General features: G+C 63.5%; 49 protein-coding genes (1 of these 49 only partly in view). 23 read left to right on the top strand and 26 right to left on the bottom strand.

Going from position 1 to position 57,671, the window contains the following annotated elements; all coding sequences use genetic code 11:
• The 4 genes from ACQR03_RS28615 to ACQR03_RS28600 all read left to right on the top strand — a co-directional run.
• Nucleotides 1-252: the 3' portion of an HPr kinase/phosphorylase gene (locus tag ACQR03_RS28615; RefSeq protein ID WP_315752232.1), read on the top strand. It extends 210 nt beyond the left edge of the window; the window shows 252 of its 462 coding nt (coding positions 211-462); its start codon lies off the left edge, out of view; its stop codon occupies nt 250-252.
• Nucleotides 253-447: 195 nt separating this feature from the next.
• Nucleotides 448-849, top strand: coding sequence for a PTS sugar transporter subunit IIA (locus ACQR03_RS28610; protein ID WP_006611446.1), 402 nt, complete (start codon nt 448-450; stop codon nt 847-849).
• Nucleotides 846-1,175: an HPr family phosphocarrier protein gene (locus ACQR03_RS28605; RefSeq protein ID WP_434842084.1), complete on the top strand. Its 330-nt coding sequence runs from the start codon at nt 846-848 to the stop codon at nt 1,173-1,175. Before ACQR03_RS28610 ends, ACQR03_RS28605 begins: the two co-directional genes overlap by 4 nt.
• An 89-nt stretch (nt 1,176-1,264) precedes the next feature.
• Nucleotides 1,265-1,798, top strand: coding sequence for a putative immunity protein (locus ACQR03_RS28600; protein WP_434842083.1), 534 nt, complete (start codon nt 1,265-1,267; stop codon nt 1,796-1,798).
• 47 nt (nt 1,799-1,845) lie between these two features.
• Here ACQR03_RS28600 and ACQR03_RS28595 read toward each other — a convergent pair whose 3' ends face one another.
• On the bottom strand, nt 1,846-3,450 hold the full coding sequence (locus ACQR03_RS28595; RefSeq protein ID WP_434842082.1) for a glycosyltransferase family 39 protein: 1,605 nt from the start codon (nt 3,448-3,450) through the stop codon (nt 1,846-1,848).
• A gap of 116 nt (nt 3,451-3,566) precedes the next feature.
• Here ACQR03_RS28595 and lepA point away from each other — a divergent pair, with 116 nt between their 5' ends.
• Both lepA and ACQR03_RS28585 read left to right on the top strand, forming a co-directional pair.
• Nucleotides 3,567-5,378, top strand: a complete 1,812-nt coding sequence (gene lepA, locus ACQR03_RS28590; RefSeq protein WP_315715319.1) for a translation elongation factor 4 — start codon at nt 3,567-3,569, stop codon at nt 5,376-5,378.
• A gap of 151 nt (nt 5,379-5,529) precedes the next feature.
• Nucleotides 5,530-7,497, top strand: a complete 1,968-nt coding sequence (locus ACQR03_RS28585) for a methyl-accepting chemotaxis protein (protein WP_315752234.1) — start codon at nt 5,530-5,532, stop codon at nt 7,495-7,497.
• A gap of 125 nt (nt 7,498-7,622) precedes the next feature.
• Here the strand turns inward: ACQR03_RS28585 and ACQR03_RS28580 are convergent, their stop codons facing one another.
• Nucleotides 7,623-8,021 (bottom strand): rhodanese-like domain-containing protein, encoded by a 399-nt coding sequence (locus tag ACQR03_RS28580; protein ID WP_315752235.1) that lies wholly within the window; start codon nt 8,019-8,021, stop codon nt 7,623-7,625.
• A gap of 99 nt (nt 8,022-8,120) precedes the next feature.
• Between ACQR03_RS28580 and ftrA the strand changes: the two genes are divergently transcribed.
• Nucleotides 8,121-9,152 carry a transcriptional regulator FtrA gene (ftrA, locus tag ACQR03_RS28575; protein WP_316193309.1) on the top strand — a complete coding sequence of 344 codons (1,032 nt, stop codon included), beginning with the start codon at nt 8,121-8,123 and terminating at the stop codon, nt 9,150-9,152.
• Here ftrA and ACQR03_RS28570 read toward each other — a convergent pair.
• On the bottom strand, nt 9,126-11,345 hold the full coding sequence (locus ACQR03_RS28570) for a sensor domain-containing protein (RefSeq protein WP_316193308.1): 2,220 nt from the start codon (nt 11,343-11,345) through the stop codon (nt 9,126-9,128). The two genes, ftrA and ACQR03_RS28570, sit on opposite strands and share 27 nt — an antisense overlap.
• A gap of 394 nt (nt 11,346-11,739) precedes the next feature.
• On the opposite strand from ACQR03_RS28570, the gene mepA reads away from it, so the two are divergent.
• Nucleotides 11,740-12,681, top strand: coding sequence for a penicillin-insensitive murein endopeptidase (gene mepA, locus ACQR03_RS28565; protein WP_316193307.1), 942 nt, complete (start codon nt 11,740-11,742; stop codon nt 12,679-12,681).
• Between the two features lie 173 nt (nt 12,682-12,854).
• Entirely contained in the window at nt 12,855-13,373 is a 519-nt protein-coding gene (locus ACQR03_RS28560; RefSeq protein WP_315715313.1) for a hypothetical protein, read from the top strand.
• 3 nt (nt 13,374-13,376) lie between these two features.
• On the opposite strand, the gene ACQR03_RS28555 is transcribed toward ACQR03_RS28560, so the two are convergent.
• Nucleotides 13,377-15,170 (bottom strand): potassium/proton antiporter, encoded by a 1,794-nt coding sequence (locus ACQR03_RS28555; RefSeq protein ID WP_315715312.1) that lies wholly within the window; start codon nt 15,168-15,170, stop codon nt 13,377-13,379.
• Between the two features lie 209 nt (nt 15,171-15,379).
• Between ACQR03_RS28555 and ACQR03_RS28550 the strand changes: the two genes are divergently transcribed.
• The 3 genes from ACQR03_RS28550 (at nt 15,380) to ACQR03_RS28540 (ending at nt 18,521) form a co-directional block, all read left to right on the top strand.
• Nucleotides 15,380-16,699: a mechanosensitive ion channel family protein gene (locus tag ACQR03_RS28550; RefSeq protein WP_315715311.1), complete on the top strand. Its 1,320-nt coding sequence runs from the start codon at nt 15,380-15,382 to the stop codon at nt 16,697-16,699.
• A 97-nt stretch (nt 16,700-16,796) separates the two neighbouring features.
• Entirely contained in the window at nt 16,797-17,621 is an 825-nt protein-coding gene (map, locus tag ACQR03_RS28545; RefSeq protein WP_315715310.1) for a type I methionyl aminopeptidase, read from the top strand.
• A gap of 96 nt (nt 17,622-17,717) precedes the next feature.
• A complete protein-coding gene (locus ACQR03_RS28540; RefSeq protein WP_315752320.1) occupies nt 17,718-18,521 on the top strand; it encodes an intradiol ring-cleavage dioxygenase in 804 nt (267 codons plus the stop codon).
• Here ACQR03_RS28540 and ACQR03_RS28535 read toward each other — a convergent pair whose 3' ends face one another.
• Entirely contained in the window at nt 18,522-19,712 is a 1,191-nt protein-coding gene (locus ACQR03_RS28535) for an MFS transporter (protein WP_315752240.1), read from the bottom strand. It lies immediately after the preceding gene.
• 209 nt (nt 19,713-19,921) lie between these two features.
• A complete protein-coding gene (gene mddA / locus ACQR03_RS28530) occupies nt 19,922-20,695 on the bottom strand; it encodes a methanethiol S-methyltransferase (protein ID WP_434842081.1) in 774 nt (257 codons plus the stop codon).
• Between the two features lie 148 nt (nt 20,696-20,843).
• Here mddA and ACQR03_RS28525 point away from each other — a divergent pair, with 148 nt between their 5' ends.
• The 4 genes from ACQR03_RS28525 (at nt 20,844) to ACQR03_RS28510 (ending at nt 24,687) form a co-directional block, all read left to right on the top strand.
• Complete coding sequence (locus ACQR03_RS28525; RefSeq protein ID WP_434842080.1) at nt 20,844-22,394, top strand: alpha/beta fold hydrolase; 1,551 nt, start codon at nt 20,844-20,846, stop codon at nt 22,392-22,394.
• Nucleotides 22,395-22,430: 36 nt separating this feature from the next.
• The gene (locus ACQR03_RS28520; protein ID WP_315715306.1) at nt 22,431-22,598 is read left to right on the top strand and encodes a hypothetical protein; all 168 of its coding nucleotides are present in this window, start codon (nt 22,431-22,433) and stop codon (nt 22,596-22,598) included.
• Nucleotides 22,599-22,668: 70 nt separating this feature from the next.
• Entirely contained in the window at nt 22,669-23,241 is a 573-nt protein-coding gene (locus ACQR03_RS28515; protein WP_434842096.1) for a JAB domain-containing protein, read from the top strand.
• Nucleotides 23,242-23,433: 192 nt separating this feature from the next.
• Nucleotides 23,434-24,687 (top strand): tyrosine-type recombinase/integrase, encoded by a 1,254-nt coding sequence (locus tag ACQR03_RS28510; protein WP_434842079.1) that lies wholly within the window; start codon nt 23,434-23,436, stop codon nt 24,685-24,687.
• Nucleotides 24,688-24,888: 201 nt separating this feature from the next.
• On the opposite strand, the gene ACQR03_RS28505 is transcribed toward ACQR03_RS28510, so the two are convergent.
• The 11 genes from ACQR03_RS28505 to ACQR03_RS28455 all read right to left on the bottom strand — a co-directional run bounded on the left by ACQR03_RS28505 (nt 24,889) and on the right by ACQR03_RS28455 (nt 42,088).
• A complete protein-coding gene (locus tag ACQR03_RS28505) occupies nt 24,889-26,007 on the bottom strand; it encodes a hypothetical protein (protein WP_434842078.1) in 1,119 nt (372 codons plus the stop codon).
• A 23-nt stretch (nt 26,008-26,030) separates the two neighbouring features.
• Nucleotides 26,031-27,590, bottom strand: a complete 1,560-nt coding sequence (locus ACQR03_RS28500; RefSeq protein ID WP_434842077.1) for an N-6 DNA methylase — start codon at nt 27,588-27,590, stop codon at nt 26,031-26,033.
• A 14-nt stretch (nt 27,591-27,604) separates the two neighbouring features.
• Nucleotides 27,605-29,980 (bottom strand): EcoAI/FtnUII family type I restriction enzme subunit R, encoded by a 2,376-nt coding sequence (hsdR, locus tag ACQR03_RS28495; protein ID WP_434842076.1) that lies wholly within the window; start codon nt 29,978-29,980, stop codon nt 27,605-27,607.
• Nucleotides 29,977-31,083 carry a nucleotidyl transferase AbiEii/AbiGii toxin family protein gene (locus tag ACQR03_RS28490; RefSeq protein WP_434842075.1) on the bottom strand — a complete coding sequence of 369 codons (1,107 nt, stop codon included), beginning with the start codon at nt 31,081-31,083 and terminating at the stop codon, nt 29,977-29,979. The genes hsdR and ACQR03_RS28490 overlap by 4 nt, the downstream gene beginning before the upstream one ends.
• The gene (locus tag ACQR03_RS28485; protein WP_434842074.1) at nt 31,080-31,727 is read right to left on the bottom strand and encodes a DUF6088 family protein; all 648 of its coding nucleotides are present in this window, start codon (nt 31,725-31,727) and stop codon (nt 31,080-31,082) included. The genes ACQR03_RS28490 and ACQR03_RS28485 overlap by 4 nt, the downstream gene beginning before the upstream one ends.
• Before the next feature lie 100 nt (nt 31,728-31,827).
• Nucleotides 31,828-35,241: a UvrD-helicase domain-containing protein gene (locus ACQR03_RS28480; RefSeq protein WP_434842073.1), complete on the bottom strand. Its 3,414-nt coding sequence runs from the start codon at nt 35,239-35,241 to the stop codon at nt 31,828-31,830.
• Nucleotides 35,238-37,895 (bottom strand): PD-(D/E)XK nuclease family protein, encoded by a 2,658-nt coding sequence (locus ACQR03_RS28475; RefSeq protein ID WP_434842072.1) that lies wholly within the window; start codon nt 37,893-37,895, stop codon nt 35,238-35,240. The genes ACQR03_RS28480 and ACQR03_RS28475 overlap by 4 nt, the downstream gene beginning before the upstream one ends.
• A 75-nt stretch (nt 37,896-37,970) precedes the next feature.
• Entirely contained in the window at nt 37,971-39,701 is a 1,731-nt protein-coding gene (locus tag ACQR03_RS28470) for a hypothetical protein (RefSeq protein WP_434842071.1), read from the bottom strand.
• 7 nt (nt 39,702-39,708) lie between these two features.
• Nucleotides 39,709-40,761: a hypothetical protein gene (locus ACQR03_RS28465; RefSeq protein ID WP_434842070.1), complete on the bottom strand. Its 1,053-nt coding sequence runs from the start codon at nt 40,759-40,761 to the stop codon at nt 39,709-39,711.
• Nucleotides 40,762-40,847: 86 nt separating this feature from the next.
• Complete coding sequence (locus ACQR03_RS28460) at nt 40,848-41,771, bottom strand: ImmA/IrrE family metallo-endopeptidase (RefSeq protein WP_434842069.1); 924 nt, start codon at nt 41,769-41,771, stop codon at nt 40,848-40,850.
• Entirely contained in the window at nt 41,768-42,088 is a 321-nt protein-coding gene (locus tag ACQR03_RS28455) for a helix-turn-helix domain-containing protein (protein WP_172131365.1), read from the bottom strand. The genes ACQR03_RS28460 and ACQR03_RS28455 overlap by 4 nt, the downstream gene beginning before the upstream one ends.
• Before the next feature lie 187 nt (nt 42,089-42,275).
• On the opposite strand from ACQR03_RS28455, the gene ACQR03_RS28450 reads away from it, so the two are divergent.
• From ACQR03_RS28450 to ACQR03_RS28440, 3 genes are read left to right on the top strand one after another with little or no spacing between them, the layout of a single operon-like run.
• Nucleotides 42,276-43,520, top strand: a complete 1,245-nt coding sequence (locus tag ACQR03_RS28450; protein WP_434842068.1) for a nucleotidyltransferase domain-containing protein — start codon at nt 42,276-42,278, stop codon at nt 43,518-43,520.
• Nucleotides 43,520-43,972 carry a hypothetical protein gene (locus ACQR03_RS28445; RefSeq protein WP_434842067.1) on the top strand — a complete coding sequence of 151 codons (453 nt, stop codon included), beginning with the start codon at nt 43,520-43,522 and terminating at the stop codon, nt 43,970-43,972. Before ACQR03_RS28450 ends, ACQR03_RS28445 begins: the two co-directional genes overlap by 1 nt.
• On the top strand, nt 43,969-45,003 hold the full coding sequence (locus ACQR03_RS28440) for a CBASS cGAMP-activated phospholipase (RefSeq protein WP_434842066.1): 1,035 nt from the start codon (nt 43,969-43,971) through the stop codon (nt 45,001-45,003). Before ACQR03_RS28445 ends, ACQR03_RS28440 begins: the two co-directional genes overlap by 4 nt.
• Before the next feature lie 22 nt (nt 45,004-45,025).
• Here the strand turns inward: ACQR03_RS28440 and ACQR03_RS28435 are convergent, their stop codons facing one another.
• Both ACQR03_RS28435 and ACQR03_RS28430 read right to left on the bottom strand, forming a co-directional pair.
• A complete protein-coding gene (locus ACQR03_RS28435) occupies nt 45,026-45,466 on the bottom strand; it encodes a hypothetical protein (protein ID WP_434842065.1) in 441 nt (146 codons plus the stop codon).
• Nucleotides 45,467-46,303: 837 nt separating this feature from the next.
• A complete protein-coding gene (locus ACQR03_RS28430; protein ID WP_315718625.1) occupies nt 46,304-46,522 on the bottom strand; it encodes a helix-turn-helix domain-containing protein in 219 nt (72 codons plus the stop codon).
• Between the two features lie 118 nt (nt 46,523-46,640).
• Between ACQR03_RS28430 and ACQR03_RS28425 the strand changes: the two genes are divergently transcribed.
• A complete protein-coding gene (locus ACQR03_RS28425) occupies nt 46,641-47,057 on the top strand; it encodes a hypothetical protein (protein ID WP_434842064.1) in 417 nt (138 codons plus the stop codon).
• Between the two features lie 669 nt (nt 47,058-47,726).
• Here the strand turns inward: ACQR03_RS28425 and ACQR03_RS28420 are convergent.
• The 5 genes from ACQR03_RS28420 to ACQR03_RS28400 all read right to left on the bottom strand — a co-directional run bounded on the left by ACQR03_RS28420 (nt 47,727) and on the right by ACQR03_RS28400 (nt 51,725).
• Nucleotides 47,727-49,211 carry a hypothetical protein gene (locus ACQR03_RS28420; RefSeq protein WP_434842063.1) on the bottom strand — a complete coding sequence of 495 codons (1,485 nt, stop codon included), beginning with the start codon at nt 49,209-49,211 and terminating at the stop codon, nt 47,727-47,729.
• Nucleotides 49,212-49,214: 3 nt separating this feature from the next.
• Nucleotides 49,215-50,048: a hypothetical protein gene (locus ACQR03_RS28415; protein WP_434842062.1), complete on the bottom strand. Its 834-nt coding sequence runs from the start codon at nt 50,046-50,048 to the stop codon at nt 49,215-49,217.
• Between the two features lie 558 nt (nt 50,049-50,606).
• Nucleotides 50,607-50,837: a hypothetical protein gene (locus tag ACQR03_RS28410; protein ID WP_434842061.1), complete on the bottom strand. Its 231-nt coding sequence runs from the start codon at nt 50,835-50,837 to the stop codon at nt 50,607-50,609.
• A gap of 103 nt (nt 50,838-50,940) precedes the next feature.
• Nucleotides 50,941-51,411, bottom strand: coding sequence for a hypothetical protein (locus ACQR03_RS28405; RefSeq protein ID WP_172181045.1), 471 nt, complete (start codon nt 51,409-51,411; stop codon nt 50,941-50,943).
• Nucleotides 51,412-51,482: 71 nt separating this feature from the next.
• Complete coding sequence (locus ACQR03_RS28400) at nt 51,483-51,725, bottom strand: hypothetical protein (RefSeq protein ID WP_434842060.1); 243 nt, start codon at nt 51,723-51,725, stop codon at nt 51,483-51,485.
• Between the two features lie 314 nt (nt 51,726-52,039).
• Here ACQR03_RS28400 and ACQR03_RS28395 point away from each other — a divergent pair, with 314 nt between their 5' ends.
• Complete coding sequence (locus ACQR03_RS28395) at nt 52,040-52,915, top strand: TIR domain-containing protein (protein WP_434842059.1); 876 nt, start codon at nt 52,040-52,042, stop codon at nt 52,913-52,915.
• Nucleotides 52,916-52,937: 22 nt separating this feature from the next.
• Here ACQR03_RS28395 and ACQR03_RS28390 read toward each other — a convergent pair whose 3' ends face one another.
• Nucleotides 52,938-53,228, bottom strand: a complete 291-nt coding sequence (locus ACQR03_RS28390) for a hypothetical protein (RefSeq protein ID WP_434842058.1) — start codon at nt 53,226-53,228, stop codon at nt 52,938-52,940.
• A 429-nt stretch (nt 53,229-53,657) separates the two neighbouring features.
• On the opposite strand from ACQR03_RS28390, the gene ACQR03_RS28385 reads away from it, so the two are divergent.
• Both ACQR03_RS28385 and ACQR03_RS28380 read left to right on the top strand, forming a co-directional pair.
• Nucleotides 53,658-54,236, top strand: coding sequence for a hypothetical protein (locus ACQR03_RS28385; protein ID WP_434842057.1), 579 nt, complete (start codon nt 53,658-53,660; stop codon nt 54,234-54,236).
• A gap of 459 nt (nt 54,237-54,695) precedes the next feature.
• Nucleotides 54,696-55,202 carry a hypothetical protein gene (locus ACQR03_RS28380; RefSeq protein ID WP_434842056.1) on the top strand — a complete coding sequence of 169 codons (507 nt, stop codon included), beginning with the start codon at nt 54,696-54,698 and terminating at the stop codon, nt 55,200-55,202.
• Between the two features lie 315 nt (nt 55,203-55,517).
• On the opposite strand, the gene ACQR03_RS28375 is transcribed toward ACQR03_RS28380, so the two are convergent.
• The gene (locus ACQR03_RS28375) at nt 55,518-56,564 is read right to left on the bottom strand and encodes a hypothetical protein (RefSeq protein WP_434842055.1); all 1,047 of its coding nucleotides are present in this window, start codon (nt 56,562-56,564) and stop codon (nt 55,518-55,520) included.
• Nucleotides 56,565-57,671 lie beyond the last annotated feature (1,107 nt).

The following is a 57,671-nucleotide window of genomic DNA, read 5'->3' as shown; positions in this document are numbered from 1 at the left end:
GCGCCCGCTCTGGCCGGGCTGATCGAGATCCGCGGCCTTGGAATCCGCGCCTGCGACCATGTGTCGGAGGCGAAACTTGGGCTTGTGGTTGACCTGATGGCCGAGGACGCTGCCCGCCTGCCGAACGCCGAATCGCTTCGGATTCATCTCAACGGTATCGAATTGCCACGGATACCTGTCGGCCCGGGCTTCTCACCCCTCCCGCTGGTTGCAGCGGAACTAATTACCACTCAAGCTTTCATGTTCCGGTAATCTTTCGGCCGATTGTGTGGGGCAAATTGGTAACCATATCAGCCCCACTATCGCGACCGAGTAGACCGCCGCCCCCTCCCATTCTGTATGCCAGAATCCGGGAGACTCGCGAATATGCCCTCTTGCGCGAGGGCTCCGGATGGTCAAAGTGGCGCGTTCGTGCGGTGCACCCAAGGCGCCCGCGAGGAGTATCCGATGATTGGCCTGGTACTGGTGACCCATGGGCGCCTCGCCGACGAGTTCAGGGCGGCGCTGGAACACGTCATGGGTCCTCAAAAACAAATCGAAGCGGTCACGATTGGCGCCGACGATGATTCCGATCTCTGTCGCAGCGACATCATCGAAGCCGTGAACCGCGTCGACACCGGCGACGGTGTCGCCATTCTCACCGACATGTTCGGCGGCACGCCGTCGAACCTCGCCATCTCCTGCATGAGCCGGCCCAAGGTCGAGGTGCTCGCGGGCATCAACCTGCCCATGCTGGTGAAGCTCGCCAAGGTGCGCGAGGAGCGCTCGCTGCCCGACGCCATCGCGATGGCGCAGGAGGCGGGACGCAAATACGTCACCATCGCCAGCCGGGTGCTCGCCGGCAAATGAGCGACGAGGATGCTCAGCAGGACAACATCGCCGGCCCGGCTGTCCCTGCCGGAGCCATCTCGCGAGAGCTGCTGATCACCAACAAGCGCGGCCTGCATGCGCGGGCCTCGGCGAAATTCGTGCAGATGGTCGAGAAGTTCCAGGCCGAGGTCTGGGTGACGCGCGGCGGCGAGACCGTCGGCGGCCGCTCGATCATGGGCCTGATGATGCTGGCGGCGGCGCCGGGAACCAAGATCCTCGTCTCCGCCACCGGGCCCGAGGCGGAGGCCGCGCTGCAGGCGATCACCGACCTGGTGAACGACAAGTTCCACGAAGAAGGCGTGTGAGGGCCTCCCGTAACTCGCTTTGCCATGCCGCAATGGGGCATTCTACCCGATTTGCGCCTATGCTCGCATAGCGACACGGTGAGGATGGCATGTCCAATAGCGCTATTCGGCTGAGCGAGGCAGAACTGCGAGCCGTGGCTGAATACGCCGCCGTCGCTGCACTTCCCGCGCTGGCGATCTTCGAATGCGACCGACCGGATGATCTTCGTGCACGAGCCGCAATACAGGCCGCCCGAAGCTTTGCGAGCGGTGGGAATCGGAGCAAATCCCTACGGGATAGCGCGTGGGCGGCGCAGCGGGCGGCAATCGAGGCCCGCGATGAGGGGTTGCGCGCGGCCTATGAGGCCGCTCGCGCTGCCCTCGCCGCGGCGGGCGCGGGCTTCCTTCATCCCCTCCCGAACCCTTCCCAGGTCAAGCACATCCTCGGAGCTGCCGGCCACGCGGCGCGAGCTTTCGAAATCTCAGCCGGAGACGTTCCCGCCGTCGGCGCTGACTACCTCGCGCGATCACGGCTCCTTGCTTCTCAAGAGGTCGTGGACGTCCTCAGACGTTATCCTTGTCCACCGCCCGGCGGAGGCCGGGTCGGAGAGCTGATCCGCCAGCTCGATACCCTGCTCCGGTGATCGGGAGGCCTCGCGCGCAGGAGCGCTTGGCCGGGACGGCAGCGGAGCTATCCCCCCGGTGCCTGAATATACACCTTCCAAACGATTGCAGGGCCCGCCTGGCCGTGGAAGAAGCGCTGCGTGGTCATGACCAGCGGCTCGGCTTTCGGGGCCTCCTTGGCCATCCAGGCCTCGCAGGCCGCGATCCGGTTGTCGGTGGTGTCGCAGATGCCGATGAACCCCTCGCGCTTGAGGTCCTCCAGCGCGCTCAGGCCGGAACTCCAGGTCTCCTCCGCCGTGGTGGGCACCGTGAACGGCCTTGGGTGGTCCGGGCTATAGAAGGTCATCGGCGTGTTCATCTCGGCAAAGCCGGCCACCAGCGGCCAGGGCGAGCCGAATCGGGCATGCCAGGCCTTGGTCAGCTCCCGCGCCAGCTCCGAACGGGCGCCATAGCCGGTGGCGCCGTTCGGATTGGCCGCCATCTCGCGCCGGGCAATCCAGGGCGAGGCGATCAGCGTGAGCAGCGACAGGACGAGCCAGACGGCGGCGAGCCGCGGCAGCATGACCGATCGCAGCCGCAGCGCGGGAATTGCGACCAGCGCCAGCGGCACCAGGAAGAACAGCGAGATGCCCCAATCGGTCTTCATGTAGATCGTGAAGGCGAGGCCGCCGAGCGGCGGCCCGACGGCAACGATCGCCTGCACCAGCCAGACATTGATCGCCTGGCTTACATTCACGCCGGGATTGGGACCGCCGCGCCAGTTGCGGAAGGCGAATCGCGGCGGCCAGGCCATCACCAGCGCCGCCAGCGCCACCGGCAAAGCCAGCAGCGCCAGATTGTGGCCGACATAGCCGAGCACGAGCTCGGCGGCGCGGCCGCGGTCCGACAGCGTATAGACATCCCCGGCATAGGTGATGGCGACGAAATCGACCCGCCACAGCCACACCAGATGCGGGATCATCGCCACCAGCATGGTGACGATCGCGACCCACGGCGCGGGCGACGCCAGGAAGCGCAACCGTTCCGGGTGCAGCAGCGCCGCAAGGCCGATGGCGCCGATCATGGTCAGCACCCAGTATTTGGTCATCAGCGCCGCCGCGCCGGCGAGGCCGAGCCACAGGCCGGAGGCGGCGCTGCGCTTTTCGAACGCGTTGAAATAGGCCAGCACCAGCAGCGGCAGGGTCAGCAGCTGGACCAGGTCGGCGTTGTACTTGAAGCCCTTGAAATTGAAGATCGGGTACAGCGCGACCATCACCACGACGAAGAAGGCGCGGCGGCGGTCGACCACCTTGAGGCTCGCGAGCCAGACGATGACGAGACCGCTGCCGTTCACGGCCATCGCCAGCGCATAGCTCGCCCAGTCCTTGACCGGAAACACCGCGAACCACAGCCCGGCGATCCAGCCCGACAGCGGCGGATGCTTGCCGTAGCCGAGCAGGAAGCGGCTGCCCCAGGCATAGGCCTCGGCGACGTCCATATGGACGTCCTGCGCCGCCTTCAGATTGGTCAGGATCGCCGTCCACAGCACGGCATGGACGACCGCGAAGGTGACGACGACCCAGAGCGACGTTGCCGGCGCCGTGGCGCGCGCCACCAGCCAGGCGGAGATTCGCCGCGGTCCGAGACGGCCGCGCATGCGCGCCGCGAGAGGCGGAAGAGAGGTACTCGACATCCGCCCTCGGTAGCCTGTTTTGGCGGCGCGGGGAATCAGCTTGCCGTGAAGAAAGCCCCTGGAAATTCAGCAATATGGTTGCTGGTGAGGGGCTTGGGGTGCTATCTGCGCGACCCATGACGACCGCCCCCATTCCCAACATCCGCAACTTCTCCATCGTCGCCCATATCGACCATGGAAAGTCCACTTTGGCCGACCGCCTGATCCAGATGACGGGCGGGCTGTCGGACCGCGAGATGGCGGGCAAGGAGCAGGTGCTCGATTCGATGGACATCGAGCGCGAGCGCGGCATCACCATCAAGGCGCAGACCGTGCGCCTGCGTTACCATGCCAAGGACGGCAAGGATTACATCTTCAACCTGATGGACACGCCCGGCCACGTCGACTTCGCCTACGAAGTCTCCCGGTCGCTGGCGGCCTGCGAGGGCTCGCTGCTGGTGGTCGACGCCAGCCAGGGCGTCGAGGCGCAGACGCTCGCCAACGTCTATCAGGCGCTCGACAACAATCACGAGATCGTCCCGGTCCTCAACAAGATCGACCTGCCGGCGGCCGAGCCCGAGAAGATCAAGCAGCAGATCGAGGACGTGATCGGTATCGACGCCTCCGACGCGGTGATGATCTCCGCCAAGACCGGCCTTGGCATTCCCGACGTGCTGGAGGCGATCGTCACCCGCCTGCCGCCGCCCAAGGGCGACCGCGAGGCGACCCTGAAGGCGCTGCTGGTCGACAGCTGGTACGACGTCTATCTCGGCGTCGTCGTGCTGGTGCGCATCGTCGACGGCGTGATGAAGAAGGGCCAGCGCGTCCGGATGATGGGCACCGGGGCCGCCTATGACGTCGAGCGCGTCGGCTTCTTCACGCCGAAGATGACGCAGGTCGACGAGCTCGGGCCCGGCGAGATCGGCTTCATCACCGCCGCGATCAAGGAGGTGGCCGACACCCGCGTCGGCGACACCATCACCGACGACCGCAAGCCGGTCTCGGAGATGCTGCCGGGCTTCAAGCCGGCCATCCCGGTCGTGTTCTGCGGCCTGTTCCCGGTCGATGCCGATGATTTCGAAACATTGCGCGCCGCAATGGGCAAGCTCCGGCTCAACGACGCCAGCTTCTCGTTCGAGATGGAAACCTCGGCCGCGCTCGGCTTCGGCTTCCGCTGCGGCTTCCTCGGCCTCTTGCATCTGGAGATCATCCAGGAGCGTCTCTCCCGCGAGTTCGATCTCAACCTCATCGCGACCGCGCCGAGCGTCATCTACAAGATGAAGCTGACCGACGGCGAGGAGATCGAGATCCACAACCCGGTCGACATGCCCGACGTGGTCAAGATCGCCGAGATCCAGGAGCCCTGGATCGAGGCGACGATCCTGACGCCGGACGAATATCTCGGCAGCGTGCTCAAGCTCTGCCAGGACCGCCGCGGCAATCAGAAGGAGCTGACTTACGTCGGCAGCCGCGCGATGGTCAAATACGACCTGCCGCTCAACGAGGTGGTGTTCGACTTCTACGACCGGCTGAAATCGGTCTCCAAGGGCTACGCCTCGTTCGACTATCATTTGACCGACTACAAGCCGGCCGATCTCGTCAAGATGCAGATCCTCGTCAACAACGAGCCGGTCGATGCGCTGTCGATGCTGGTGCACCGGACCCGCGCCGAAGGCCGGGGACGCGCCATGGTCGAGAAGATGAAGGACCTGATTCCGCCGCACATGTTCCAGATCCCGATCCAGGCGGCGATCGGCGGCAAGGTGATCGCGCGCGAGACCGTGCGCGCGCTGCGCAAGGACGTCACCGCGAAGTGCTACGGCGGCGACATCACCCGCAAGCGCAAGCTTCTGGAGAAGCAGAAGGAAGGCAAGAAGAAGATGCGGCAGTTCGGCAAGGTCGACATCCCGCAGGAAGCCTTCATCGCCGCCCTCAAGGTGGATAGCTGAGGCGCGGGCCCGCCCCCTTCTCTGGTTTCATCAGCACGATAGGCTGAAGAAAATCCGGATTCCAAAGCGGAACCAGCGCTCCCGTGCAACTACGGTATCTGTTCCTTAATGGTATCCTGAGACCCTTGCTGCAAAGCAAGGAATGCCCCGAATGTCCCGCCTCCGGTCGATCTCCGCCCGCCTGATCATCGCGCTCTCGCTGACCGTCGCCATCGCCTGTGCCGTGCTCGGCACCTTCTCCGTCATCCAGCAGCGCGCTCTGACCCGACTGGCGCTGGAGCAGCAACTCAAGCTGCAGTTCGACAGCGTGTCGGCCGGCATCGACTATGAAGGCCGCGCCGCGCTGGCGGTCAGCTCCACCCTGGCGGCGCTGCCCCCGATCGCCGACGCCTACCTCAAGGGCGACCGCGACGCGCTTGGCGCCCTGCTCGGCGGCGCCATGACGTCGCTGAAGGCGCAGGGCATTCCGCTGGTGAACGTATGGGCGCCGCCGGCCACCAATTTCTATCGCGTGCATGAGCCCAAGGTGTTCGGCGACGACACCTCGAAGCGCCGCATCACCGTGGTGCAGGCCAACCAGACCGGCCGCCTGATCGCCGGCGTCGAGCAGAGCCGGCTGTCGCTCGGCATCTTCGGCATGACCCCGATCGTGCGCGACGGCAAGGTGATCGCGACCGTCGACGTCGGCGCCGCCTTCGGCAAGGAATTCGTCGAGCGCGCCAAGCAGCGCTTCGGCATCGATCTCGCCGTCTACTGGATCAACGACGGCCAGCCGAAGCGGCTGTCCTCGACGTTCGGCGACGAGACCGTCGCCACCCCGGACGAGGTGCTCGCGGTGTTCAAGGGCACGGCGCTGCTGCGCGATGCCACCCTGGCCGGCAAGCCCGCCGCGGTCTATGCCGGGCAGATCAGGAACTACGCCGGCGACCCGATCGCCGTGCTGGAGCTGATCAAGGACACAACCGCCTATGAGGCCGCCGCCGCCAGCGCGCAGCAGCAGCTGATCATCGGCACGGTCGTAATCCTGCTGCTCGCCGTCATCGTCGCGCTGTTCGTCGCCCGCGGCATCTCGCGCCCCCTGGTCGCCATCACCGCCGTCATGCACCGGCTGTCGAGCGGCGACACCGAGGTCGCGATCCCCGGCGGCCAGCGCAAGGACGAGCTCGGCACGATGGCGCAGGCGGTCGACGTGTTCCGCCGCAACATGATCGAGACGGCCAGCCTGCGCGAGGCGCAGGAGGCGACGCAACACCGCGCCGAGCAGGAGAAGCAGGCGCTGCAGCGGCAGATGGCCGACCGGTTCGAGGCCGACGTCAAGGGCGTGGTGTCCTCGGTTGCCAAGGCCACGGCGGACATGGAGCGCGTCGTCCACGAGATCACGGTCAGCGTCAACGGCACCTCGCAGCGCGCAGCGGCCGCCGCTGCTGCGTCCGAGGAAGCCTCGAGCGGCGTGTCGACCGTCGCTGCGGCCTCCGAGGAGCTCGCCTCCTCGGTGACCGAGATCGGCCGCCAGGTCGCGCATTCCAGCAAGGTGGCCGATGCCGCGGTCGTCAAGGCGCGCCAGACCACCGAGATGGTCGGCAGCCTCGCCGCAGCCGCCGAGAGGATCGGCGACGTGTTGCGCCTGATCGACGCGATCGCGAGCCAGACCAACCTGCTGGCGCTCAACGCGACCATCGAGGCGGCGCGTGCCGGCGAGGCGGGCCGCGGCTTCGCGGTCGTGGCAGCCGAGGTCAAGGAGCTGGCCGGACAGACCGCCAAGGCGACGGAGGAGATCGCCGGCCAGGTCACCTCGATCCAGGCCGCGACGTCCGACTGCGTGACCGCCATCGGCGGCATCAGCACAACGATCCAGGAGATCAGCGGCATTGCCGCGACCATCGCCGCCGCCGTCGAGCAGCAAGACTCGGCGACGCGCGAGATCGCGCGCAGCGTCCAGCAGGCGGCGTCCGGGACCAACGAGGTGTCGCAGAACGTCGTCGGCGCCAGTGACGCCGCCGAGCAGTCACGCGAGCTCGCCGACCACGTCATGGTCGCCACGCGCGACCTCGGCAAGCGTGCGAACGACCTGTTCAAGAGCGTCGACACCTTCCTCGCCGGCCTGCGCAAGGCGGCGTAGCGGGCGACTTTCGCCATCCCGCCCTCTTGGCTCGCAGCCTTCCAAGGCGGCGAGCTCCAAAATCGGTGTCGTCCCCGCATTCGCGGGGACGACGCTGGTGATGAGGTAACAGCCGGGCCTCCGCTTCAATCGCCGGTCGCGAGTGCAAAGCCCTCGTCGAGCCAGCCGGTGATGCCGCCGATCATCATCTTCACGGGCCGTCCCAGCCGCGCAAGCCGGATCGCGGCGCGGTTGGCGCCGTTGCAGTGCGGGCCGGCGCAGTAGACCACGAACAGCCTGTCCTTCGCGTACTCGGCCATCCGCTCCGCGGTCATGGTCCGGTGCGGGATGTTGATGGCGCCGGTGATGTGCCCCTTGGCAAACGAGGCCGGGCCCCTGACATCCACCAGGATGAAGTCCGGAGCTGCTGCATGCAGACTCTCGTGCACGTCCCAGCAATCGGTCTCGAATGAGAGCATCGCCTCGAAATGGGCGAGCGCCTGGGCTGACGGGGCTGCGGGCACCTCGGTGACATGGGTCGTCATCGTCTCTCTCCTGCGACGTTGCGTGAGCTCCTCCAATCTCGCGCGCTACGCGGGGCGACCCAAGTGACGGATCGGACAAAGTTCGGTAAGTTTCCGCCAATGCCCCGCGCCGCAACCCATGCTCCACACCCGAATCCGGGATTGGTCGCCGTCATCACCTATGACGGGCTGTGCACGTTCGAGTTCGGCATCGCGGTCGAAGTCTTCGGGCTGCCGCGGCCGGAGTTCGACTTCCCTTGGTACCGGTTCACGGTGGTCTCTGCCGAAGCGCGGCGTGCCCGCGCGACCGGCGGCATCGTGGTCGAGGCCGGCGCGCCCCTGTCACGCCTGAAGCAAGCCAGCACGATCATCGTTCCAGGATGGCGCGATCGCACCGAGCGGCCGCCCCAGCGCCTGCTGCGCGCCATCGCGCAGGCGGCCGCGCGCGGCGCGCGGTGCTTGTCGATCTGCTCCGGCGTGTTCGTTCTGGCCGCCGCTGGCCTGCTCGACGGCAGGCGCGCCACCACGCATTGGCGGCACATTCCCGACCTGAAGCGGCTCTATCCGAATATTCGCGTCGAAGAGGACACGCTCTATGTCGACGAGGGCAATGTCATCACCTCGGCCGGCAGCGCTGCGGGCATCGACGCCTGCCTGCATCTGGTCCGGCGCGATTTCGGCAGCAAGGTTGCGAACAGCGTTGCCCGGCGGCTGGTGATGCCGCCGCACCGGGACGGCGGGCAGGCGCAATACGTCGTCGCACCGGTCCAGGCCCGCCCGGGACGGACGATCGGCGCCGTCATGGATTGGGCACGGGGGCGACTGGCGCAGCCGATTGCGGTCAGCGCGATGGCAAAACGCGCCGGGATGAGCGAGCGGACCTTGCTGCGGTCGTTCCAGGACAGCACGGGCGCGAGCCCTACGGCCTGGCTGCAGCAGGAGCGCATGACGCGGGCGCGGGAGCTGCTGGAGAATGCGACGCTCTCCCTGGCGGACATCTCGGCGCAGTGCGGCTACCGGTCGCTCGAAACGTTTCGCGTCGCTTTCCGGCGCATCGTCGGAACGTCGCCCGCGGCCTATCGGCGGCGCTTCGAGGCGCGTCCAACAGCGGCCAACGTCGCTCGCTCAAGCCACCAGCGCGTTGCCGGGTGAGGTGCCGTCCATGGCATCCCGCTGCGCCTGCAAGAGCCGGACGATGTCGACATTGGGCCGGGGCCGGCTGAACAGATAGCCCTGCCCTTCATGGCAGCCCTCGGCGCGCAGACAGCGCAGCTCCGCCTCGGTCTCGACGCCCTCGGCCGTGATGATGACGCCGAGCCCCTTGCCCAGGCTGACGATCGAGCGGACGATCGCCTGCGCCTCGCGATTGGCCGCGAGACCGCGGATGAAGGACTGATCGACCTTGATCTTGTCGAACGGAAAGCTGCGCAGATAGCTCAGGCTGGAATAGCCAGTGCCGAAATCGTCCATCGAGATGCGCACGCCCAGCGCGCGCAGCGCATGCAGGGTGGCCAGCACCTGGCCGCTCTTCTCCAGCACCAGCGTCTCGGTGATCTCGAGCTCGAGTCGGCTCGGCGGCAGGCCCGACTGCTTCAGCACGTCCATCACCAGCGACAGCACGTTGCCGACGCGGAACTGCAGCGGCGACATGTTCACGGCGACACGGACGTCGTCCGGCCATTTCGCGGCGTCGTTGCAGGCGTGCCGCAACATCGCGCGGCCGAGCGCCGAGATCAGGCCGGTCTCCTCGGCGACCGGGATGAACTCCGACGGCGGGATCATGCCGCGCTCTGGATGCGGCCAGCGCGCCAGCGCCTCGAAACCGGTGATGCGTCCGGTCGAGAGGTCGATCAGCGGCTGATAATGCGGCTGCAGCACGTCGCGCTGGATGGCCTCGCGCAGCTCGGATTCGATCTTGCGCCGGCTCTGCGCCCGCGCATCCATGCCGGATTCGAAATAGCTGAAGGAGCCGCGCGTCTCGTTCTTCGCGCGCGACAGCGCCATGTCGGCATTCTTGAGCAGCTTCTCGGCGTCGTCGCCATCGTTCGGCGCCATGGCGATGCCGATCGTAGCGCCGATCGTCACCGAGCTGCCGTCGATGAGATAGGGATCGGCGATCGCCTCCAGCAGCCGGCGGCAGAGCTGGGCCGCATCCTCCGGCCGCGCCTGCCCGCCCTGCACCACCGCGAACTCGTCGGAGTTCAGTCGCGCGACGATGTCCTCCTGACGCAGGACCGAGCGCAGCCGCTTGCCGACCCCGCGCAACAGCCGGTCGCCGACCGCGTGGCCGAGGGTATCGTTGATCGACTTGAAACTATCGAGGCCGAGCACCAGCACGGCGATCTTCTCGGAGCCGCGCCGCATCTGGGTGAGCTTGTCATCGATCTTCTGGCGCAGCAGGTTGCGGCTCGGCAGGCCGGTCAGTGCGTCGTGCTGGGCCAGGAAGGCGAGCCGCGCCTCGGCGCGCTTGCGTTCGGTGATGTCCATCAGCGCCAGCAGCACCGCGGGCTGGGCGTTGTGGACGAGATGGCGCGAATAGATCGCGAGATCGATCAGGGCGCCATCGGCGCGGACATGCTTCCAGGTGCGCGCCGCCTGCTCCTCGCTGGACTGCTCGCCTGCCCAGGGCGGCTCGCTATCATAGGCCTGCAGGCTGCGGATGCTGAGCCGCTCGAAGGCGTCCCGGCTGTAGCCGTAATGCTGGGCCGCCGCTTCGTTGACGCCGAGCACGCGCCCGTCATCCGTCGCGCAGACGATCATCGGCACCGGATTGCCGTCGAACAGCAGGCGGAACGACTCCTCGCGCTGCTTCAATTCGGTGATGTCGACGCGCAGGCCAACGATGCCGCCATCGCCGGTCAGACGCTCCTCGATCAGGATGGTACGGCCGTCCGACAGCTTCTGCTCATGGCGACCGCTCGGATGAAACAGCTTTTCGAGCCGCTCGGCGATCCACTCCTCCTCGCGGCCCGCGGCTTCCGGATAGTCGCCGCGGGTAACGCCGATCCGGATCGTATCCTGCAGCCGGGCGCCGGATTCGAACAGGTCCGAGCTGCGGTTGTAGATTTCGGCGTATTTCTTGTTCCAGAGAATGTAGCGGCCGTCGGCGTCGAGGAACACGATCCCCTCGGGAAGAATGTCGATCGCTTCGATGAGCCGATCATGCGCCTTCTTCGCCTCAGCCATCGCCACTTCGGCGCACTTGCCGCCGATCTCATCGACGGGGGCGAGCTTGCGCAAATTGTGCCAACGCAATCTCGGGCTTGGCTTGACCGGGTGAACTGCATCGCGGGCGCTTGGCACGCGATTGCGCTTTTTTGCCGTGGGTGGCCGAACGGGCCGCATCGCGTGCCTCACTCTCCTTCTCGAACGGCAGTTTTCGGCCACGTTTCTGAAAAAATGGTATCTTGATGCAGGGCGCGACAGCCACTGGTTACGGGAACAGGTGGATGCACTCGCGCATTTGGAGAGTTGAGACCTGCGCGGAGGATCAACCAAGGGCTGCTGTACAACCAGCGATAAGTGACGTCGGTTGCCACGAGCCAGAAAAGACCCGCATACCGTGCAATGGCCCTGCGCTTATTGTTCGTTTACCGAACGAACTCACGCAATTGAGCCGTGTTCAGCCGGTTCCGCCAATCCGGCAGCAGGGTTAGAGCCAGGTTAAAACGGCTCGAATGACCCGCTGTTGACGTAGAATTGGGCAACCCGGCCGGTCGGCAGACGCTACACTGGCGCCATGCATGTCCGCCTGATTCTGGTCGCCATCGTCAGTTCGGCCGTCATTGCCGCGGCGGCCCCGGCTCATGCCCAGGACAAGGGCAGCGTCGAGCCAAAGGCCCTGCCGCCATTGGCGCATCCGGACGATCCGAATACGCCGGCCAAGGAGCTGTTCGCGCGGAGGATCCTGCCGTCGGCGCAACCGACCAGGGTGATCGGCACCTATAATCGCGGCTGCATCGCCGGAGCCGAGCGAATGCCGGTCAACGGCGAGGGCTGGCAGGTGATGCGGCTGTCGCGCAACCGCAATTTCGGCCATCCCAACCTGATCGCGCTGCTGAAGCGGCTGGCGACCCGCGCGCACAAGGATGCCGGCTGGCCCGGCATCCTGGTCGGCGACATCGGCCAGCCGCGCGGCGGACCAGCGCTGTCCGGCCATGCCAGCCATCAAATCGGGCTCGACGCCGACATCTGGCTGACGCCGATGCCCGACCATAGGCTGTCGCGCAACGAGCGCGAGGAGATGTCGGCGGTCATGATGGTTCGGCCTGATCGCCTCGATGTCGATCCGCGGGTGTTCACGAAGGGCCACGTCGCCGTGATCCGCGCCGCGGCCCAGGAGCCGTCGGTGCAGCGCATCTTCGTCAACGCCGCGATCAAGAAGGCGCTGTGCCGGGACGCGAGGGGGGACCGTAGCTGGCTCACCAAGGTGCGGCCGTGGTGGGGCCACGACTATCACTTCCACATCCGCATGGTGTGCCCGCCGGGCAATCCGGACTGCCACGGCCAGACCAACCAGGAGGGCGGCGATGGCTGCGGCGACCTCGACTATTGGTTCTCGGATGCGGTGCTGCATCCGCTGCCGCCGAAAGAGCCCCCTAAGCCGCCGCAACCGCTGACGATGGCGCAACTGCCGCCTGGCTGCCGAGCGGTGCTGCATGCGCCGGACGCCAAGAATTGATTCGGCCGACGCTGCCGTGATTGGGAGTCGCAGCGGCGGGACGATTGCCATAGGATGATATTGCTCGCGCCGTCAGCGCGGTGATCGAAGGGGATGACGGTCCCTCCACCTCCTGTTATCGCGGTATCAAGATGCCGCGCGCCGCTGCGCGGCGTAACAGTCGCGAGTCCGTCATGATCCTGATCCGTCCCGCCACGACCGCCTTCCTCGTTACGGTGGCCGCGAACTCGGCTGCGGTTGCCGCCGAACCGAGCGGCTGCGACAAGTTCAAATGGGACATCGCGCGCGAGCACGCCGCGCTGACCGCAGCCGACCGCGAGAAGCTCGTATCTGGCGCCGAGATGGCCGTTATTCCCGCGACCGGGATTGTGCTGGAGCTGCGTCCGACGGCTGACGCCAAGCTGGCGATGCCGCCGGAGCGCGCGCCCAGGGACGGCAGCTTCGCCGGCCTCACGCGGATCGCCGGAGCGCCCAAGGCCGGCGTCTACACCATCAGCCTGTCGGCCGCGGCCTGGATCGACGTGGTGCAGGACGGCAAGATCCTCAAGCCGGCCGGCTTCAGCGGCGCCACCGATTGCGACGGCATTCGCAAGACCATGAAGTACGAGCTGGGATCAAAGCCTTTCGTGCTGCAGGTCAGCGGCGCGCCGGAGAATGCGATCTCGATCGCCGTCCTGCCGGCGGCAGAATGACGCTCACACCCCTGCGACCGACGACCAGACACTGGCCAGCTTGCGCTTCATCCGCTCCTTGCGCGTCAGCACCGGCACATCCTCCTCGTCCTCCGGCAGACGCAGTCCGACCACGTTGACGCGGCCGCCGGAGATCGAGCGGGCGACCAGCACGATGGTGTCGAGCGCCACGGTCGCGCCTTCCTTCGGCGCGTTGTCGAGATGGATGTCGAAATAGTCGGCGAGCGTCAGCTTGTCCTCGCCCTCGCCGAGCTTGACGCCGTAGATGCCGGCGACCTCGTCGAGCGTATGCTCGGCCGAGACCATGAAGTCGCCGAGCAGATGCGGGTCGGGCGCGGCCGACGGCGGCATGTCGACGAAGAAGCGGTCGAGCGACTCGGCCTTTTCCGGCGGCGCCAGCAGATAGAGATAGTCCCCCGGCGCGATCGGCTCGGCCTCGGGCGGCGACAGAATCTGCTCGTTGCGGATCACCAGGGTCGGCTTCGACCAGGACGGGATCAGGCCGCGGCGGAAGTACAGGCTCTTGGAGCGGATCGAATAGCCGACCAGCTGCTGCTCGAGCTGGCCGGGCAGATCGAGCTCGATGCGGCGCGGGCCCCGATCGGTGCGCGGCAGCGCCACGTGCAGCTTGCGCGCGGCCACGCCGAGCGTCCAGCCCTGCGCAAGCAGCGAGATGATCACGACCACGAACGCGACGTCGAAATAGAGATAGGCGCTGGACAGGCCGACCAGCAGCGGGATCGAGGCGAGGAAGATCGCGACCGCGCCGCGCAGGCCGGTCCAGGCGATGAACGCCTTCTCCCGCCAGTTGAAGCGGAACGGATAGAGGCAGACAAACACCGCAACGGGTCGCGCCACCAGCATCAGCATCAGCGCAACAGCAATCGCCGGCAGGAGGCTGTCGAGCAGCCGCTGCGGCGACACCAGCAGCCCGAGCAGCACGAACATCACGATCTGGGCGAGCCACGTCGCGGCATCGAGGAAGGTGACGACAGAGTTGTGCGCGCGGGTCGGCCGGTTGCCGACGATGAGGCCGGCGAGATAGACCGCGAGGAAGCCGGAGCCGTGGGCGATCTGCGCCATGCCGAAGATCACCAGCGCGGCCGTGGTCACGAACGGCGCGTGGAGGCCCTGCGGCAGCGCGACCTTGTTGAGGCCGATGACGACGAGGCGGCCGCCGACGATGCCGAACAGCGTGCCGAGCACCGCCTCGCGGATCAGCTCGAACACGAAATGTCCGAACGACCCGTGACCGACCGAGATCAGCTCGACCAGCATCAGGGTGAGGAACACCGCGAACGGATCATTGCTGCCGGACTCCGCCTCCAGCGTGGCACCGACACGCGGGCGCAGCCGCAGGCCCTGGGCGTGGACCAGCAGGAACACGGCCGCCGCATCCGTCGAGGCGATGACGGCGCCGACCAGCATCGCCTCGGTCCAGCCGAGGTCGAGGGCATATTTCGCCACGGGCGCGGTGATGAAGGCGGTCATCAGCACGCCGACGGTCGCAAGCACCATCGAGGGCGCCAGCACGGTGCGGATGCTCTGGAAGCGCGTACGCAGACCGCCGTCGAACAGGATCAGCGCCAGCGCGACGGAGCCCACCAGATAGGTGGTACGGACGTCCTGAAATTCGATATGACCAGGGCCGGAATCGCCCGCCAGCATGCCGATCACCAGGAACACCAGCAGCAGCGGTGCGCCGAAGCGCAACGCCAGCAGGCTCGACAGGATGCCGGCCATCACGAGGACCGCACCGAGGAGGATCGCAATGCTGACGGCGTCGAGGGATGACATGAAAAAACGTTGATGGATCCGAGTTTTACATCCTTATCGTCGCCACACTTGCACGCCAACCGGATTTGCTCTTATCGCGGCGATATGCCCATTTTTCCATCCTTGCCCGCGTTCGGGGTATATTTCGCGGCAATCGCCTGTGACGAAAACGAACTAAATTCCGCTGATCCGGCCAACCCGCGCCACTGTTCCCCTCCGAGACCCCGCTGATGGACCTCGACCTGAAAGACGTTCTCGACTTCCTGCAGACCGTTGGCCGCTCGATCGGCGCCGAGGTCACCTCGCCGTGGTTCTATCTTCAACTCGGGCTGGTGCTGAGCGGCGCCGGCATCGCCTTTGCGGCGAGCGCCGCCGTGCGTGCGCGCATCGACCTGACTTCGCTGGCGATGGGCTGGCCTGGCCCGCTGCGGCAGCTGCTACGGGTGCTGCTGGAGAGCGTCACCACGGTCGTGTTCGTGATCCTGATGCGGATCGCCCGCACCGGCATGTTGCTGTGGACCTGGCCGAGCCGCAGCTACCTGCTCGCCGTCGCGCTCAAGCTGGCGCTCGCTTGGCTCGTGATCCGGCTGATCACCTCGGTGATCCGCAGCACCTTCATCGTGCAGATCGTGTCGATCTCGGCCTGGCTGGTCGCCGCGCTCAGCATCATCGGCCAGCTCGACAACGTCGTCGACGCGCTCGATTCCATCTCGGTCGTGCTCGGCGGCCTCAGGCTGACGCCGCTGCTGGTGATCAAGCTCGGCGTGCTGCTGCTCGCGGTGCTGTGGCTGACCAACATCGCCAGCAATTTCGTCGAGAGCCGCATCACGCGCTCGACGGACCTGACGCCGTCGATCCAGGTGCTCCTGATCAAGATGGTCCGCATGGGCCTGATGATCCTCGGCGTCGCGATTGCGATCAGCGCGGTCGGCATCAACCTGTCGGCGCTCGCGATCTTCTCCGGCGCCGCCGGTGTCGGTATCGGCCTCGGCCTGCAGCGCATCGTCGCCAATTTCGTCGCGGGCATCATCCTGCTGGCCGACAAATCGGTGAAGCCGGGCGATCTCGTCACCATCGGCGACAGCTCGGGACGCATCAGCGCGATGAACACGCGCTACATCTCGGTCGCCGCCGGCGACGGCCGCGAGTTCCTGATCCCGAACGAGGACCTCGTCACCCAGAAGGTGACCAACTGGACCTACACCGACAAGAACACGCTGGTGAAGGTCAATTTCGGCACCAACTACGACGCCGATCCCCGGGTCGTCTGCAAGCTCGCCACCGAGATCGCGGCCGAGACGCCGCGCACCTTGAAATCGAAGGCGCCGAACTGCCTGCTGACCGAGTTCACCGAGGCCGGCATGAAGTTCTCGCTGACCACATGGATCGCCGACCCCAGCTACATGGACAGCGTCAAGAGCGAGGTGATGCTGGCGCTGTGGGAGGCCTTCAAGCGCGAGGGCATCAGGGTGCCGTATCCGGTGCGAGAGCTTCGCGTTCGCGGAGGTGCGCTGCCGGTGGAGACCACGCTGGAGGTGCCGACCGGCTAGGCGGCAGATCCGGCCGTGCACACCCGGCTTGCACCGGCCGGCACGATCATTAAATTAGGCGATCACCCTGCGACACCCCTGAGAACGAAACAGGCCCATGAACTATATCGAAGCGACCGACACCGCTGCGCGCAAGAACGGCCAGATCAAGCTGCACGGCCCGAGCGGCTTTGCCGGCATGCGCAAGGCCGGCGCGCTGGTGTCGAAGTGCCTCGATGCGCTCACCGACATCGTCAAGCCGGGCGTGCCGACCTCGCGGATCGACGATTTCGTCCGGGACTTCGCCTTCAGCCACGGCGCCTATCCGGCGACGCTGATGTATCGCGGCTATCGCTACTCGACCTGCACGTCGATCAACCACGTGGTCTGCCACGGCATGCCGAACGACCGGCCGCTGAAGGAAGGCGACATCATCAATGTCGACGTCACCTTCATCGTCGACGGCTGGTACGGCGATTCCAGCCGCATGTATGCGATCGGCCCGATCGCGCGCAAGGCCGAGCGGCTGATCGAGGTCACCTACGAATCGATGATGCGCGGCATCGCCGCGGTGAAGCCCGGCGCCACCACCGGCGACATCGGCCACGCAATCCAGAGCTTCGTCGAGCCGCAGGGCATGAGCGTGGTGCGCGACTTCTGCGGCCATGGTCTCGGCCGGCTGTTCCATGACGAGCCGAACATCATCCATGTCGGCCGTCCCGGCGAGGGCGTGCTGCTCAAGCCCGGCATGTTCTTCACCATCGAGCCGATGATCAATCTCGGCAAGCCGCATGTGAAGATCCTGTCCGACGGCTGGACCGCAGTGACGCGGGACCGCTCGCTGTCGGCGCAGTTCGAGCATTCGGTCGGCGTCACCGCCGACGGCGTCGAGATCTTCACGCTCTCGGAGCGCCATGGAGAGAAGCCGCTGACGCAGGTGTGAGCGGGCTCCTGGCCGAATGGCCGCCGGGCGTCCGATTGTTGCCATGCCCGGCTGATCGACTGCCGCTTCCGTCGCATGCGACTGCGGGAGGCTGCTCTGACCAACGCAACACGCCGTGGCGTTCTCGGCCTGCTCTCGGCGGGCGCAGCGCTGCTGACGCCGCCGGCGCGCGCAGCGTCGGAGACAGCTCCCGCATCGGCGAATGCCGACGACGCCTGCATCCTGACGCCGCAGTCGGAATCCGGTCCCTATTATCTCGATCCCAAGCTGGTGCGCGCCGAGATCGCCGAGGACCGGCCGGGCGTGCCGCTCAGGCTGCGCCTTCGCGTCATCGAGGCCGGCTCCTGCGCGCCACTCCCCGGCGCGCGCGTCGACATCTGGCACTGCGATGCCCGCGGCATCTATTCGGGCTATCCCGGCCAGAGCGACACTCACAAGCTCGACCAGAGCGGAAAGACGTTCCTGCGCGGCACGCAGATGGCCGACGCCGCCGGCTGGGCCGGCTTCAGGACCATCTATCCCGGCTGGTATGCCGGCCGCGCCACCCACATCCACTTCAGGGTGTTTGTCGACGAGGCCACGGTGCTGACCGGACAAACCTTCTTTCCCGAGGCGCTGAACGAGTTCATCTACACCAACGTGCCCGACTACACGGGACGGCCGAAGCAACGGCTCGTCATCAATGCCAACGACCGCGTCGCGACCGAGGCCGATCCCGAACACCGCGCGCATTGCGCGGTGAAGGAGGAGCGCGATCACTATCTGGCGACCCTCACGTTGGCCGTAAGCCGTAACCCGGCCGCCGCCGTCGAGATGCCCACTGGCAAGTTGCCGCCCGCACCCTGGATCAAGGACCGGCTGGCGGCGCTGGTGCCCGGGCTCAAGCGCAGCCCGTTCTGATCATTTCGGCTCGGTGAACTGATAGGCCAGCGCCGCGAGCGGCAGCGCCGTGCCGAGCGCGGCGGCGGCCGTCCAGCCGCCATGCGCATATGCCCAGGCACCGAGGCCGGAACCCGCCGCCCCGGCGACGAAGAAGGTGGTCATATAGAGCCCGTTCAGCCGGCTGCGCTGGCCGGCGCCGAGCACGAACAGCACGCGATAGCCGAGGATGAGGCTGAGCTGCGCGCCGCAATCGATGGCGATGGCGGCGATCACCAGCGTGGCCAGCGACCCGTTCGTTCCGAGTGGAACCGAAAGCGTCAACGCGAAGCCGATCGCGCACATCAGCATCGATGCGACCGTCGCCGGTCGCGTCCAGCCGCGATCGGCGATGCGGCCGGCGACCGGCGCCATGATCGCCCCGGCGACGCCGGCCAGCGCGAAGAGGGCGATGCCGGTCTGCGACATCCGGAAATCGGACCCGGCCAGCAGCAGCGGGGACGTGGTCCAGAACACGCTGAAGCCGCCGAACAGCGCGGCCTGGTAGAGCGCGCGGCGGCGCAGCGCCGGCGTGTCGCGATAGAGCTCGACCATCGAGCCGAGCAGCTGGCCGTAGCTCAGCCGCGCCTGCGGCTCACGCGGCGGCAGGGCGAGGCGCAACACCCCGGCCAGGATCACCATGGCGAGCGCCGAGGCCGCATAGATCACGTGCCAGGAGGCATGCGCCGCGACGAAGCTCGCGAGCGGCCGTGCCAGCATGATGCCGAGCATCAGGCCGGTGGTGACGTTGCCGACGGCGCGGCCGCGGATCGCCTCCGGCGCCATGTGCCCGGCATAGGGGATCAGGATCTGCACCGCGACCGAGCCGAAGCCGATCAGCAGCGCCGAGAGCAGGAATGTCGACGGGCTCGTCGCCAGGGCCGCACAACCGAGCGCGGCCGCGCCGACGATGATGGTCATGATGACGAGCTTGCGGTTCTCGATGAGATCGCCGAGCGGCACCACGAACAAGAGACCTGCGCCGTATCCGATCTGGCTCATCGTCACCAGCAGTCCCGCGAGCTGCGGCCGCAGCCCAAGCTCGGCGCTGATCGGCCCAATCAGCGGCTGCGCGTAATAGATGTTGGCGACGATCAGCCCGCAGGAAAAGGCCAATAACAGCGTGATCCAGGCCGACAGCGAGTCGCCGGAATCGGACGTGATGGTGGTCAACGCGGATCTCTCTCGGACTGAACAGGCAGGCCATAGGGCCTTATGAGAACGGAGGCTGTCGAGCTGTGATTTTGCATCGCAGCATTCAAGCCCGACATAGGTGCTGAGGTCCCCGCACCAATTCACGTCTGCGTGGGCGCGGCACCGGGCAAGCCGTGATCAAAAGCGAGCGTGCCCGACGAGCCCTGCGGACGTCGAGCCGGCGCCGGCTACTGCGCGCCGCGCGTCTCCGTCTCGGCGGTCCGCCGGCCGCCGATCAGTCGCGGCAGCAGCATCGGCACCCGCCGGCGGTAGCGCTGGTAGGTGTCGCCGAACTGGGCGATCAGATCGCGCTCCTCGAGCTGCAGCCCGACCAGGATGTAGGCTGTGCTGAGGGCGGCGAACAGCAGGTGGCCGACCGACATCTCCGGCGTGGCCCAGAAGGCGAGCAGGAAGCCCAGCATCAGCGGGTGGCGCACCAGCCGATACAGCAGCGGCGTTCTGAAAGGCTGCGCCGTCCCGGCGCCGCCGCGGAGGGCGAGCACGGCCTGGCGGAGGCCGAACAGATCGAAATGATCGATCATGTAGGTCGAGGAAAGCGCGATCAGCCAGCCGAGCCAATGCACGCCGGTCAGCACGCCCGCTGCGACACCCTCGACGTGCCAGACCGGATTCGGGATCGGACGCCATTGCCAGAACAGCAGCAGCAGGATCAGGCTGGACAGCAGCACATAGGTGCTGCGCTCGGCCGCCGCCGGAATGATGCGCGTCAACGCGCGCTTGAACGCCGGCCGCGCCATCACGCTGTGCTGGATCGCGAACAGCGCCAGCAGCAGCGCGTCGATGACGACGGCCTCGGTCACGGCGCTGGACACGCCCACGTCGATCGACTTGGCCGTGAGATAGTTGTAATTGCCGACGAAACCGACCGCCCACACGAACGACCCAAGAAAGACGGCATAGCTCGCGACGGCGTAGAGCATGATGAGGAGACGCCCGGACATGAAGGTTTCCTTGTTGCTGCGAGGACGGCGTGGCCGTGATCGAGACGTCCGATCCTGGGACCGGTCGCGACTCGCGCGAGCCTGAGCCCTTACCAATCGACCGTCCCCCGAGCGTCCCCCGGACGCAGCCACCCAGGTCGCACCCCCGATGGTTCAGTTCCGCGTCCGGACATTAGGCTTTCCCGAGCTGCATCGCGACGGCCAGCCGTGCCCGCTGGCGCTGCGCAAGGGCCTCGCTCTGCTGGTCTATCTGGCGGAAGCCAAAGGCCCTGTCGCGCGGGACATTCTGGCGACGATGCTCTGGCCGGAGTGTTCCGAGGAGGTCGCGCGGGCGCGGCTGCGCCGCCTGCTGCACCGGCTCCAGCTCACACTCGGCGACGGCTGCCTCACCATCGATCGCGCGACGATTCGGTGGGCGGAAGCGGTCGAGCTGGAGGTCCAATCGGCGCTGTTCGAAACGGCTTGCGACCGCGGCGAATTCGAGCTGGCCTGCCGCCTCTATTCCAGTGACTTCCTGGACGGCTTCGCGCCCGGCGACTGTCCGCAGTTCGAGGAATGGGCGTTCTTCCGGCGTGAAGCCTTGCGCGGCCGGGCGGTCCAGGCGCTGGAGCGCGTGGTGCGGGATCGCAGCGCGGCCGGCGACCATGCCGCGGCTGCGGTCCACGCCGGACGCCTCGTCGCGTTCGACCCGCTCAGCGAGGTCTATGGCCGCGCCCTGATCCGCAGCCTGATGCTGGCCGGCGACCGCGCCGCCGCCCAGCGCCATCTCGACGCCCTGACGCAGCGCCTGCGCGACGAGCTCGGTGTCGCTCCCGAAGCGGAGACGCTGGCGCTGCTGGCGCAGGGCGTTGCGGCGCCAGGCGACAGCGCACCGCCGACGCGCTATGTCCTGGGCGGCGGCGTTCATCTCGCCTATCAGACCTACGGCACAGGTTCGCAGGACATTCTGCTGCTGCCCGGCTTCGTCTCGCATGTCGAGCGGATCTGGGAGGAGCCGCACTGTCGGGCCTTGCTGTCCGCGCTCGCCAGAATCGGCCGCCTGATCCTGTTCGATCGCCGCGGCATCGGGCTCTCCGACCGGGTCGGTTTCAGCCCCAGCGTGGAGGCGACGGCGCGCGACATCGCGACCGTGCTCGACGCCGCCGGCAGCCGGCGCACGGTGCTGCTCGGCGCCTCCGAGGGCGGACCGGCCTGCATCACCTTCGCGGCCGACCATCCCGAACGTGTCGCCGGGCTGATCCTGTTCGCCTCGCTCGCCAAGGGCAGCGCCGCGCCCGGCTATCCGCATGCGCTGCAGGCCAGCCAGTACGGCATCTGGCTGCGGCAGCTGGTGGCCGAATGGGGCGGCCCCGCCGGCATCGAGACATTCGCTCCGAGTCTGGCTGGCGATCCCCAGGCGCGCGCCTGGTGGGCCGGACTGCTTCGCGCGGCGTCCAGCCCCGGCGCCATCAAGGGCCTGCTCGAAGCCTTCAGGGATACGGACGTCCGCCACCTGCTCGCCCGGATCGCTGCACCGACCCTGGTGCTGCACCGTCGCCACGATCGCGCCGTGCTCGTCGGGGCCGGGCGGCATCTCGCCAGCCATATCCGCCACGCGCGCTTCGTCGAGCTCGACGGCGCCGACCATTGGATGTTCGCCGGCGACCAGAGGCCGGCCCTCGCCAGCATCGACGCCTTCATCGGCAGTCTGCAGCCATAAGCAGGATCGCCCGACGGACGAGAAGGACGTCGTCCGGTGCTGCTCACGCTCGTGATCCTGTTCGGCCTCGGGCGGGTGCTGTTCTGGCTCGGCTATGCCAGCGGCGGCGCGGGCCGCGCCTTCGGCTTTGCGCTCACCTTCTACCCCACCGCGTTTTCTCTCATCGTCGGCCTCGCCATCGTGCTGACCGGACGCGCGGCCTAGCAAGGCGCGCCCTGCGGGGCGCGAGCACTTCGAGGTTGCAAAAATGCGGCGTCACGGCATGCTGACGCCGATGCCCGAGAAAGCCCCTCCTCCCAACGATACGCCGCCGGACACGCCGCACTATCACGGCCACCGTCAGCGGCTGCGCGAGCGCTTTCACAGCGCCGGTCCCGACGCGCTCAACGACTACGAGCTGCTGGAGATGGTGCTGTTCGCCGCGCTGCCGCGGCGCGACGTCAAGCCGCTGGCGAAGGCGCTGCTCAAGACGTTCGGATCGTTCGCCGAGGTGATCCACGCGCCGGAGCCGCGGCTGCGCGAGATCGACGGCGTCGGCGACGCCTCGATCACCCAGCTCAAGCTGATCGCCGCCGCCGCGCACCGCATCGCCAAGGGCGAGGTGCGGCAGAAGCACGCGCTGGCGTCATGGCAGGACGTCATCACCTATTGCCGCACCAGCATGGCGTTCGCCGACAAGGAGCAGTTCAGGCTGTTATTTCTCGACAAGCGCAACCAGCTGATCGCCGACGAGGTGCAGCAGACCGGCACCGTCGATCACACGCCGGTCTATCCGCGCGAGGTGATCAAGCGCGCGCTCGAATTGTCGGCCACTGCGATCATCCTGGTGCACAACCACCCCACTTGACCTTTTCGCTCACGTCTGATCACGCTCAAGCCTATTGAAACACTCATAAAATCGCATTTTTTTGGCATTGCGTAGTGGGGGCGGTTTTGGCAAATTGAGGGCTGTAAAAGGGGTAGAAAACGGCCTTCCGCTCCCAGCTAGCGATCCCTGCTTCTCCTCGACCGATCCCAGTTCCGGGAAGGAGGAAACGCTATGCCCGCCCTCACCGACACCGCGATCCGACATGCGCTGAAGCGCGTCGAGATCAGTCGCAAGCAGGAGAACCTCGCCGACGGCGAGGGGCGCGGCACCGGCCGTCTCGTTCTCGTCCTCAAGCCCATGCCCAAGCGTGTCACCGCCGACTGGATGGCGCAGCAGTGGCGCGATGGCAAACGCACTAAGAAAAAGATCGGCGCCTATCCCTCGATGTCGCTCGCGCAAGCTCGCGAGATCTACAAGCGCGACTTTGCTGACGTCATCCAGAAGGGCCGAAGCATCAAGATCGCCACCGACACTCGCCCCGGCACGGTCGCCGATCTATTCGAGGGTTATGTCGCTGCGCTCAAGGACGCAGGCAAGCCGTCCTGGAAGGAAACTGAAAAAGGCCTCAACAAGATCGCCGACAGGCTCGGGCGTAATCGCCTCGCCCGCGAGATTGAGGCCGAGGAAATCATCGAGCTGATCCGTCCGATCTACGAGCGCGGTGCCAAGTCGATGGCGGACCATGTGCGCTCCTATCTCCATGCCGCCTTTAGTTGGGGCATGAAGTCCGACAACGACTATCGGCAGCAATCCTCTCGCCGCTTCCGGATTCCCTTTAATCCGGCAACGGGCATCCCGACCGAACCCAAGGTCCAAGGCACTCGCTGGCTCGACGAAAACGAGTTCGTGCAGCTCTATCGCTGGCTGGAGCACCCCGACACGCCGGTTCATCCCTCTTATCCGCGCGCCGTGCAGCTGATCATGCTGACCGGCCAGCGCGTCGAGGAAATCGCGCGGCTCCATATCGATCAATGGGACGCCAAGGAGCGGATCATTGACTGGTCCAAGACCAAGAACGACCAACCCCATGCCGTCCCAGTCCCATTGCTCGCTGCTGAGCTGATCGAGTCGATTAAGCCGAACGAATATGGTTGGTACTTCCCATCGGCCAAAGACCCGAGGAAGCCCGTTAGCCACGGAACGCTCTATAGCTTCGTGTGGCGGCAGCGCGACCGCGGCGTCATACCCTACGCAACCAATCGGGATATCCGACGGACGTTCAAGACGTTGGCAGGCAAGGCCGGCGTTTCAAAAGAGATCCGCGACCGCCTCCAAAACCACGCGCTGCAGGATGTGAGCTCCAAGAATTACGATCGGTGGCACTATATGCCCGAGAAGCGCGCCGGCATGGCCAAATGGGACAGGTTCGTTCGGGCGCTGCTCAACGAGAAAAAGGCCAACCGCGCGTTGAAGCAGGCCGCGTGAGTTGCCGCTCCCTTATCGTGGTTGGCACGCTCGCCGTGTTCGGCTCCATCGCTTGTGCCCACGCCGACCCATGCCAGGTACCACTGGCGAGCTAGGCAGGCCCCACTTTTCCGGAGTCGTCCGCCACGTTGGTGATAGAGACAGCCCTTTGCGCCCGTGCAGTCGACCCCTTCCGAATGGATCGAAGTTCGGCTCCGGATCTCAGTGAAACGTTTCGCTCAACAGCGCAGGAATCAAGCAGCCTAGCTCACTCGCAACCTCAGACTGCGCTGCGACAACGCGACTGGCTCGCTTCTGTAGCTCATCAAACCAGAGTTGTGCGTCAAGTGAGGGCACGGGCACTCGGATGGTCTCCAGCGCTTTGAGCCCAAGCGTTCGGTTTCTTCCGGCGCCCCCCGGCGAGGCAGCTCCGAGCTGGTGGATGCCCTCTGGCGTCAAAAAGTGAAACCGGAGAAATTCGGAAGTGGCTCGCGACCGGTCCGGAACGCAGGTCAAGAACCGATGGGAGCCGACGCGGCCGTCATCACCTGCCGTCGCCACTGCTACCGCGCCTTCCCACGCGAAGACGATGTTGAAAACCAGATCGCCAGCATGCACCTCGAAAAGACGCTTGCTCCCAACCTCGATTCCAGACAGGGCTGGCTTGTGAAAGGTCCCCTTACCAAAGGACCGCACTCCCAGCTCCGGATAGCTACCGTCGGGATCAACAGGAACCGGACGACGCACGAGTGGTGCAATATCTCGTATCGCACGCTGGGGCGCTCCGGCGATGAGCTTTCGAAAAGACGCGTTAAGAGTCGCGTTGACCTCCGCCCTCGTAAGCTCAACGCTTTGATGCCGCCGAGCAATCTCTTGAACTGCAGCTTCAAGCTTAGCGACGACACGACGCTGCTCAGGGATCGCCGGAAGATCGACCGTAATCGCCGCCAATTTGTCTATGCCGAGGGTCTTGTTACGACCCGCTCCACCAGGAGAAGCACGTTGAAGCTGCTTCAGCCCGCGGCCATGAACGAAGTGCCAAAAGAGATATGTTGCTATCGCCAATCGAGGATTCGGAACACAGGTCAGGAATCGGTGCGATCCGATCATTCCATGCTCCGCCTCGCTTGCGACGGCTACAGCTCCCTCCCAGGCAAATACGATGTTGAACAGCAAGTCGCCGGGCTCAATCGCGAATACCTTCTTATCCCCGATGGTGAGGCTCGTTGACGGTGGCTTGTGAAACACGCCCTTGCCGAAGGACCTGACACCAATCTCTTGATAGAGCTGATCCGGCTCTACCCGAATTGGACGACGAACAAGCGGTGCAATCTCCGCCATGGCGTAGGTAGATCGCCGCATCTTCAAGCCCGCTCCGCGAGTAGCGCTCTAAGTCGATCAAGCGCGTGTAGAACTTCCTTCTCCTTAGCTATGGCGCTTTCAAGGATCTCGCTCGGCGGTCGGTGATCGACCACATCGTCTGCATGCGGATTCTTGATATCAAGATCAACGGCGATCACCCGACCCTGATCGTCTCGCTTTATCAGGTCCGGACCAAAGACCTTCCATGCCCGGTTGCCCTCCTTTCGCTCAGACCACCACCTGCGACAAGGTTCGAACTCTTCATACTGGAGCGGAAGCGTCTTTGTGTATTTCCGCCTCCCCTCAGGCAAGGGCTGTTCCCAATACCACATGTCACGCGTGGGGCCGGATGTATCGAAGAAGATAATGTTGGTTGGGATATCGGTGTACGGGGCGAACGTGCCTTCTGGCAGCCGAACGACCGTATGCAAATTGAACTGTTCTAACAGGTCGGCCTTGATGCGCGCCGCTATCCCATCTCCGAATAGAATGCCGTGCGGTACGACAACCGCGGCACGTCCATGTCCGCCGCGCTTCAGCCGGCGCATGATGAGCTGCAGAAACAGCAGTGCGGTCTCGGCCGTTCGGCGATCATCAGGGAAGTTTGTGAGGATGCCTGCTTCCTCTTCTCCGCCGAACGGAGGATTGGTCAGGATCACCTCGACGCGATCACGCTCGCCAATCTCTGTCAGCTTGAAGCGCAGCGCATTTCCGAACTCAATATCCGGCGCTTCCAACCCGTGCAGGAGCAGATTCATCTGCGCCAACAGGAATGGGAGCGATGAGTCCTCGCCGCCGCGCAATGTCGAGCGCTGGAGGATCTCGCGCTTCTCCACAGTATCGGCGCTCGGCCTCATGTGGTCGAAGGCAGCGGCAAGGAACCCTCCGGTGCCGCAAGCGGGATCGAGGACCGTTTCGCCCAGCTTCGGGTCAACAACCTCGATCATGAAACGCACAACGGGCCGCGGCGTATAGAACTCCCCGTTCTGACCCGCTGCGTCCCGCATCTCCCGCAGCAGCGTCTCGTACATCCGCCCGAGGGTCTGGATGTCCTCCGTGCTGTCGAAGTGGATGTCATTGACCAGGTTGATAACATCCCGCAGGACATAGCCGCTCGTCGCATAGTTGCGCAGATCACGAAAGACCGCTGCAACAACGTCACGGCGCTGTCGCCCTTGGCCGTTGCCTCGTAGGCTTCGCAGATACGCGAAGAGGCCAGCACCTTGCGTGCCATCGCTACGAACCGTCTTTTCTCCGTTTATGAACGAGAGCAGATCCGGCCCGGTAATACCTGCGGGATCAGACGCCCAATCCCGCCAGCGGTACGGCGGGTCGATCAGGCTGCGATAGGTCTCGCCGGCAAGCACGGCCTCGTCTTCGTGCACGCGTTCCATGTCGTCCGCGAACTTCAGGAACATCAACCACGTAAGCGTCGGAAGCCGCGTCAGGTCCGTCTTAAGCTCGCGGTCTTTGCGCATCTTGTTACGCGCAGACTTGATGACGCTGTCGAGGCGCTGAGCCGTGGTCTTCGGCGCCTTATCCTTCTTGTTACGTGGCGGCATTCAGAGGTGTTTCCTTAAGCGGCATACAACAGGCCTGACATTTCGTTGACGGCCGCGCGAAGCTTATCCGGCCCCCCAAAGCGTCGCGCGATTTCACTGGGATTGCCGAAGCCCGCAAGCGGCGGCACTTTCAAGATGCCGGGCAACGCGAACTGAGCCGCGCCATGGTCGGCATACTTCTGGAGCAGGGCTTCGAGCACGGCCCGTGCATCGGCGCCGTACTGATCGAAGAAGTCTCGGCGGTCACGCTTGAGGCGTTCCGCACGCTCCCGTCGAGTCCTCAACGGCGCGTTCCAAGCGAGATGACAGAGCAGATCGAAGGCATCGTCGTCTGGACGGCCCGCTTCCTCCGCCAAGGTCTCAAGGTCGATGCCGCGCTCGGCCAGGGCTTCGACCACGGCCTGGCGCTTGTCCGCATTGAGCCAGTCCGCACGAAAGCTCGCTGCGGTCGGATAGAGCGTTCGGACCTTCTCACCGGTCCAGTCCGTCAGCTTCTTGCAGGTCAAACGCTTGCCGTCCGTGTCCAGTTCGTAGACTAGGTGGGCAACTACCTCGACCGCCCCGCCATCGACATAATACTTGCGTGGCTCGCCGGGCTCTTCGTCCGGCGGCAGTCCAGCCGCCGGCGTCTCGCCCTCTGGCTCGTCGACCGTCTCGGGCGGCGGATTCTCCCCGCCTTCGCTGGTGACCACTTCGCCGTCGGCGTCGATCTCGGTGACAGTTTCGGCCGTTGGTTCGCCATCGAATTCCGGGTCGGCGAACTTCTCAGTGGCCGTGCCGGTGTAGTCGAGGATGTTGAAGAAGAGCTTGCCATAGTCCTCCCGCAACCGTGTTCCGCGCCCGATGATCTGCTTGAATTCAGTCATCGAGCCCACCACCCTCGCGAGGACGACATTCTTGCAGGTCGGTGCGTCTACGCCCGTCGTCAAAAGCTGCGAGGTCGTCAGGATGACAGGAACCTTTGTCTCCACATCCTGAAAGGCATTCAGCTTTCCTTTGCCGATGTCGCCCTCATCGGCGGTGATGCGACAGGCGTAGTCCGGATAGGCGACGACGAGATCTGAATTGAGGTTGGCAAGCGCGCGGCGCATCTCGCTCGCATGCTCCTGGTTAACACAGAAGACGATCGTCTTGGCGAAGCGGTCTGTCTGGGCGAGGAAGTGCGTTAGATGTCGGGCGATTGCTTCGGTGCGGGCGCGCAGTGCGATGACGCGCTCGAAATCCTTGGTGTGATACTCGTCGTCGGGAACCTCACGTCCGAAGCGGTCGAGCTCGCCCTTGCTCGGCCGCCAGCCGGTGGCGTCATAGTCGGTGACCACCCGGTGCACGCGATACGGTGCGAGGAAGCCATCGGCTATGCCTTGCGCTAGCGAGTAGGTGTAGAGCGGCGCCCCGAAATAGGCGTAGGTGTCACGGTTGTCATCCCTGAGCGGGGTGGCGGTCATGCCGAGCTGATATGCCGGCTCGAAATACTCCAGGATCTCGCGCCAACTGCTGTCGTCGCGCGCGCTGCCACGATGGCATTCGTCGACGATGATCAGATCGAAGAAGTCGCGCGCGTATTCCCGATAGAGGCCTGGCCTCCGTTCGTCGCGGGCGATGGCTTGATAGATCGCGAAATAGATGTCGCGGCCCTGGCTGACGACACCATTTTCGATTTTGAAGCGGGCGTCCCCGAACGGCGCGAACGTCTTGCCCATCGGATCGTCGACGAGGATGTTGCGGTCCGCGAGAAACAGGATCTTCGGTTTGCGGAAATCCCCGCGCTTGTTCCACCCAGCGCTCCAAACCCGCCAAGCGATCTGGAAAGCCACCGCAGTTTTCCCGGCGCCGGTGCACAGGGTCAAGAGCGCACGGCGCCTGCTGGTGAGAATGGCCTGGAGCGCCTGATTGACCGCGCTCTCTTGATAGTAGCGCAGCGGCTTGCCCGGATCGGGAAATCCCGGCGTGAGGAGCCGATTGGCCGCAGCATCATCGGCCAAGCCAAGGCCCGCGCGCTGGCGCGTCCAGAGTTCAGCCGGTGTCGGAAAGTCCGCACGCAGCGTTTCAATGCCGGTGAAGAAGTCGAACTCCACGATCTCAGCACCGTTTGTGGCAATCGCGAATTTCAGCCCCAGAATCTCGGCGTAGTTCTTGGCCTGCTGCAGACCATCGGCGGTGGATTTATAGCTCGCCTTCGCTTCCACGACGGCGATTGGGTAGTCGGCATTGAACCGCAGAATGTAGTCGGCCCGCTTCTGCCGGCCGCGGCGAGCACGACCCCCGACGAATATTACCCGGCCATCGGTGAAGGTGCGCTGCTCGTTGATAGCGTGGGGCGCGCTATCCCATCCGGCGGCCTGCAGACGCGGCACGACGAATTTTCGACAGGTGTCGGCCTCTGTGTTCATGCTCCTGCACCCCCCGTCCCGTCTCGGCTTGCCGCCGCCGACTTGGTTTCGGCTTGGTTGATGCGCGCCTCGAGCTCGGCGACCCGGCCGAGAACCTCTTCGAGCGCGGGCGCCTCACCGAAGATCATTCCCGCCATAGCGGCGTAGTCGCGCGTGAGTTCGGTCGCCATGTCGCGATTTGGCGATAGTGTGAAGCTTCCAGGCACCGCGGTCGCGAGGTTCAGATCTGGACTGTTGAAGAACATGCGGGCGTGCCGCACGCAATCGACGCCCAGCGCGAGATCGCTCGACGCGGTGAGACCGACATCGGAATCGAGCAGCCGGTAGACGTCGTAGTAGTGCCGTGAAATTCGCTGGCCGCCGCCGCGGAGCGCGCCACGCGCATCGAACCATTGGCGTAACCCGTGCAGGATCACGATCTTGTCCCAGAAGGTGCGTTCCGGGACGACGGTTCTGACGTCGGGTACGTTCAGCTCGAAATCGGCGAGCACGTCGGCAACATAAGGTTTGACGATTACGGGTTTGTTCGGATCGAGGGCCGACTTGGCGCCTGACTCGATCTTGACCGCCGGCCTGACGTATCCCTCGTCAGCCGCCGTCACCTTCGGATACCAGATCAACAGGCTTTGCCGGTCGGAGTCGTCGGGATCGAGCTCCACCCGCCCGGCTTCAGGTTCCAGGCCCGCAGTCTCCAGGGTCTCGCGCAAATGCCCCTCGACCTGCTGGCGCATCGTCTCGTTCACGTAGGCCTGACTCGCGCCCTTGATGGCGTCGAGGCGCCGTCGTCGTTTCTTGCCGCTCAGCGCCTCCAGTTCATCGACCGTCGCGCCCTCGCCCAGGTCGTCCCGGAAGATTGTGATGTCTATGTCTTCCGAGAATCGGGAGATCAATCCGAAAGCCTTCGACAGCGAGGTCCCGCCCTTGAACAGCAGTCGAGGGCCGCCCGCCTCGGCACCGTTGAACAGCGCATCGAGGGTCCAACAGACCCAGAAATCCTTTTCGATGTTTTGCTCCGGGGCGCCTAAGCGCTGCGCCGCGCCGAGGAAAGCGTCGCGGCGATCCTCCGCAGCAGCAGAAAGGAACGTGACGAAACCCGGATTCACCCGCGGCTCCCGGGCTGTTGCTTGGTCGGTTTATCCCGGGAAGAGGAGGCCTCCGGTTCATCGAGCAAGGGCCGCAGGAAGGTCTGCATCCAATCCGGCAGGCTGGTGAAGCCGTCGCGCAAGTCCGCCGCGATCGCCGCACCGTGTTCGGGATCGGCGAGGATCGCAGCGAGGCGGCGGCGAATACGATCGCGATCGCCGTCGATCGTGCTGCGCAGCCACTGCAGCGCCTGGACGACGCGCATCGCCGGACGGCCAGCCCAGTGCAGGCGGCTGGGCGCGGTCAGTTTGAACGTGATGGTCTGTGCGCCCAACTTGATCGGGCGCAGGCGCGCATCGGTGTGAACCGAGATCTTGGCGGGCACCGCATCCGTCAGCCCGAGGTCGTTGGCGGCTGTCAGCCCGTCGACCAGCATGCGCGCCTGGTCTCGTCGCACGAGCGCATCGATGACCCGCCGTGGATCAGGATTGGTTGGTTTCCCGGTCAGGCTGTTGAGCCGAGGCAGATCGTAAAGGCCACGGGTGATGCGGCGGATCTCTCCGGCGCTGGTCATGCGTGACAGCGCTTGGTCTATGGCATCGCGCGAACCGATGTCCAGAAAGTCGATCGGCGTCCAGACGCCGAATGGCGCCTGGTCAGCCATTCTATTTTGAATCTGGGATTTAAGATCCATCGTCGGCCCGCCCTGTCAGAAAAATGTATACCCATTTCTGACCGGAGAGTCGAGGCTGTCAGAAAAACGATTACAAATTTCTGACGTCTTTCCCTTCCGGCGGCTGGCTGGTAAGGGCGGTTTCGACCCCCACCGGCACCTCAATCCCTCCCTCCAGATTACCGCTCACGCCGCCGAGCCGCCCCCAAACCCACTGAACGACACCCGGCGTCATGTAGACCAGCGCGCCCCGGAGAGCGCCCGTCGCCCGTACATAGTCTTCGAGCTGACCGGCATGGAGGCGAATATCCGCGTCGGACGGATCGACGTCGCTCTTCCAGTCGACGACCACTTCGGCGCGATCCCCAGCGTAGGCGATGGCGTCGATGCGTCCGGAGAGCGCGCTTGGCTTCGAGCTATCGTCGAGCAGCGCATACACCGGCCACTCAGGGGTCAGCCGCTCGCGAAGCGCCACGATGTCCGGCAGCTGCAACGTACGCCAGGCGGTAGCCGCTATCTCGCCGGCGTCCGGAAGGCCGTCGCCGTCGTCGGGATCGAGGACCAGTTCAGCCACCAACTCGCGCGCGCGGCTGGCAAAGCGCTCCACCTCCTCGACGAGTTCGCCCGTCAGCACCTCTTCCATCAGCTTGTGCAGGAGAAGACCGCGCACGCGCCCCGCACCGACAGGCTGACTGACCTCGGGCGCATCGCAGGCATCGAGCGTGATGGCCTCGATCGCCTGCAAGCGGTCCGGATCATGATCGCTCGGCCGCACCCAGGTCAGCGGAACGGCCGCTTCCTCGATGACCCCGCGCTCAGCTGCAAAGAGCTCAGCGGTCTGGGTATTCGGCGGGTCGGCGCTCATCGGCGTTGGCACCGGCGCCATGCGGGAGACGTCCAGCTCCGGCAATGCGTCCTGGCCCAGGTTGACGACACGAGCCCAGGACCTCTGCTCGGCCTGCGCTAATTCCGGCACGATCAGCAGCTCACGGGCTCGCGTACACGCCACGTACCAGAGCCGTTCCCGTTCGCGCATCAGGCTCTCGTCATCGGTCTCCAGCGCAGTGCGCAGCTCGGGCGGCACGACATCGCCGATCACCCAATGCAGCGTGTCGTCGTCAGCCCGGTGCACAAACGGCTCGCGGGAGCGCAGCAAGGTCGCGGTGTTGATCGGGATCACCACCGGCCATTCGAGCCCCTTGGCGCTGTGGATGGTAATGATCTCGATGGCGTCTCCGTCGGCATCGACATGGCCCTCGTTGTAGGCGGCGCCGTCGCGCCAATCGCGGCTCACGTCGCGGGCAAAGCGCTTCATGCCTTTGACGCTGTAGCGTCGTGCCCGTTCGAGCAGCGCCTCGACGTTGGCGGCGGCTCGCGCGCTGCGGTCGCCTTCGCGCGCGCTCAAGATCGGCCGCACGGCCAGCCGCTCGACAGCTTCGGCAAGCAGCAACGCAGGCGTCGTCGCCCGCGTCCGGCGGCGTAGGTCCTGGAGGATCGTGAGGACCCGCCGCGCGACTGGATGAGCGACGTGATCGGGGTCCATCGCGAGCGAGAACTGAGGAATTGCGTCGGGCCGATCCGCAAGCGGCGGCAAACCGGCGGTGATGTCGAGCAACTCCTCCTCGCTGAGGCCAACGAGCGGACCGCGCATCAAGGCGCCGAACGCCAAGGTGTCACCGGCGTCCGCCAGCACGCGCGCGAGCGCGACAAGGTCCTGCACCTCCTGGCGACGGAACAGTCCTTTCCCAGCCTGCGAAGCGATCGGGAGCCCGCGCGCTTCAAACGCGCGCTCGTATCGCCAGAGCTCGGAGCCCGTCGGGGCGAGCAGCGCGATGCCGCCCGGCGTGAGCGGCCGAAGCTCGCCGTCCTCGTCGCGGATCTTCACGTTGCCGATTAGCCGTGTGCAGAGATCGGCGACGGCTTCGGCCTCGGCGTCGCGGATCTGCGCCGCCCGCGAGTCCGGCGGCAGATCGATCGTGATTTTGGCAGCGCACGGCAGCCCGTGATCCGGCGGATCGAGCGTTGGCGCGAGCTCCACGTAACCCGGCTGATTCCGGCCGGAGAGCGGCGCTGCGAAACACCGGTTGATATGGGTCAGGACCGCCGGCCGCGAGCGGAAGTTCGCCGTGATCTGGACGATGTTGTCGGGCCAGCGCTGGGCGATGGCGCCCCGTGCTTCTGCGTAGGAACCCACGTCGGCGCCTCGGAAACGGTAGATCGCCTGCTTAGGGTCGCCGACCATAAAGAGAGCGCCCTCGCGCAGAACGCTGTCCTGCCATCGGGGCGCACTGTCGTCGGCGGCGATCCGAAACAGGATCTCCGCCTGGATCGGGTCGGTATCCTGGAATTCGTCGACGAAGATGTGGCGATATCGCTGTCCAAGCGCGCGTCGAACTGCTTCGTGCTCCCGCACGAGCGCGTGCGCCCGCTCCAACAGATCGTCGAAGTCAAGAACGGCGGCGGCGCGTTTGAAGGCAGCGTAGTCGGCGAGGACCTCATCGAGCTCATCGGACAACTTGGCGACCAGCGCGGTCGCGACACGGCCGAGGATGACGCGGTAACAGTGGTCGACCCGCGCAAAATGGCGACCGGCCTCCGCGTTGAGTTTGGCGCCCCGATCCTTGCCGGCGGCCTTGTCCCATGCCGTCTTCGTCCTTGGGGTTAGCAAATCGAAGGTGTAGCGCCGCATACAAGGCAGACGCGCCGGATGAGCGAGCCGCCAGAGCGTGTCGAAAACAGGCGGCGTCGCGAAGCTGCCCTCGAAATGACTGGCCAGTGTCTCCAGCTGTCCGACCACTTCGAGCGTCTTGGGCTCGACGGGCTGCGCCGACAGCCAGCGGCGGAAATCCGCGACGGCCTCGACGAGATCGATATCCGGCCGGCCGCTGAGATCGGCTGCGGGCGCCCGCGCACCGCGATGCTCCAGGCGAAACCGAGCAAGCCCCTGCAAGGTGGCGGCCACGTGACGCGGATCATACTCCGACAGGGAGGCGATCGGATCATCGGCCCGTGCCGGTCCGTTCAGCCGCCTTCTGAACCATTGCTCGAACACGGCCTCAAAAGCGGCCTCGGCCTGCGTCGCATCGAGGATGCGTGCCCCGGGATCGATATCGGCTTCGACCGCGTAACTGCAGATGATGATCTGGCAAAACGCGTGGATTGTCGTGGTGGTGAGCTCATCAAGCTTGCCGGCAGCCGCCGAAAGGGCGCGCCGCTGCGCGTCGGTTAAGCCGTCGGGCAGAGCTTCCCGCAACGGATTCGGAACACGTCCCGCGAGCAGATCGTCGACATAACGGTGGACGCGGGCGCCGAGCGCACTCGCCGCGAGCTCCGTGAAAGTGATGGCCGCTATCGAGCGTGGTTCGGCGCCGCGCGCCAACAGCATCGTCAGTCGGCCCGCCATGAGAGCGGTCTTGCCCGTCCCTGCCGCCGCCTCCACCAGCAGCGTCAAATGGAGTTCTGTGAGCGCCCTCAGGCGCGCGGATTCGTCGACGAGTTTCGTCATCGCGCACTCCAGATTCGGGCAAAGTCGCCAAAGGCGCGGCCCAAAGCTGCTTGTTTGCTCTGGAAATAGACCGCGGGGTTCGCTGGCAGCGCCAATGCGAAGTCATTCCAGGCCTCGCGTGCATCAGGACCCGGCAAGGCGTTGCCGCGACGCAGAAGATCGATGGCCGCGCTGATATGCGCGCCAATGTCGGCGATCGCCTGATCGACATCCGGCAGACTGTACGGCCTGGGCCGATCAGCCCCCAGAAAGACCAGGCGCGCGATGACCCGCGGATTGTCCGCCACGAGTTGGCGCGCGGCTAGCGCGTATAGCACACGCTGCAGCTCGGCGCCGCGCCCGAGAACGATCTCGCTGGCCTTCGCCGGTTCGGCGCAGGTCTTATAATCGGAGACGCGGACGGCTTTATAGGCGCTGTTGAAGTCCACCCGATCGATGCTGCCGCGAATGCGCACCCCGGCACCGGGAATGATCACCTGTCCCGTCGGCGGCCACAGGAGATCGCCAGCGGCGTCCGTGGCATTTTCCTCGCGGCCGAACGCGAGTTCGGTCCAGCTGCGCGTGACAGCCTGAAACGCCTCATCGAGCGTCAACGCCTTGAGCGCAAGATCGCGCGCGGCGGCTAGCGTGTGGCGCCACAAAAGAAGGGGTGGGGTCGAACGCTCGACCGGCCACTGCGCCCCGATGGCGGCTGATGCCGCATCGAGGGCGTCTTCGATCTCATGGCGGGCCGCATGCACATAGCCGGGATTGGGCTCGAGCGCGTCGACCGTGCGCTTCAGCATCTCGTGGACGAGCTCGCCAAAGGCGCGCGCGTCGAGCGACAAAGGTTGCTCGTCTTCGACCGGCGAGCACCAGCCCAAGGCGTAGCGCCACACAAAGGCGAGCGGGTCGCGCAGCATGAGGCGAAGCGATGTAGCCGACTGCACCTGCGCGATGGCCCGCGTGATGACGGAATGGTCGTGACTCACGCGACCGTCATGAGCGGTCACTGCAGGGTTTCGGCGATTGCGCCAGCAGGCGTCAGCGGCTCGCAGCGCCGCCGAGATCGCCGCCTCTTCGGGCCGAGCCAGCAGGCGGTCGGCCTCGCTGAAAGCATGGCTCGGGATGCGCGCGCGTTTCAATGCCGTGGTGCATGGGCCGTGCGGCAGGAGCGGACTGGGCGCCTGCAGCCCGCCTTGGGCGTTGCGGCGACTTCGCGACAGCACCAAAGCGCCGGCGGCCTGCGCGGTGATGATCGCATACGCCCGCCGGTCCTGTTCGCTGACCGACACGGAATCCAGTAAGTCACGCGACAGGATGTGGCTCGGAACCAGCGGATCTTCGCCGGTTCGCCGCGGCCACGATCGCGTCGTCAGACCAAGCAGACGGACGAAGCGACGTGGCGCAGCCGCGAGATGATTCGCCGGACACCAGACCGCGCAGGCGCCCGGGTCGCGGCCATCGGGAAGACGAAGCTCCTGCAGCGAAAATTCGAGCGCATCCGGCGGCGCACGGCGAAGCGCCTCGACCCAGAGCGCCTGTGCCGCGCGCCCGAGCAACAGACCGCAGGCTGCATCTGCGGCGCCAGCTCCTCTGGCAAGCACCTCGAGAACCGGCATGAGCCGCGGCCGCACGTCGACGCCATCCGTGCGACGAGCATGGGCTTCATCGAGTGCGCGGCGCCATTGCTCAAGCTCGAAGAGCCCAGCGCCAGGCCTCAGGCCCTGCGCCCAGTTCGGAGGCAGCGCATCGAGGCCGCGGCTGCGTCCAACGGCGTGGCCGAGGAGGCGGCGCACGCGATCCTGGCTCAACCCATTGAGCAAGACGTCGGCTAAGGCGGCGCAGGTCTGGCCTTCCCGCGACGCCAGCGCCGGCACGCCGTGCGAGAAATGCACCGGCAGACCGGAGTCAGCCGCCAGCACCAGCATGTGGTCGTCCCAGTCCTCGGTCGCCGTGGCGCAGACGGCGATCTCGTCCGGCCGTGCGCGGCCCGACGCGATGAGTTCGCGGATCCACCGCAGGGCTTCGACGGCCTCGGCGCGCGGCGAAGCGCAGGAGACGATCTCGGGTGGCGCCGGTGTAGGCCGCGGATCGGAGCCAAGCTCGCCGGCGAACCAGGCGACATCGGGATCGCCGGGATTGCGCCAGATGAGCGGCACCTGTTGCGCGAGGGCAATGAGCAGCGGGCGCCAAACGGGGGCGACCCCCACGACGCGATCGAGTTCGACCGCGCCGAGGACCGTGGGCGCGTACGCTATACGCTGTAGGGCTGCATCGCGCAGATCGCGCGGCGACAGGACACCCGCGGGCAGGCTCGCACGCACATGCGCATCGATCGTCATGAGATCCTGAAGCCGCGCGCGCTCACGGGCGCGGTCGGCCAACGCGAAGTCGGCGTTCCACAGCCGGTTCAGCGTCCAAGCCGCAGAACGCGTCATGCCGGGAAGGCTTCGGATGCTCTCGAGTTCGGCGAAACCGCCGGCTTCGAGCGCCGACCGGATGGCCCGGTCAAGCTCCTCGGATTGGGCGGGGCGCGTGAAGCCGCCGGCTAGCCGTGCCGCAAGTTGCGGCAAGGTCATGATCTGCACGCCGCCTTCACTTTGTCGTGCGGCGGCGATCCGCCTCATGCGAAAGGCGAGCGGCCCTTCAACGACAACAGTTCGACGATTCATCACCCCGCTCCCCGCATCCCCCATCAACGAATTGCCAGTTGATCCCCCAAAGAATGCCTCGCCAAGTTCCGCCTTCTATTCGATGCTGTAGTTCTGCTTGTCGCTATAGCCTGCCCAGGCTTCAACGGTGAAAGAGGGTGAACCGTCAATCCACCCGGCTGTCTGCCACAGGATATCCAATTGCTCTCGAATCTTCGGGGCGAGTTCACCGTTCATCTCGGCCAGTTTGGCCAGAGGCAAGATGACCTCCGGTTGCCGCACTCGTCTTCCGCCGGGCCGTGCGGCAGACAACTCAACGTCTTCAACTCCATCGAGGGAAATCGAAACCAGCGCAGGGCCTGCCACATCGAGGTCGTTGGCGATCGCGGCCATTCGCTCCAGGTTCCGCACGATGAGAGCCTCAGGACGTCTGCCGTCGACCACGATCTGAGGGTCGTCATCGATCCGCTGACCAATCGTGACCTGATATTCGATATACCCGGGCCGAACCAGTCGCATGCGCCACGACGTCTCAGGATTGAGACCGTCTCCGCGTCGACGAGGCACAGCGCAGCTCCACCACTGGCGGCCATCGCTGTCGACCTTTACGCGTTCGTGCGGTGATGGTGGAAACCGCAGCTGGAGTTCGCTGACGCGACGCGGATCCAAACGTCGACCTTCAGTGGCCTCGAACGGCACGAGCCGCAACGTCAAGCGCGGCTGACTCACGATTTCGGGGAGCGCGCCGCGATGCATATCGAACGCCAACTCCTGCAAGGCATTGGTTGCTTCCTGCGCCTGCTTGTTCGGTTCGGCGGCATCATCCCGGTCGCTATGAATGCCTGAGGCCACGGGAATTCGGTCTCGGGCGATCCGGTCGAAAGCGTCGATGGCTGCACAGAACATGGCCGCCTCCGCGTTCATCGCCTTGATCGCCTGACCGGTTCCGGGCTGAATTTCCTTCGCTACGTCCTGATCCGTCTTGGGCCAGCCCATCGCCGGATTGCGGTCCATGGCATATATGCGTTCAAGGACCAAACCGCCGAACTCGCCGGCGAGGCGCCGCAGATCGTCAAAGGTGCGCTGCACCTCGGGGTCATGAAATTCGTAGGCGGCTCCTACCCAGGTCTCGTTCATTTCATGAATCGGATCGAGCTGAGCCAAGCGGAATGGCGAGCCGAAATTGTGCTGGTGAAGGAACTGGCGCAGCGAAAGTGGCAGCTGGCGATGCACGCGCTCAAGCAGTTCCACGTCCCTCGGATGTGGTACCTGTGGCGCAGGGGGCCGCAATCCCTTCCGAACAACGTCATCATTGAAGATCGCCTTCAGCGCAGCGACAAGGTGTTTCGTCAGCTCGTCTCGGGCTTTCTTTCGGTCTTCCGGTTTGGCGCCGGGCGTACACGCGTACAGGATCGGGCGACGCACGTGACGCAGGTCAAACGGAAGCTCGTGCTGCTCGGGATCGCCAAGTGCAGTGTTCATCACCGAGATGACGCGTCGCGAACTGAGTGATTTAAGCGCCCACCCATGCTCGATCAGCACATTTGGATTCGGGAGGCCACCACCGTGAGGTCTCACCGCGACATAGGTAAGATCCGACAGAAACACGGCGGCTCGATCAATTTTGCCGTAGATGGTTTCGGCAATCGCCGGCGAGCCGGGAACGTGAAGCGTATCCTTGTCCATCGCCAATTCGCGATCGGCGAGATCGATCTCTGCGTCCGCCTGCAGCAGCCCGATGGCCCTTTCTAGACATGCCTCGATCATCGAGCGCCCCACCGCGTTAGGGGTGTCGCTCTGCCAAGAGAAGAAAATATGATGCGTCACGCCAGCCTCACCCCGCGGCTTTTGTCCGGTCCCTGCCGATTTCGACAAGCCGAACAACTGCGCGCTCCAGAGTCACGCGCTGCATTTCCTGAAACTGAGAAATCAGAGTTGGCAGCCGAATATTGATCTTGTCATCACCACGGTAGAACAATGCTCGGTTCTTGTGACGATCCAGCCTCCCGTTAGTACGGTCCGGCATAAGCACGAACTTTTCGACTACGCGCCCATCTTTCACAACCTTATAAACCTTGGGCATGTCATCGAGGAGCCCGTCATGAATGACGAGGTTTCTTACCAACTCGATCTCTCGTACCGCCTCACTCGGCTCGAACAATGTTCCCGGTGCTTCGCCCCATCCGGTACGTCGGCGGTCCCCGAACTGGATGCTGGATGACGACAGCTTCGGATAGGTTGAAAAATCGCTGCGCAGATGCTCGATCTCGTGGACCAGTTTCGTTGTATAGTCGAGAAGGCTGTGCAGGCGGATGAAGATCACGTTGAGCGTAGCGGTAAGGCGAGTGACAACCGGAGACGTTATCCAGCGCACACCGTCCCGTTCAGCCAAAGGCGGATAGAAAAGCTGATCAAGATTGAGCGAGCGATAGAACTCGCCAACCAGAAAGCACACTTCCTTTGTGCACTCTTGGATGCCCGACACAAGCTTTCGGCAGTCGTACAGGTACAATAGCTCATGCAAGCGGGGCATTTCCCGGAGAGCAACCAGTGCTTGCTCGAACTCACCTCGCGATAAGGTCGACTCAGAATTCAAGCCGGCCTCATAGAGAAACGGCGGGATGACCGGCAAAAGCGCATGATAGGAAGCGTGGCCCCCGAGGAGCGCTGACGCGAATCCGTCGTGGAGCCGAATGCATTCGGCCTCGATCTCGTAAAGCAAATCGCCGTGGACCGGACGCCAAGCGCCCTGCGGATCGAGGCAATACCCAGGTTGCCCTCCGAGAGGATTGTGTTCCGGTACGCCATGGAGCGTCAGGAAGATCGGCGCTACCGAATCTGACGTTGAACCTGCCGATTTGTCGGTCGGAGTGTCCAACATATACAATCACAGCTCCCGACCGGCGGACGTTTCGGCATGGCCGACCTCACCGATCACGCCGCGGACTCCTCAAGATTATCCTCAACCATCTTCTAACGAACCGGCATTTGACCGTTCCGCACGAAGTGGTCGAAGACGTCAGTCTCTTCCTCTTCCGCTTGGAAACACGGACCATCCGCCTCGAACTGCAGCACGGTAATTTCCTGATCATATCGCTCAGAGCGAAAGCACATCTCGTGCACCGGCTCCGGAAACCAGACTCCAGCTTGCTGCGTGATCCCAGTCAGCGCCGCATCTGAATAGCCGCGTCGTGCAGCAAAGGCCTGCACCGGAAGTTCGAATACGGTGTCTCGCGTGCGGATATAGCGCCCTGACTTAAGCGCCGCCTTACTGGGCTTTGCCCAATGGGCGAACCCCTCATTCGACACCACCATGATCGCCCGGGTCTCGGTGTATTCAAGCCAGCGCAAAATCGCCGCAGTCAGCGAAACGCCGTAGCGCTTTGCGAGCCGGCTGAGGGTCTCGAAATCGGTCCGAGCCTTGGCCGGCAGTTGGCGGCGGAAGTCATGAAACGGCATCAGCAATGCGGCGGCGAACTCGTCGGCCTCCTGCTCGATACCGGCCCCGCTGCGACGAACCACCGCATTCTCGTCGCAATAGATGCCGCCGTCAAAACCCTCGTCCTCTTCGATCAGCTGGCGATGCAGGACGTAGTGAGCGAACTCGTGCCCCACGGTGAACGCGCGGCGTCCATCGGACTGACCGATATGGTACATGATGGCCCATTGGCGCGGCCGCGCCTCCCCATAGACCAACGCTCCGACGCAGCCCGGGATGTTGCGCTCGACGACTTCGTGGATGGGGCTGTCGGGCGCGACCTTGCGCGAGTACTCGAGCGCAAGACCGATCACGTCAACAGGCGCGCGATCAAACCGATCCGCTCCAAGGACCAAGTCGAGCATCTGCGTGATGCGTGCCGCTTCCTTCAGCGGCCGGGGACGACTCGGCTCGCTCATTTGCGGGTCTTTGTGTCCAGGATGCGGGCCATCTCGCGAATCTGCCGGCGCGTATCCTCCGGCAGGCCGCTATACTGCCGGAAGAAGGCGGTATCCTCGGCCTGGCTGAGCGTCTGCGTATCCGCCCCGAACAGGTAGTCGACGGTTACCCCCAAGGCGCCTGCAATCGCGGACAGCTTCTCGGCGGATGGCCGAGGCGGATTCTTATTTTCGAGCTCCCAGATATAGCTCTTGGACGAGCCGGTCTGCTGCGCGAGCTGATCGAGCGTCAGGCCCTTTTTCGTTCGTAAGTCCTTGATTCGCTCGCCAAATTTCATAGCCAGCCCTTCTACTCGATCCGCCCCAACCTCGCATTCGGAGTAGCTATATTTTATGTCCCTTGACAGGCGCATTCAAGCTCCCCATCTTGTTCGGAGTAGACGTATTTCACTTTATATCATCCCGAACATCGCGCGGGCGGTGGCGAGATGCACAGATGCAGCCCAGCCCGCCGCGGAGATCAATGTGAACATCCAGCTTGCGCCGAGCGGCCTTAATCCCTTTGACGACCCTCTCGACCGTATCCTCGCCGAGATCGCGCTCAGCGTTCAGCTGCCGCCCTCGCTGCATGGCAAGGCGAAGTCGCGTTACGAGGCGGTGCGGCGCCATCTTGAGGCCACGACCGCCTTCTTCGACCAGATCGAGCACTTCTACCCGCAAGGCTCCATGGCGATCGACGCCACGATCTCGACGCGGGGCACCGACGACGAGTACGATCTCGACATCGTCTCGCAACTCGGCGGTCGCTTCCGCGGCATGGCCCCTCTTGAGATCCTGACCGAGCTCGAAACCGCGCTCGCCGACTATCCCGTGCAGCGGGTGTTGCGGCAGACGCGCTGCGTCACTCTGTTCTACGCCGACAAGATGCATCTCGACGTCACGCCGTCGCTGCGCGTCTACAGCACGCTCGATCGCGAAAGCCTGATCACTCACGCCAAAGGTCCGCACCGGTCGGCCGACGATCGGTTCGTTGACATGAACGCCTACGGGTTCGCGCAATGGTATGCGAGCAGGACGCCGCTCGAACTGCGCATGGCGAAGGAGTTCCACCGGCGGTGGCTTGACCATGCCGGCCTTGCGGCGCGCGCCGACGCTGACGTCGACGAGGTTCCGGATCAGTGTCACTTCATCGTCAAAAACACTGCGACGCTCGCGCTCCAGCTCCTGAAGCGCTTCCGCAACATCCGCTACGCGAGCTACAGTGGCCGCATCCCGCCATCGGTGATGCTATCCTACTATGCCGGGCTCGCCGCGCAGCCGAACATGTCGCTTAATGCCATGCTTGTTCGTCTCTCAAGCTGGATCATCCGCGACACCGAGCAGGCCTCGCTTTATGGACGGCTCCTGCACGTCGCCAATCCGGTCTGCGAGACTGACGTCTTTACCGACCGCTGGCCGGAATCCATCGCCCAGCAGGATGAATTCGCCGAACATCTGCGCGAGCTCGTCAGTTCGCTCGACGCGATGCGCAAGGGCGAGATGTTCCCCAATGCGATGATGGACGTCTTGCGCGGCAATTTCGGCGACCGCGTCGTGACCCGTGCCGCCGATCAGATCGCAACCGAGGTAGGTGGCGGGATCCAGCAGTCGCGTCAGCTCTACACGCGGCGCGGCGGCGTGCTGCTGCCTACCGCCGCCGCCGTCGCACCGGCCCTCAATCCGGCGGTCGCGGCGGCGCGGCCTCACACCTTCTTTGGACGCAAGATCTGATGATGGCGGCGCCCCTCTCCATCGACGAGCAGGTCGCAGCGATGAAGGCGACCTGGCCGCAGTTCGCGGCGCGTCGTGTCGACCGCCGCGCCCAGTCCGCCCGATGGGCGGGAAGCGTGAGACCGCAATATGCGAGCTACTCTCTGGAGATCCGATACGAGCTCGGGTCGTTCCCCGAGGTGCGAGTGCTCTCACCGGAGTTGATCCGCCTGCCGGGAAACGCCGAGGGTCAGTTGCCCCATGTCTATCCCCCGGCGGAGGATCCGACTCTTTGCCTGTTCGATCCTCGTGAGAGGGAATGGTCGCCAGCGATGACCATCGCCAGCACGACCGTCCCTTGGGCGCTGGACTGGCTCGCCTGCTACGAACTTTGGCTGATGACCGGGCGCTGGACCGGCGGCGGTCGGCATGCCGGACCAGGATCCGCAGAGGCAACGGAGACCACGCAATGAACTATGTTCCGCCGCGCCGATCCGACGGCACGATCCAACATGCTCGCCGGAAGCAGCCGTGGCCGCAGGGCTGCCCGTTCCGCATCCTGTCGATCGACGGCGGCGGCATTCGCGGCGTCTTCCCCGCGGCCTTCCTCGCCGAACTCGAAAGCCGCTTCCTCGACGGCGCGTCGATCGCCAATCATTTCGACATGATCGCCGGCACCTCGACGGGCGGCATCATCGCGCTCGCCCTTGCCCACGGGATGACGGCGCGAGAGGCGTTGAACATCTATCTCGAGCGCGGTGAGCGCATCTTTCCTAGGGCGGCCGGGCTTGGCAAGGTTTCAAGGGCGCTGCGTTGGCTGTTCGAGCCGAAGCACGACCAAGCCGCCCTCAAAGAGGAGCTGCTGCGCATCTTCGGCGACAAGGTGCTCGACGACGCCATCACCCGGCTGGTGATCCCGAGCTTCGAGGGGCGCCACGGTGAGCCGTTCCTCTACAAGACGCCGCACCACTCGGACTACCAGAAGGACCGCCACAAGAAGTTCGCGCATGTGGCGCTCCACACGACCGCAGCCCCTTCTTATTACCCCGGTGTCGAGGACGATGGTTACATCATGATCGACGGCGGCATCTGGGCCAACAACCCGATCATGAACGCGCTGGTCGATGCGCTCGCCTGCTTCGACATTGCGCGCGAGGACGTACGTATCCTGAGCCTGGGCACGGGGGAGTCCACCTTCACGGTCGATGAGCGGGCGCGCAATGGCGGCATCAAGGATTGGGCGTTCCTGCGCTCCTTTAATGCGGCCGCCCGCGCGCAGTCCCGCAATGCTCTCGGCCAAGCCTATCTGCTGGTCGGCAAGAACAACGTTACGCGGATCGATGTGCCGGAAAGCGATGCGCCGATCGCGATGGATGACGTGCAGCGCTCGGTCCGCGAGCTACCTATGGTGGCACGCAGTCTCGTCGAAGGCGCCGGGCATCACATCGAGCGGGTGTTTCTCGATGGCGCGGTCAAGAAATTCATCCGTTGTCCGATGACATAGGCGAATGATAAGGTTCTCGTCTCTACCGGGCAGTGAGCAGGCGGCAGGCGAGCTCGCGCTCGCCCCAGCGGGTCGAGAAGGTGTCGGAGACCTCGAACCAGCTCCCGGCATTGCCGATGCCATGGTTGGCGCCCATGCAAGAGCACTGGCATTCGTGCCCCTGTGCTTCCTGGCACGCCCGCGCACAGATCTCCTGCTCGCGATAGGGCTGAATGATGTAGACCTTACCGTAGCGCTGTAGCGCGCGATCGACGAAGTCGTTGAACCAGGACTTCGGCAGCTCCCAATAAGCCTGATTGCCGCCGATCCATTCAGGTGTTGTTCGCCGGCCATTCTGCAGCCATTGCCCATTGTCGTCGGCAAACGGCAGGCGCACCCGAAGCCTCTCGCCACGCCCGGTCCGGCGTAGCACGACCGGCGTTGGCTTCTGCTTCCAAACGTAGTTGAGAGTGAGCCACTCCATGGAAACCTGCTACAGATCGCGATGGCGGGCCGGCACTTCGCCGTGCTCAGCTATCACATATTCTAGTGCGAACAGAACGACGAAAATCAAAGTTCTCGTCCGCGCCTGCGACGATCGGCGATAAGCGTGCTCTAGCTGCTCATCAGCGCGAGGGCGATATCGTCCACATAGTCAGGGACCTCGCCGGAATCGACGCCGGGACATACCTTTCCCGCCCGTATGGCCACGGCGACAAGGTGCGCAATGGCAGCTGAATGCCTGATTCGACGAGCTATCGCCGAAGTCGCGCTCGACCGGTGGCGGCTGGGGTGTCCTGCTGGCATTGGAAGGTGCGACTGGCGCTGTTTATCCGGGCGTCACCTTCCGAAAGGTGCATGATACCGAGGGGCCGACGCGAATGAGCTTCCGCAGCATACGGTGAAAGACGTGTAAGGCATCCATCGTATCCAGCTTGGAAGGGTTTCGACAGCTGAATACTTTCAAGGCGCGTTCGGATGAAAGTTAGCTCCAGGCGCGATTGAACTGAAATAATTTTCCGGTTTATCCGAATTAAAGCGGCCCGATAGCTCCTCACCCGCGGGCCGGAGAGAGTTACTCTGCTGAAAACATACTGCAGGTCGGCGCGCCTCCGACCCAACAGTTAGGAGCCGCGGTCTTGGGCTATTTGACGTGTGCCAGAAGTCGCCGGTTCTGAACTTCAACAGGTTAGAGCACGATTCAGAACGAAGCAGCCGAAGTCGTCGGCCGTCTCAATTCAGGCTTGGCTTCAGAGGCAGCCCGTGGTGGCGCGGCAATCGTCCTGAGCTGCAAGTGAGTGCCAACGCGTGAAGCAATCTGTCATCGCACTAAGCGAACTCCAGGATGATCGCCGTCGATGAAATGAACGCCCGCGGCCTCAAGAGCGCGCCTGACGGCCGCCAAATTGTTGATTGACGGAATCCGGCGGCCTTTTTCGAAATCACGAATTGTACTCTCGCTCAAATTGGACCGAGCAGCCAATTCAGCCTGAGACCAGTCGAGCAAACCACGAGCCGCCCGAGATTGATCGGGAGTCATTCAACCGCCATTTCATGGGAACACGATTTTCGTTTAACGACCACGAAAAGCGTTGACATCCGCGAATATAAACGCTAACCGTTTAGAATTGTCGGTTTCCGTTTACCGAGCCGAAAAAATGCGTGATCATGTCGAAGGCACCAGCCCCGAGGGAGCTATCGGAGACCTAGACGCTCCTTTGGTCGCCTTCGAAAACCAGTTCTTGGCGTTGATAGCTGAACTCGATCGTGACGGTGAAAACCTCAAGCAGTCCGACGAGTACTTGACGGCGCGGGATGAGGCCCTACTGGCCCGCCTTGATCCCGTTGAACGAGCCATCATGGGGACCCCCGCCTATACGATGACGGGCTTGAGTGTAAAGGCCCGTCACTTGGCCTACGTTCTGTCCGAGTACTGGGAAGCCCCAATCGATCAAATCGGCTGGGAAGGACGAGCGGTGCGTCTGCTCGTTGAAGCGATATGCAACGCCGCAAGCACGCCGTTAAGCATCCGAGATGCCATAAGTCGGAAAACAGCAGACGGAAGGTGCCCATAGAGACCCAACCGGTGAGCGTGGCGAGAGCGGCTCCTCAGTCGGGAGGCGAATGCGCTGGAACGCTACCGCCTTTCCACACCAACCAAACTTGCGATATCTTATCCACTCATTCGCCTAAATCTTTCCGGCGCAAGCATACCGCCCGCGCCTTCAGGCTTATGCGCGCTCAAACCTGACTTTGGGATCGGGTGGCTGCGGGGAGCGGATATGAACCCCGACCTCAAGGTTATGAGACAGATAAGCGCCAGATCCGAAGAGCTGGCTCTGAGGCAAACTAGCTGAACGCCCGATGGGAATGGCAGCGCGCGGCAAGGTCGGCATCTTCCTCGACTTCGAGAAGTTAAGCGCGACCATTAACAAGAACGTGAGTTCCGATACGACATGACCTGCCACGGAACTTTCGTCCAGCGGCGGTTAGCACCTAAGTGCTTTGGCCGGCGTTCTGCCGCAAATTCTCAACGACTATCTGGCGAGGATTGCCGGCTTCGGCTGTGTGGGGCTGATCTTTTGGTAGCTGCACTGTCTAACAAACGTGCGGGGGACTGGCCGCCCCCGGCCCCCGCCCGTCCACGAAATCATCAACGGCATTACCTCGATATTCGACGGAATATCAAACAACGTTCCGCTCTAACATATTACGGCGCGCGCGGAGACCTAACCACTTGGCACTTACATATAGACTTCCATGAGCGCGTCGGCCGTAAGCACCGGGCACTTAACCGATGAAATCGAAACAGTCGAAAAGCCTGCAATTGGAAAGCCCCCGATAATCTGCGCGGCCTGCTCTGGTGATAGACCCTGCGGCGCAAGATTTACGTCTTGAGCAATCACGTAGAGCCGCCAGACGCCGATAAAGTTTTCATGCCGCTCTCGCATCTGTCCCAACGCCACATCGAGCGGGAATGCTCCGGCATATTCCCCACTCGATCCAGGATCCGTGAGAACGGTCCGGAATTCGCCACCTTGACCAGCAGGAGGCCTAGCAATGAAGGTTACGTATAATTCCTGACCTCTATAAGAACTGCCGTCCGGCCGCGTAAGAACGGCCTTGACGGGGACCGAAGCCTGACTGACAGCAACGCGTCCTGGCGCGATCAATTTCTTCGATCCTAACAGGTGAGTATTTTTCTTATCGTCAGTGCCCGATGCATTGTAGACGCCTTTGTCCGTCGTTCTGGTATAGAGCCACGTGCACCGAACGCCGAAAGGCTTGCCGGCCTCAAGATCGTCGAGGGGAACAAGGTTGACCTCGAGCTTTTCCGACAAGGTTCGTTCATTTTGAGCTACGGGCGTAGCTGCCTGCCCGCGCCGCCACGGATCTACATCATCGGCCAAACCAACTGTGACGGCCGTTGAAGCTACCGCGGATGCGATCGAAGCAGGGGTTGTTTCGGTTGGTCCGGTCGTCGGCTCACCGTCAGGCATCCGGCAATTGCTTCTTGTTCCGGTCTTCTCGTCATAATCGCATTCCACACCACCGCTCGCCGTCCCATGCCCCTGGGAAGCGAGAATGACCGCCACAATTGCGGCGATAACCGCAACAATCCAGGCCACAATTTTCCACCATGGATCATTGAAGGCCAACGGACCATACTGCCCGGTAAATCCAATCTCGACTTCCGCCGTAAAGCGGCGGATGAGCCACGGGCCGGGATTCCGCTTGCGGATCGGTTCGCTGCCTGGCCCTGGCTGATACTCAACGGGGGGACCACTCGTTTCAATGACGCCGAGGCGTAGCGTACCTTCCGGTACCTGACAGACGTACTCACCCCGCGCGCGATTGTAGAGCGTTCGCGAAACGAATATTTTTCTCAATATCCGCGCAGGCTGAAAACCCGCAGACTGGACCCGGATGCTGAGAAGCGTCTTACCCGGTGACGATTGACTAAAGTCGCAGTCCCAACTGCACAGCACGGATTCGCCAGCCCGCAGAAGCGGCAATTGCACGGTCTTGGACCGCGGCACAATACCGGGATCACCAATACCTTCCATATAGATTTGTACGCCCGTCAGATCCTGTTGCGACGTGTTCGTTATATAGCAGTTGATGGACTGATAGAACAGAGCACCATCGAAGATGCCATCGGGAAGCATCAGCCCGGTGATTTTCTCGACAGAGAATGGCCGGTGAGTAATCTCGACGGGGAGATTCATGGCTCACTTCCTCACGATGAGGGCCGCAACACCACCCGACCGGCGTCCGTCAGCAATGGCGACGACGTCAATGACATCAAAGGCGGGCGCGCCTGGCAGAGTTTCGCTCAGAAGAAATAGGAAGCGGCTTTCCCCACGTGGTATCTGCAAAGTAAGTGAGTTTACCTGCCACCAATTTTGCGATGGCGTCGCGCTTTCGGAAAGGCCAACGCGCGCAACCCCCTCGGTTCGACCCAAAGACCAAGATAAGCCGCTGCTCCAGAGCAACTGACGGATTTCACCGTCGCGGATGTTCGGGCGAGTGATTTCCAACATGATTCGGTCTGAGTCTGCATAGGGCGCGGCTGCCTCGAATGGAATAACCCTGATGTTGCCCGGCGCATCATCGATCACTTCGATATTGCGTTGACCGACTTGCGAGAGCCATTTGCTGCGCAGAGCAATGTCCCATCCGGCGGGAAGCGGGTCCAGAACATGCCGAATAACGCACACCAGGCAACCGTGGCCGCCCGCGGCTGGTACAAACGGCACGACGCATAATACGTTGTCGTCCGATTGATGAGGCAGGTCAACCTGCGACGTGCCAATGAGCTTGATAGTCCGCTTGCCCAGCGCGACGCTAAAGGTCTGAAAGTAAAAATCGACAAATGCCCCATCGGCATCGCCTTGAGTGTCAGTATTGGATACGCGCGCCCAAACATAGTTTGTCTTCTTGGCCTGCGCTTGGCCCGGCGATCCATAAGGATCGTCACCAGGGACTACCCAGATATAAGGATTTCTAAAATTTGGCAGCCCTTCGTTCGATGAACCATCCCCGATCCAGAGCTTTCCTGACACGTAAATCTCCCAATTGAATCCAACTCTTGTTCAACTCTGGATATGGTCAAGACTCCACGATCCGCTACCGATCTCGGTAGCTGGACATAAATAGCAGAAGTCTAGCTTATCGCGCACCGACCGGCATCATTCGACGGAATGCAATAACCCGTCTCGAAAAGTTCAAGGGTGTCTCAATATACTGGAGACGCCCCGTGGCTTCCCTAATCCTGCCAAAGCAATCTATGGATGTATAGAGGCTTGCAGAATTATTTTCACGCCCACGAGAAGTCGACGATAGGAATACTAGCCGGGCGTAGTCGCCATGCCTCCATTCAGAATGGCGGAAGCCGTCGGCACTCGCCATGGCGACGAGATTGCCGAGTAGTACCTGTCCTGCTCTAGAGCGGAGCAGCGAAGAGGTCGCACGCATAATTGCCCGCGTGAAGCGGGCCATTTCGCGTCGGCAGCGTTGAAGCCCGAATTTGGTTGCGGGGACCTGCAACCATCTCAAATTGCTTTTTCAAGCCGTGGCTTAGAGCGCAAGGTCAGACACTCACGGTGGGGACGTTGGCGCCCCTAGAGAGACGGTGAAAATCCTCCGATTTCGATGGGTTTGCCAGTTCTTAGGTCAATCTGGGTCTTCTTCAACAGCAGATCGGATGCACCGCCGGAGTAATCCGCAAAGGCCTTCGCCGCACCTGCCAACCGGTCAGCGGATATGCCGTCCTCGCGGGCAAACTGCGCTTGCAACTCTGGCTGTACGTCTCCGAAAAAAGACGACATGTGCCCCGGCAATTGAGTAGCCACTGCTGGGTCCTACAGGCAATTGACGAGCTCCTGTACCTCCATCTGGTGCCTGTATGGCGCATTCACGTTCGTCATGACGAGCCGCCGCGTCATGCCCTGCCTTTTAGCTTGCATGAGAAGGCGGCACTCCGTGCGTGTACAGCGGAATCCATTCTTGTCCACGGAGGACACCAACGCTCCAGCTAGAAAAGCTCGCATAAGGTCCCTCTCGGCGAGCTCTTTGCTCACCAGCAGTCAGGTTCGCCGTGTATCGGTCGCCGTCAGGGGAGGCCACCGTTAGGTGGAAAGATTTGTCGGCACTTATCAGGTCCCCAAGCTGCGATGGCCCAAAGTGAAGGCTGTCCAGATCGGGGCGCATTATCGCGTCGTCAAAACCGAAGACGGCGTAGGGATGACCGGCGAGCTGAACCTGCGGCGGCTCTCCTTCCGGAAAGACCAGCGCATCCATCCTGCCGGTTGGCCCCTTGATCGCGAGCCCGAATGTACGCTTGCCATTACGCTCCTGAAGGAACCAGGTTCCCTGCGAGAGCCCCGAGAACTCCATGGCGCGCCCGTGGGCGACGACGCTTAGCATTCAATCCTCCCGCGTTACATTGACGAACCTCGATCCTAACGAGAGCTCGATTGCGGCAAAAGGTTTTTTGTTCAAGAATTCTGCCTTGATGATCCCATCAATAAGGGTGGTCTGTTCCAGAAGTACTCGCGGTTGCCCATCGCGGCTTCCGCGTAATGGTCGATAGCAATCAAGATTGCTTGGACGTGGTGATAGTACCAGCCTTCATGCACGCCGATCCTACGCGCTTCCGCCAAACTCTCTATGAAAGGCGGCACGCGTTTGGGCAACCGTTCGCGTAGCTCCAAGGTGTTCAGACGCTTGCGCTCGCCCAAGAGCGTCTCCACTCGGTTAAGCATGACCTGAAGGTCGCGCTCGGCGACCGTGGTCGACCTCCCGGCCCGTTGCAGCGTGAGAAGGTCCCGGCGCATCCGGCGACATTCTTACGCGCGTGCTCGATCTCTGCCCGAATAAACGCAATGTCCAGCATTGTTCGCCTCATCTGAATTGAAGCGAGCGCTAGAACATAACCAGAACAACAAGTCTAGTCCGGAAAACAAGGCGCAATACCCCTGTTCACAGGTGCTGCCGCCCGTTCCGCAAGCCCGTGGCAGAGCTTAGATTGCGCCAAATCACATTATGAGGGGAAATGTCAGGCTTTCGCATCAATCCATCCGACTTAGCTAAGGCAATTGAAAGAGCGAAGGCGGCTCAAGATGACGTCGAAATTCAGTGGATCAGTGCCGCCGCCGCCATCAATCTCCTCAAACCAATATATCGGTCATCAGCCCGCATGGCTCAATGCGCCATCTGCGAGCATGCAAATGGGGAGCTGGTCCGAGCGCGGGCACGCAGATACATGATCGGCAACGGCGCCCGGGATGATTTCCCGATCCCTAATGTGTTTTGGTGGGCTGATGGCCGCGAGGCGATGACCCAAGATTGGCAGACTGGGTCTTTCAGCACATGGATAAACGACACGGAGCACCGTGCATTTCAGGTGAAATTCGTTCAGGAGGACATTGAAAAAATGATGCCAGCGGACGCTCATATCCACACCATGTCTTTCAAGCAGCCCCCGAGCAACAAGGTGTTCCTTGTCCACGGGCGAGATGAGGCTTCGAAAAACGAAGTTCACCTATTTCTAAAAGCGATCGACCTTGACCCTATCATTTTGCACTTGCGACCCAACAAAGGGCGCAGCATCTTGACTAAGTTCAAGGAGGAATCTGGCGGAGCCGATTTCGCCGTAGTTTTGATGACGCCGGACGATGAAGGCGGCATCGCGGGATCTGGCGCTAGCCAACGGCGCGCGCGCCAAAACGTGGTCTTCGAACTTGGCTATTTCATCGGCAAGCTAGGCCCTACCCATGTCGCCGCCTTGGTCAAAGGCGAAATCGAAAAGCCGTCGGATTTCGACGGCATCGCCTACATCCCGTATGATTCCAACTGGAAGACAACCCTTGCCCGTGAGCTTCTGGCCGCGAAGATTCCGTTCGATCCTGCAAAGGTCTTAACAGCCTGAGCTGGTTGAATCCGAGAATCTTCTACGGGGCTCTCGTTCTGGCCCTCCGCGCTTCTTTGATGTCCTTGATGGCATCGGCGTTGCTGTTGACCCGCTCCTCGACGCGCCCGATCTGGATCGCCTGGGACGCCATAGCGTTGACCGGGCCTCGACCTCGTTGAGCCGGGTTTCGGCTTTGGCTGCCCACCAAACGATGGGGCCTGTCTGCATCAACACGCCAATGATGATCCCGATTGGGATGCTCTTTCTGAAGATGCCGCCAGTCCATGGGATCGATACGCTTGCCTTTGCGACGGTTATCGACCGGGCTCATTGAAAGGCCTTACGGACCTTGGCGTCACAGCAGCGGACGGTACGGAACCGACCATTCGCGATAGCGAGAGCCGCGATCAGTCATCCAAAATTGTTAGCCCATATAGGAAGCGATAACGAGCATGCCGTCGCCGCTGGACATCGTGATGTTGCCCACCATAAACTCGGACACGCTGCTCTAAGTTGGCTGTCATTCCGATCGGCGCTCGCTCCGTCTTTCGACTTCTTTTGAAGCTCCGCTGCGATCCTGTCGAAGCGCTCAATGGCGGCACCCATGGCGCGGCTATCCTCTAGGTACTCTGACTGATCGCGATAATCAGCTCTGATCATATCTTCTGCGTCTCTAGGCCCCCTACGCTTCCGCCGCGATTGGGCACCATATCGTGCTTTGGGCTGTTGCTCTTCGGAGCCCTATCGATGACGAAATCGAGTGGACATCCGCAACCCGCCGTGTGATGCTGACTGCATTGCAATTACGAAAGTTGTCCAGATTGAAGCGGCCGCGACCATGGGCAAAAGATCCGACGACGGCATCGTAACCTCATCCGGCGGATGGCTGGCCAATGCGGCGGCAACGCTATCAACAACCATCTCAGATCCAAAGACGTCCACGCTTATCGTCAAGGTCGCTCCGCATCTGAAGAATATCGTAGCAGATACGATTTCTGAGTTCACTTCTCTCGAAGCCCCAGGAAGCAAGCCCGCCAGCAAAGCCATTGCTGCTCCCGCCAAGCCGCGCGCAGCTCGCAAGGCTGACCGTGCTGCGCCCGAACCTGTGAAGCCGGTAACCGCCGAGCCAGCGACTATACCGGTTGCAGCTCATTTCAAGCTGGTCTTCTGGTCCGTGTTGGTGCTGACCTTGCTGGTAAGCGTCGCTTTCGTCGCGCTCGCCGTTTTCGTCAAAGACCCAACGGCAGGACAAACCGCCGCGATGGAGACGACCCGAACGCTCGCGGTCGCTGGCTTCGGCGCGATCGTTGGCTTGCTGGGCGGCAAGAGCATTCAGTGAGACGGCGCTACCCCCGGTGCCAATCCCTGCAGATCGTCGCAAGAGTAGTAATGCCAAAATACCAGCCGCGAACACTGCGAGCGCGATGAGGTGCGCTGCACTCCTGCGGTTGCTGCGTTCTCGCCCGTGCTTGCGGACGAGACCGCACTCGAGGCGACGGAGGCGACACGCGCCGCGTTTCGGTGACGGCAGCGTCATAACAGCCTTAATGCTGGCATTCTCCGCCTCAATGGCCTCCACCTGCGCCTCAACTGGGCGACAAGGGGCGCAACCGATTTGAACGGCAAGTCCCCTAGCGCGATCGCAATGAGGTTCAGCTCTTCTGCCTCAGGCTCTTTGAGGCGGTACATGATACCCATTCTTCCTTTCTCTTTTTGTGGGCTCTCGAACACTCCGTGCATTCACGCCGTACGAGAATTTCGCTAGCTTGCCACCTTTGATCGGGGGGGAGTTCTAGCAGTGCTTGGTCCGTCTCACGTCGAAACCAAAATTGAGTACGCCGCGATGCGGCAAATACATGTCGCTATCGAATGCTATCGGCAGCAGCATTGGGAATGCGCCATTACGCTCGCCGCTGCGGCTGAGGGCATGCTGCCCAACACAGATGAACCTCACTTCCGGCAGAGGGTGAAAGAGTTTGCCGTCCGCGTGCCCGAAATGGAAGGCTTCACGAACGATCCGAACGCGGTAATCAACTGGCTCAAGCACGGCAACGTAGATGGCGAGCGCCGCGAGATAGTGGCTATCAATAATAGCGAACCGCCAGTGATCATCTGGCGTGCTATCACCAAGTTTTATGCCATCTACAACTTCGTTTCGCCACAGATGCTGGCATGGCAAAGTTCCATGAAGCAGGCGCTAATCGATGCTGGCGTAAAGCCGAAGCGTCGATGGATCGCCGCTCGGCGGCTGAACCTTCGCGGTCGGGACGCCACACCGACATCTCTTGGTGCCATCCCGGGATGAAGCACTACTAACCGTCTCCCGGCGGGGTGTGGGAGAGCTGTCCCACCTCGCGAAATTAATGCCGAGAGACCGCCGTATTCACTCGGATCTGCTCATGTGAACACCGACCAACAGGAATTCCTTAACTCACACCAATGAGATAGCCGCGTGAGGCCCGCGAAGCGTCAGCACCCGAGGTGCATAGGGTGTGAGAAAGCCCTTGCTTCGTTCTTCTGGCCTTCGGCTGCACTTTTACGCGGACGCAGGTTTGCTGTTCAACGATTTGGGTCAGACCCGCTTCGCGCGATGAACTTGCTTGAGGCGAAACGGGAACGGTCAGAATGGACCCTGGCGCCTGGCGTGAACTCCGGCGGCGAGCAGCAGCGCCACTGCCATCGGATCAAGGACGGCAACGAGCGCCAGCGTGAGCAGGCGGACCGCTCGCTCAAAGTCCGCGGCGGGTATGCCAATCAGCTCAGCGAAATATCGTATCGGTCCGACTTCGGCCTCGGCACGCCTGCGTTGCGCATCAATCTTGGCTTTTTCGATCTGTAAATTGGCGAGAGCCTGGGACTCACGTTGGCGTTCCGCCGCGATGTCGGCACGTTCGCGACGCCTCTGGTCAGCAATCGTCATCGCTCCGACCGGCCGGCCAAGGCGCGTCGCTTCGTCGATAGCCGCATCGATCTGGGCAATGCGCCGGTCAATGTCGATGACCACTCGGCTCTGCATCCCGAGGCGCGCCTCAACGTCCGCAGTTCTGTCGGCAAGGGTGAGATCTATGGAGGCCAGATGGTCGAGGTGAGCGCGGGTCAGGAAGCCGAATACGCCAACGGCGTTCAGGCCCATCAACACGCCAATCATCAGGACGAGGACGAACCTCAGGAGGGACGGCGCAGACGTCCAATGCTCAGTCAGCCAGGCCGCCGCCACGAGCTTGCCAGCCTCCAGTACGGCTCCCATGATGATGACAGGCCAGAAGGCCCCGGCGAAAATCGCAGTCAGGCCGTCAATGGAAAAGGCGGCCGATACACAAGCAAGCGCCAGAGCCACAATTAAAGCGGCGAGCTTGACGCGTGTCGGGGAACGATGGGCTCCCTCCGCTCCGGACGCCCCTGTGACGCCGGCGGCGTCCGTAACAACGGCGGGACCATCTGTAACGATCGACGTCACGGTCCCCGTTACATTGATCGCTTCGGCGTTACGGCTGATTAGGCCCGCGCGCTCCCAGGCTTTCAGGCGACGACTGGTCCGCATCCTATTCCACCCCCATTGGCGCCCGAGCTCAGCGGCGCTGACCGTCACGCGTCCCTCGGGCTGGGAGCGCAGCCAGGCCAGCGCCTCCATGTCATCGAAGGGATGGGGCGGAACGGACTCGGTCATGATCAGATGCTCCTTGGGTCTCGGCCCCGCTCGATCGGAGGCGCGCGAATGGCCGGCAGCTGCAAAGCGATGACGCTGACCTCAGTGGCCGGAACGGGGAGCTGCCTGCCCAGACCGGGATCGGTCATCCCTCCTGCTCGCCCTTGGGGAGAATACGGAGGGGCCCTGGGCGTAGTGGCGCCGGATGGCGGACGGTTCTAGCCGCCGCTTGGCGAAAGCGCATCAAGCCTCGCGAGCCCTGCCCTGCGCGCAGGTGTCCCGCAAAGGTGGCACGTCTGAATCCAGAGCGGAACGGCCGAATCGCGCGACATCGCACGCTACAGCCCTCCCCTTAACGGCCACGATGAGCACCGTTGCTGCGGACCTGCCGCCGATCGACACTCGGTCTGAGCCATCCGTATCGCCGATTTGCGTGGGGCCTTAACACCAGTTTTCCTCGATGCTGGACCGATCCGTGTTGAATCGATGCTAACGGGCCGTCCGACATTCTATTTCGGATCTGCATTCGAATAGCATCGCCGATGCAGTTCGATCGCTCTGGCTTCTATCGATAGATCGCCAAGAACGTACGACGGGATGCCGATGGTCCGACCGAAGCCGCAGCAAAGATGCTGTCTGAGACTCACTACTGGTGTAGCTACTGCGCGGTGTCTGAGCGCAGTTCAGCCTGGGATTGGAGAGGAGCGAGCGGAGGGCGGGTTCGACGGCAAGATAAAAGCGCCTCTCCGCGGCGTAGACTCGGCGGTCGTAAGTTTTTGAGGTTACTTATCGCAGCACGGCACTGCTCCAACACTCATAGTGTTGCTAGAGGAAGAAAGACCTGAGAGATCAATGTCCCGAATGGCACTAATCGCAGCTTAGCGAACTAGGTCGCAGAATTGGGACATACCTAGCCATGCGCGCATGGAAGGCTGCTACAGGGCTAACGGAGCCCGTCAAGGCTCGCCCTAAGCGCGCGGCGAAGCCGCTGACGGGCCTTGACCGGATTGCGGCTGGCCCGGACCTTTTCCTTCGAGGCGCCAATGGCTTCTTGTGAGCGGGGCTGCACTGATCACAACGCGAAGCAGTCCCGCGGGTCAGCTTTCCCATGAAGAACAGAAACGATCC

Source organism: Bradyrhizobium sp. HKCCYLS3070, assembly GCF_051167575.1.
GTDB lineage: Bacteria > Pseudomonadota > Alphaproteobacteria > Rhizobiales > Xanthobacteraceae > Bradyrhizobium.
This window is presented reverse-complemented; position numbering and strand designations above follow the sequence as displayed.

Excerpts from the sequence above, each read along its gene's own strand:
- ftrA (WP_316193309.1), top strand. The coding sequence starts at position 8,121 with ATGCCCCGCGCCGCAACCCATGCTCCACACCCGAATCCGGGATTGGTC.
- hsdR (WP_434842076.1), bottom strand. The coding sequence starts at position 29,980 with ATGAACACAGAGGCCGACACCTGTCGAAAATTCGTCGTGCCGCGTCTG.
- ACQR03_RS28395 (WP_434842059.1), top strand. The coding sequence starts at position 52,040 with ATGTCAGGCTTTCGCATCAATCCATCCGACTTAGCTAAGGCAATTGAA.
- ACQR03_RS28505 (WP_434842078.1), bottom strand. The coding sequence starts at position 26,007 with ATGGCGGAGATTGCACCGCTTGTTCGTCGTCCAATTCGGGTAGAGCCG.
- ACQR03_RS28420 (WP_434842063.1), bottom strand. The coding sequence starts at position 49,211 with ATGAATCTCCCCGTCGAGATTACTCACCGGCCATTCTCTGTCGAGAAA.
- ACQR03_RS28555 (WP_315715312.1), bottom strand. The coding sequence starts at position 15,170 with ATGTCATCCCTCGACGCCGTCAGCATTGCGATCCTCCTCGGTGCGGTC.
- ACQR03_RS28440 (WP_434842066.1), top strand. The coding sequence starts at position 43,969 with ATGAACTATGTTCCGCCGCGCCGATCCGACGGCACGATCCAACATGCT.
- map (WP_315715310.1), top strand. The coding sequence starts at position 16,797 with ATGAACTATATCGAAGCGACCGACACCGCTGCGCGCAAGAACGGCCAG.
- ACQR03_RS28525 (WP_434842080.1), top strand. The coding sequence starts at position 20,844 with ATGGTTCAGTTCCGCGTCCGGACATTAGGCTTTCCCGAGCTGCATCGC.
- ACQR03_RS28435 (WP_434842065.1), bottom strand. The coding sequence starts at position 45,466 with ATGGAGTGGCTCACTCTCAACTACGTTTGGAAGCAGAAGCCAACGCCG.
- ACQR03_RS28600 (WP_434842083.1), top strand. The coding sequence starts at position 1,265 with ATGTCCAATAGCGCTATTCGGCTGAGCGAGGCAGAACTGCGAGCCGTG.
- ACQR03_RS28605 (WP_434842084.1), top strand. The coding sequence starts at position 846 with ATGAGCGACGAGGATGCTCAGCAGGACAACATCGCCGGCCCGGCTGTC.
- ACQR03_RS28595 (WP_434842082.1), bottom strand. The coding sequence starts at position 3,450 with ATGTCGAGTACCTCTCTTCCGCCTCTCGCGGCGCGCATGCGCGGCCGT.
- ACQR03_RS28480 (WP_434842073.1), bottom strand. The coding sequence starts at position 35,241 with ATGACGAAACTCGTCGACGAATCCGCGCGCCTGAGGGCGCTCACAGAA.
- ACQR03_RS28570 (WP_316193308.1), bottom strand. The coding sequence starts at position 11,345 with ATGCGGCCCGTTCGGCCACCCACGGCAAAAAAGCGCAATCGCGTGCCA.
- ACQR03_RS28445 (WP_434842067.1), top strand. The coding sequence starts at position 43,520 with ATGATGGCGGCGCCCCTCTCCATCGACGAGCAGGTCGCAGCGATGAAG.
- ACQR03_RS28405 (WP_172181045.1), bottom strand. The coding sequence starts at position 51,411 with ATGCTAAGCGTCGTCGCCCACGGGCGCGCCATGGAGTTCTCGGGGCTC.
- lepA (WP_315715319.1), top strand. The coding sequence starts at position 3,567 with ATGACGACCGCCCCCATTCCCAACATCCGCAACTTCTCCATCGTCGCC.
- ACQR03_RS28560 (WP_315715313.1), top strand. The coding sequence starts at position 12,855 with ATGATCCTGATCCGTCCCGCCACGACCGCCTTCCTCGTTACGGTGGCC.
- mepA (WP_316193307.1), top strand. The coding sequence starts at position 11,740 with ATGCATGTCCGCCTGATTCTGGTCGCCATCGTCAGTTCGGCCGTCATT.
- ACQR03_RS28375 (WP_434842055.1), bottom strand. The coding sequence starts at position 56,564 with ATGACCGAGTCCGTTCCGCCCCATCCCTTCGATGACATGGAGGCGCTG.
- mddA (WP_434842081.1), bottom strand. The coding sequence starts at position 20,695 with ATGTCCGGGCGTCTCCTCATCATGCTCTACGCCGTCGCGAGCTATGCC.
- ACQR03_RS28500 (WP_434842077.1), bottom strand. The coding sequence starts at position 27,590 with ATGCCGCCACGTAACAAGAAGGATAAGGCGCCGAAGACCACGGCTCAG.
- ACQR03_RS28510 (WP_434842079.1), top strand. The coding sequence starts at position 23,434 with ATGCCCGCCCTCACCGACACCGCGATCCGACATGCGCTGAAGCGCGTC.
- ACQR03_RS28580 (WP_315752235.1), bottom strand. The coding sequence starts at position 8,021 with ATGACGACCCATGTCACCGAGGTGCCCGCAGCCCCGTCAGCCCAGGCG.
- ACQR03_RS28610 (WP_006611446.1), top strand. The coding sequence starts at position 448 with ATGATTGGCCTGGTACTGGTGACCCATGGGCGCCTCGCCGACGAGTTC.
- ACQR03_RS28515 (WP_434842096.1), top strand. The coding sequence starts at position 22,669 with ATGCCCGAGAAAGCCCCTCCTCCCAACGATACGCCGCCGGACACGCCG.
- ACQR03_RS28430 (WP_315718625.1), bottom strand. The coding sequence starts at position 46,522 with ATGACTCCCGATCAATCTCGGGCGGCTCGTGGTTTGCTCGACTGGTCT.
- ACQR03_RS28550 (WP_315715311.1), top strand. The coding sequence starts at position 15,380 with ATGGACCTCGACCTGAAAGACGTTCTCGACTTCCTGCAGACCGTTGGC.
- ACQR03_RS28425 (WP_434842064.1), top strand. The coding sequence starts at position 46,641 with ATGCGTGATCATGTCGAAGGCACCAGCCCCGAGGGAGCTATCGGAGAC.
- ACQR03_RS28585 (WP_315752234.1), top strand. The coding sequence starts at position 5,530 with ATGTCCCGCCTCCGGTCGATCTCCGCCCGCCTGATCATCGCGCTCTCG.
- ACQR03_RS28475 (WP_434842072.1), bottom strand. The coding sequence starts at position 37,895 with ATGAATCGTCGAACTGTTGTCGTTGAAGGGCCGCTCGCCTTTCGCATG.
- ACQR03_RS28460 (WP_434842069.1), bottom strand. The coding sequence starts at position 41,771 with ATGAGCGAGCCGAGTCGTCCCCGGCCGCTGAAGGAAGCGGCACGCATC.
- ACQR03_RS28455 (WP_172131365.1), bottom strand. The coding sequence starts at position 42,088 with ATGAAATTTGGCGAGCGAATCAAGGACTTACGAACGAAAAAGGGCCTG.
- ACQR03_RS28390 (WP_434842058.1), bottom strand. The coding sequence starts at position 53,228 with ATGAGCCCGGTCGATAACCGTCGCAAAGGCAAGCGTATCGATCCCATG.
- ACQR03_RS28485 (WP_434842074.1), bottom strand. The coding sequence starts at position 31,727 with ATGGCTGACCAGGCGCCATTCGGCGTCTGGACGCCGATCGACTTTCTG.